64 protein-coding genes, 3 tRNA genes and 2 pseudogenes (2 of these 69 cut by a window edge) are annotated in these 54525 nt (G+C 63.9%); 38 read left to right on the top strand and 31 right to left on the bottom strand.

Features of this window, described 5'->3' with window-relative positions:
• From AXW83_RS02985 to AXW83_RS02975, 3 genes are all read right to left on the bottom strand, one after another.
• On the bottom strand, nt 1–820 hold the 5' portion of the coding sequence (locus AXW83_RS02985; RefSeq protein ID WP_066610487.1) for an ABC transporter permease. The gene continues 1304 nt to the left of window position 1, outside the view; only the first 820 of its 2124 coding nucleotides appear in the window; its start codon is at nt 818–820; its stop codon lies beyond the left edge, outside the window.
• On the bottom strand, nt 817–1872 hold the full coding sequence (locus AXW83_RS28190) for an ABC transporter ATP-binding protein (RefSeq protein WP_442855216.1): 1056 nt from the start codon (nt 1870–1872) through the stop codon (nt 817–819). Before AXW83_RS28190 ends, AXW83_RS02985 begins: the two co-directional genes overlap by 4 nt.
• Nucleotides 1873–1957: 85 nt before the next feature.
• Complete coding sequence (locus AXW83_RS02975; protein WP_066610485.1) at nt 1958–2926, bottom strand: extracellular solute-binding protein; 969 nt, start codon at nt 2924–2926, stop codon at nt 1958–1960.
• Between the two features lie 92 nt (nt 2927–3018).
• On the opposite strand from AXW83_RS02975, the gene AXW83_RS02970 reads away from it, so the two are divergent.
• Entirely contained in the window at nt 3019–3906 is an 888-nt protein-coding gene (locus tag AXW83_RS02970; protein WP_066610484.1) for a LysR substrate-binding domain-containing protein, read from the top strand.
• Nucleotides 3907–3962: 56 nt separating this feature from the next.
• Here the strand turns inward: AXW83_RS02970 and AXW83_RS02965 are convergent, their stop codons facing one another.
• Nucleotides 3963–4859, bottom strand: coding sequence for a LysR substrate-binding domain-containing protein (locus AXW83_RS02965; protein WP_066610482.1), 897 nt, complete (start codon nt 4857–4859; stop codon nt 3963–3965).
• A gap of 394 nt (nt 4860–5253) precedes the next feature.
• Between AXW83_RS02965 and AXW83_RS02960 the strand changes: the two genes are divergently transcribed.
• From AXW83_RS02960 to AXW83_RS02940, 5 genes are all read left to right on the top strand, one after another.
• A complete protein-coding gene (locus AXW83_RS02960) occupies nt 5254–6312 on the top strand; it encodes an efflux RND transporter periplasmic adaptor subunit (RefSeq protein ID WP_236841802.1) in 1059 nt (352 codons plus the stop codon).
• Between the two features lie 8 nt (nt 6313–6320).
• Entirely contained in the window at nt 6321–7388 is a 1068-nt protein-coding gene (locus tag AXW83_RS02955; RefSeq protein WP_236841801.1) for an efflux RND transporter periplasmic adaptor subunit, read from the top strand.
• Nucleotides 7385–10474 (top strand): efflux RND transporter permease subunit, encoded by a 3090-nt coding sequence (locus AXW83_RS02950; protein WP_066610477.1) that lies wholly within the window; start codon nt 7385–7387, stop codon nt 10472–10474. The genes AXW83_RS02955 and AXW83_RS02950 overlap by 4 nt, the downstream gene beginning before the upstream one ends.
• A 145-nt stretch (nt 10475–10619) precedes the next feature.
• Nucleotides 10620–11315, top strand: a complete 696-nt coding sequence (locus AXW83_RS02945) for a TetR/AcrR family transcriptional regulator (protein ID WP_066610475.1) — start codon at nt 10620–10622, stop codon at nt 11313–11315.
• Nucleotides 11316–11448: 133 nt separating this feature from the next.
• The gene (locus AXW83_RS02940) at nt 11449–11943 is read left to right on the top strand and encodes a hypothetical protein (RefSeq protein WP_066610473.1); all 495 of its coding nucleotides are present in this window, start codon (nt 11449–11451) and stop codon (nt 11941–11943) included.
• A 276-nt stretch (nt 11944–12219) separates the two neighbouring features.
• Here AXW83_RS02940 and AXW83_RS26375 read toward each other — a convergent pair.
• A pseudogene (locus tag AXW83_RS26375) lies at nt 12220–12820 on the bottom strand (alpha/beta hydrolase); the annotation flags it as partial.
• A 722-nt stretch (nt 12821–13542) separates the two neighbouring features.
• Here AXW83_RS26375 and AXW83_RS02925 point away from each other — a divergent pair.
• The 8 genes from AXW83_RS02925 to AXW83_RS02895 all read left to right on the top strand — a co-directional run bounded on the left by AXW83_RS02925 (nt 13543) and on the right by AXW83_RS02895 (nt 19918).
• Complete coding sequence (locus AXW83_RS02925; RefSeq protein WP_066619716.1) at nt 13543–14715, top strand: tyrosine-type recombinase/integrase; 1173 nt, start codon at nt 13543–13545, stop codon at nt 14713–14715.
• A gap of 99 nt (nt 14716–14814) precedes the next feature.
• Nucleotides 14815–15963, top strand: coding sequence for a hypothetical protein (locus AXW83_RS02920; protein WP_066610467.1), 1149 nt, complete (start codon nt 14815–14817; stop codon nt 15961–15963).
• Nucleotides 15964–16137: 174 nt separating this feature from the next.
• A complete protein-coding gene (locus AXW83_RS02915; protein ID WP_210179634.1) occupies nt 16138–16353 on the top strand; it encodes a helix-turn-helix domain-containing protein in 216 nt (71 codons plus the stop codon).
• A gap of 189 nt (nt 16354–16542) precedes the next feature.
• Nucleotides 16543–16782: a hypothetical protein gene (locus AXW83_RS27460; protein ID WP_066610461.1), complete on the top strand. Its 240-nt coding sequence runs from the start codon at nt 16543–16545 to the stop codon at nt 16780–16782.
• A 128-nt stretch (nt 16783–16910) separates the two neighbouring features.
• The gene (locus tag AXW83_RS02905; RefSeq protein ID WP_236841800.1) at nt 16911–18335 is read left to right on the top strand and encodes a YfjI family protein; all 1425 of its coding nucleotides are present in this window, start codon (nt 16911–16913) and stop codon (nt 18333–18335) included.
• 3 nt (nt 18336–18338) lie between these two features.
• A complete protein-coding gene (locus AXW83_RS26915) occupies nt 18339–18620 on the top strand; it encodes a hypothetical protein (RefSeq protein ID WP_156639740.1) in 282 nt (93 codons plus the stop codon).
• Nucleotides 18621–18749: 129 nt separating this feature from the next.
• Nucleotides 18750–19640: a winged helix-turn-helix domain-containing protein gene (locus AXW83_RS02900; protein ID WP_066610460.1), complete on the top strand. Its 891-nt coding sequence runs from the start codon at nt 18750–18752 to the stop codon at nt 19638–19640.
• Nucleotides 19637–19918, top strand: a complete 282-nt coding sequence (locus AXW83_RS02895) for a hypothetical protein (protein WP_156639735.1) — start codon at nt 19637–19639, stop codon at nt 19916–19918. Before AXW83_RS02900 ends, AXW83_RS02895 begins: the two co-directional genes overlap by 4 nt.
• 159 nt (nt 19919–20077) lie before the next feature.
• Here AXW83_RS02895 and AXW83_RS02890 read toward each other — a convergent pair whose 3' ends face one another.
• The 6 genes and pseudogenes from AXW83_RS02890 to AXW83_RS26370 all read right to left on the bottom strand — a co-directional run bounded on the left by AXW83_RS02890 (nt 20078) and on the right by AXW83_RS26370 (nt 24252).
• Nucleotides 20078–20302, bottom strand: a complete 225-nt coding sequence (locus AXW83_RS02890; protein ID WP_156639733.1) for a hypothetical protein — start codon at nt 20300–20302, stop codon at nt 20078–20080.
• Nucleotides 20303–20328: 26 nt separating this feature from the next.
• A complete protein-coding gene (locus tag AXW83_RS02885; protein ID WP_082767443.1) occupies nt 20329–20538 on the bottom strand; it encodes a hypothetical protein in 210 nt (69 codons plus the stop codon).
• A pseudogene (locus AXW83_RS02880) lies at nt 20519–21148 on the bottom strand (SOS response-associated peptidase family protein); the annotation flags it as partial. The pseudogene AXW83_RS02880 and the gene AXW83_RS02885, both read right to left, overlap by 20 nt.
• Before the next feature lie 34 nt (nt 21149–21182).
• Entirely contained in the window at nt 21183–22355 is a 1173-nt protein-coding gene (locus AXW83_RS02875) for a sensor histidine kinase (protein WP_066610453.1), read from the bottom strand.
• 343 nt (nt 22356–22698) lie between these two features.
• The gene (locus AXW83_RS02870; RefSeq protein WP_066610451.1) at nt 22699–23052 is read right to left on the bottom strand and encodes a response regulator; all 354 of its coding nucleotides are present in this window, start codon (nt 23050–23052) and stop codon (nt 22699–22701) included.
• A gap of 189 nt (nt 23053–23241) precedes the next feature.
• Nucleotides 23242–24252, bottom strand: a complete 1011-nt coding sequence (locus AXW83_RS26370) for a histidine kinase dimerization/phosphoacceptor domain -containing protein (protein ID WP_236841913.1) — start codon at nt 24250–24252, stop codon at nt 23242–23244.
• Here AXW83_RS26370 and AXW83_RS27695 point away from each other — a divergent pair.
• From AXW83_RS27695 to AXW83_RS02815, 10 genes are all read left to right on the top strand, one after another.
• Nucleotides 24227–24448 carry a hypothetical protein gene (locus AXW83_RS27695; protein WP_236842000.1) on the top strand — a complete coding sequence of 74 codons (222 nt, stop codon included), beginning with the start codon at nt 24227–24229 and terminating at the stop codon, nt 24446–24448. The two genes, AXW83_RS26370 and AXW83_RS27695, sit on opposite strands and share 26 nt — an antisense overlap.
• Nucleotides 24449–24622: 174 nt before the next feature.
• Nucleotides 24623–24919: a PepSY domain-containing protein gene (locus AXW83_RS02860; protein WP_066610449.1), complete on the top strand. Its 297-nt coding sequence runs from the start codon at nt 24623–24625 to the stop codon at nt 24917–24919.
• Between the two features lie 36 nt (nt 24920–24955).
• Nucleotides 24956–25522, top strand: a complete 567-nt coding sequence (locus tag AXW83_RS02855; protein WP_066610447.1) for a general stress protein — start codon at nt 24956–24958, stop codon at nt 25520–25522.
• Between the two features lie 345 nt (nt 25523–25867).
• Entirely contained in the window at nt 25868–26428 is a 561-nt protein-coding gene (locus AXW83_RS02850; protein ID WP_066610445.1) for a DUF4337 domain-containing protein, read from the top strand.
• Nucleotides 26429–26529: 101 nt separating this feature from the next.
• The gene (locus AXW83_RS02845; RefSeq protein ID WP_156639731.1) at nt 26530–26868 is read left to right on the top strand and encodes a PepSY domain-containing protein; all 339 of its coding nucleotides are present in this window, start codon (nt 26530–26532) and stop codon (nt 26866–26868) included.
• A 744-nt stretch (nt 26869–27612) separates the two neighbouring features.
• A complete protein-coding gene (locus AXW83_RS02835; RefSeq protein WP_066610440.1) occupies nt 27613–27984 on the top strand; it encodes a hypothetical protein in 372 nt (123 codons plus the stop codon).
• A gap of 6 nt (nt 27985–27990) precedes the next feature.
• Nucleotides 27991–28380 (top strand): hypothetical protein, encoded by a 390-nt coding sequence (locus tag AXW83_RS02830; RefSeq protein ID WP_066610439.1) that lies wholly within the window; start codon nt 27991–27993, stop codon nt 28378–28380.
• A gap of 35 nt (nt 28381–28415) precedes the next feature.
• Complete coding sequence (locus tag AXW83_RS02825; RefSeq protein WP_066610437.1) at nt 28416–28802, top strand: hypothetical protein; 387 nt, start codon at nt 28416–28418, stop codon at nt 28800–28802.
• A gap of 97 nt (nt 28803–28899) precedes the next feature.
• A complete protein-coding gene (locus AXW83_RS26365; RefSeq protein WP_082766908.1) occupies nt 28900–29109 on the top strand; it encodes a cold-shock protein in 210 nt (69 codons plus the stop codon).
• 778 nt (nt 29110–29887) lie between these two features.
• A tRNA-Gly gene (locus AXW83_RS02815) sits at nt 29888–29961 on the top strand.
• A 5-nt stretch (nt 29962–29966) separates the two neighbouring features.
• Here AXW83_RS02815 and AXW83_RS02810 read toward each other — a convergent pair.
• From AXW83_RS02810 to AXW83_RS02775, 7 genes are all read right to left on the bottom strand, one after another.
• Nucleotides 29967–30170 carry a hypothetical protein gene (locus AXW83_RS02810; protein ID WP_066610434.1) on the bottom strand — a complete coding sequence of 68 codons (204 nt, stop codon included), beginning with the start codon at nt 30168–30170 and terminating at the stop codon, nt 29967–29969.
• The gene (locus AXW83_RS02805; RefSeq protein WP_066610432.1) at nt 30167–30379 is read right to left on the bottom strand and encodes a hypothetical protein; all 213 of its coding nucleotides are present in this window, start codon (nt 30377–30379) and stop codon (nt 30167–30169) included. Before AXW83_RS02805 ends, AXW83_RS02810 begins: the two co-directional genes overlap by 4 nt.
• Complete coding sequence (locus AXW83_RS02800) at nt 30376–30744, bottom strand: hypothetical protein (protein ID WP_066610431.1); 369 nt, start codon at nt 30742–30744, stop codon at nt 30376–30378. Before AXW83_RS02800 ends, AXW83_RS02805 begins: the two co-directional genes overlap by 4 nt.
• 220 nt (nt 30745–30964) lie before the next feature.
• On the bottom strand, nt 30965–31507 hold the full coding sequence (locus AXW83_RS02790) for a DUF5681 domain-containing protein (protein ID WP_335339337.1): 543 nt from the start codon (nt 31505–31507) through the stop codon (nt 30965–30967).
• 78 nt (nt 31508–31585) lie between these two features.
• Nucleotides 31586–33682 carry a hypothetical protein gene (locus AXW83_RS02785; RefSeq protein ID WP_066610429.1) on the bottom strand — a complete coding sequence of 699 codons (2097 nt, stop codon included), beginning with the start codon at nt 33680–33682 and terminating at the stop codon, nt 31586–31588.
• A 65-nt stretch (nt 33683–33747) separates the two neighbouring features.
• The gene (locus tag AXW83_RS02780) at nt 33748–36180 is read right to left on the bottom strand and encodes a hypothetical protein (protein ID WP_066610424.1); all 2433 of its coding nucleotides are present in this window, start codon (nt 36178–36180) and stop codon (nt 33748–33750) included.
• Nucleotides 36180–36461 (bottom strand): hypothetical protein, encoded by a 282-nt coding sequence (locus AXW83_RS02775; protein ID WP_066610423.1) that lies wholly within the window; start codon nt 36459–36461, stop codon nt 36180–36182. Before AXW83_RS02775 ends, AXW83_RS02780 begins: the two co-directional genes overlap by 1 nt.
• Before the next feature lie 289 nt (nt 36462–36750).
• On the opposite strand from AXW83_RS02775, the gene AXW83_RS02770 reads away from it, so the two are divergent.
• From AXW83_RS02770 to AXW83_RS02760, 3 genes are read left to right on the top strand one after another with little or no spacing between them, the layout of a single operon-like run.
• Nucleotides 36751–37092 carry a hypothetical protein gene (locus tag AXW83_RS02770; RefSeq protein ID WP_156639728.1) on the top strand — a complete coding sequence of 114 codons (342 nt, stop codon included), beginning with the start codon at nt 36751–36753 and terminating at the stop codon, nt 37090–37092.
• Nucleotides 37089–37472, top strand: coding sequence for a hypothetical protein (locus tag AXW83_RS02765; RefSeq protein WP_066610421.1), 384 nt, complete (start codon nt 37089–37091; stop codon nt 37470–37472). Before AXW83_RS02770 ends, AXW83_RS02765 begins: the two co-directional genes overlap by 4 nt.
• Nucleotides 37473–37512: 40 nt before the next feature.
• Nucleotides 37513–37785 (top strand): hypothetical protein, encoded by a 273-nt coding sequence (locus tag AXW83_RS02760; protein ID WP_066610419.1) that lies wholly within the window; start codon nt 37513–37515, stop codon nt 37783–37785.
• Nucleotides 37786–37795: 10 nt separating this feature from the next.
• Here AXW83_RS02760 and AXW83_RS02755 read toward each other — a convergent pair whose 3' ends face one another.
• Nucleotides 37796–38200 carry a Ros/MucR family transcriptional regulator gene (locus AXW83_RS02755; RefSeq protein WP_066610418.1) on the bottom strand — a complete coding sequence of 135 codons (405 nt, stop codon included), beginning with the start codon at nt 38198–38200 and terminating at the stop codon, nt 37796–37798.
• A 419-nt stretch (nt 38201–38619) separates the two neighbouring features.
• On the opposite strand from AXW83_RS02755, the gene AXW83_RS26910 reads away from it, so the two are divergent.
• On the top strand, nt 38620–38868 hold the full coding sequence (locus tag AXW83_RS26910; protein WP_156639725.1) for a hypothetical protein: 249 nt from the start codon (nt 38620–38622) through the stop codon (nt 38866–38868).
• Between the two features lie 66 nt (nt 38869–38934).
• Here AXW83_RS26910 and AXW83_RS02750 read toward each other — a convergent pair whose 3' ends face one another.
• Together AXW83_RS02750 and AXW83_RS02745 are read right to left on the bottom strand one after the other, a co-directional pair.
• Nucleotides 38935–39861: a DUF3102 domain-containing protein gene (locus AXW83_RS02750; RefSeq protein WP_236841799.1), complete on the bottom strand. Its 927-nt coding sequence runs from the start codon at nt 39859–39861 to the stop codon at nt 38935–38937.
• On the bottom strand, nt 39824–39979 hold the full coding sequence (locus tag AXW83_RS02745; protein WP_236841912.1) for a helix-turn-helix domain-containing protein: 156 nt from the start codon (nt 39977–39979) through the stop codon (nt 39824–39826). Before AXW83_RS02745 ends, AXW83_RS02750 begins: the two co-directional genes overlap by 38 nt.
• Nucleotides 39980–40169: 190 nt before the next feature.
• Here AXW83_RS02745 and AXW83_RS02740 point away from each other — a divergent pair, with 190 nt between their 5' ends.
• The 7 genes from AXW83_RS02740 to AXW83_RS02715 all read left to right on the top strand — a co-directional run bounded on the left by AXW83_RS02740 (nt 40170) and on the right by AXW83_RS02715 (nt 43418).
• A complete protein-coding gene (locus tag AXW83_RS02740; protein WP_066610416.1) occupies nt 40170–40586 on the top strand; it encodes a hypothetical protein in 417 nt (138 codons plus the stop codon).
• A gap of 3 nt (nt 40587–40589) precedes the next feature.
• Entirely contained in the window at nt 40590–40838 is a 249-nt protein-coding gene (locus AXW83_RS02735) for a hypothetical protein (protein WP_066610415.1), read from the top strand.
• 183 nt (nt 40839–41021) lie between these two features.
• Nucleotides 41022–41369 (top strand): S24 family peptidase, encoded by a 348-nt coding sequence (locus AXW83_RS02730; RefSeq protein WP_066610414.1) that lies wholly within the window; start codon nt 41022–41024, stop codon nt 41367–41369.
• 33 nt (nt 41370–41402) lie between these two features.
• Nucleotides 41403–42152, top strand: a complete 750-nt coding sequence (locus AXW83_RS02725; protein ID WP_066610413.1) for a hypothetical protein — start codon at nt 41403–41405, stop codon at nt 42150–42152.
• A 38-nt stretch (nt 42153–42190) separates the two neighbouring features.
• Nucleotides 42191–42880 carry a hypothetical protein gene (locus tag AXW83_RS02720; RefSeq protein ID WP_066610412.1) on the top strand — a complete coding sequence of 230 codons (690 nt, stop codon included), beginning with the start codon at nt 42191–42193 and terminating at the stop codon, nt 42878–42880.
• Nucleotides 42877–43053 (top strand): hypothetical protein, encoded by a 177-nt coding sequence (locus AXW83_RS26905; RefSeq protein WP_156639723.1) that lies wholly within the window; start codon nt 42877–42879, stop codon nt 43051–43053. The genes AXW83_RS02720 and AXW83_RS26905 overlap by 4 nt, the downstream gene beginning before the upstream one ends.
• A complete protein-coding gene (locus AXW83_RS02715) occupies nt 43050–43418 on the top strand; it encodes a hypothetical protein (RefSeq protein ID WP_066610411.1) in 369 nt (122 codons plus the stop codon). The genes AXW83_RS26905 and AXW83_RS02715 overlap by 4 nt, the downstream gene beginning before the upstream one ends.
• 318 nt (nt 43419–43736) lie before the next feature.
• On the opposite strand, the gene AXW83_RS02710 is transcribed toward AXW83_RS02715, so the two are convergent.
• The 3 genes from AXW83_RS02710 to AXW83_RS02695 all read right to left on the bottom strand — a co-directional run bounded on the left by AXW83_RS02710 (nt 43737) and on the right by AXW83_RS02695 (nt 45201).
• Nucleotides 43737–43827: transfer RNA gene (locus AXW83_RS02710), tRNA-Ser, on the bottom strand.
• Nucleotides 43828–44403: 576 nt separating this feature from the next.
• Nucleotides 44404–44745 (bottom strand): hypothetical protein, encoded by a 342-nt coding sequence (locus tag AXW83_RS02700; protein WP_066610407.1) that lies wholly within the window; start codon nt 44743–44745, stop codon nt 44404–44406.
• A 156-nt stretch (nt 44746–44901) separates the two neighbouring features.
• A complete protein-coding gene (locus AXW83_RS02695; protein ID WP_156639719.1) occupies nt 44902–45201 on the bottom strand; it encodes a hypothetical protein in 300 nt (99 codons plus the stop codon).
• A 276-nt stretch (nt 45202–45477) separates the two neighbouring features.
• On the opposite strand from AXW83_RS02695, the gene AXW83_RS02690 reads away from it, so the two are divergent.
• Entirely contained in the window at nt 45478–45687 is a 210-nt protein-coding gene (locus AXW83_RS02690; protein WP_066610404.1) for a hypothetical protein, read from the top strand.
• A gap of 131 nt (nt 45688–45818) precedes the next feature.
• A complete protein-coding gene (locus AXW83_RS02685; protein WP_335339336.1) occupies nt 45819–46187 on the top strand; it encodes a hypothetical protein in 369 nt (122 codons plus the stop codon).
• Between the two features lie 1971 nt (nt 46188–48158).
• Here the strand turns inward: AXW83_RS02685 and AXW83_RS02680 are convergent.
• The 6 genes from AXW83_RS02680 to AXW83_RS02655 form a co-directional block, all read right to left on the bottom strand.
• Nucleotides 48159–48686: a hypothetical protein gene (locus AXW83_RS02680; RefSeq protein WP_156639715.1), complete on the bottom strand. Its 528-nt coding sequence runs from the start codon at nt 48684–48686 to the stop codon at nt 48159–48161.
• Between the two features lie 208 nt (nt 48687–48894).
• A tRNA-Phe gene (locus AXW83_RS02675) sits at nt 48895–48970 on the bottom strand.
• 114 nt (nt 48971–49084) lie between these two features.
• Nucleotides 49085–49294, bottom strand: a complete 210-nt coding sequence (gene yacG, locus AXW83_RS02670) for a DNA gyrase inhibitor YacG (protein ID WP_066610400.1) — start codon at nt 49292–49294, stop codon at nt 49085–49087.
• Nucleotides 49287–50108 (bottom strand): SDR family NAD(P)-dependent oxidoreductase, encoded by an 822-nt coding sequence (locus AXW83_RS02665; RefSeq protein WP_066610398.1) that lies wholly within the window; start codon nt 50106–50108, stop codon nt 49287–49289. Before AXW83_RS02665 ends, yacG begins: the two co-directional genes overlap by 8 nt.
• Before the next feature lie 107 nt (nt 50109–50215).
• Entirely contained in the window at nt 50216–52708 is a 2493-nt protein-coding gene (locus AXW83_RS02660) for a rhomboid family intramembrane serine protease (RefSeq protein ID WP_066610395.1), read from the bottom strand.
• A 120-nt stretch (nt 52709–52828) separates the two neighbouring features.
• On the bottom strand, nt 52829–53437 hold the full coding sequence (locus AXW83_RS02655) for a Maf-like protein (protein ID WP_066610393.1): 609 nt from the start codon (nt 53435–53437) through the stop codon (nt 52829–52831).
• A 326-nt stretch (nt 53438–53763) separates the two neighbouring features.
• On the opposite strand from AXW83_RS02655, the gene AXW83_RS02650 reads away from it, so the two are divergent.
• Nucleotides 53764–54144 carry a hypothetical protein gene (locus AXW83_RS02650; protein WP_066610391.1) on the top strand — a complete coding sequence of 127 codons (381 nt, stop codon included), beginning with the start codon at nt 53764–53766 and terminating at the stop codon, nt 54142–54144.
• A gap of 184 nt (nt 54145–54328) precedes the next feature.
• Here the strand turns inward: AXW83_RS02650 and AXW83_RS02645 are convergent, their stop codons facing one another.
• Nucleotides 54329–54525, bottom strand: the 3' end of a protein-coding gene (locus tag AXW83_RS02645) for a CDP-alcohol phosphatidyltransferase family protein (protein ID WP_066610389.1). The gene runs 649 nt beyond the window's last position; 197 of the gene's 846 nt are visible here — the last part of the coding sequence; its start codon lies off the right edge, out of view; its stop codon occupies nt 54329–54331.

Below are 54525 nucleotides of genomic sequence, written 5' to 3'. Positions count from 1 at the left end.
CGCCCAGAAGACCGTAGAGATTGGTCTCGTCGGCGTCGATCAGCCCCAGGCTCCGGTCGAGCAGCGAATGCGTCACCAATCCGCGTCGGCCGAACAGCATCACCGTCGCGGTCGCGATCAACACCGGGGGCGCGACCAGCGGCATCAGGAAGACGCCTCTCATCACGGAAGGCCATGGCACACCGCCGCAATTGATGCCGTAGGCCAGCGCGAAGGCGAGCGACACTGTGAAGAAGACCGACATGGCGGCGAGCGTCAGGCTGTTGAATGCGGCATTGCGGAGATAGGAATCCTGAAAGACCTTGAGGTAGTGGTCGAGCCCCCAGCGCTCCTCGGAGCCATTGCGCAGCGTGTCGAACGCCTGTTGGCCGATCAGACCTTTCACTCTAAAGGCGAGCGCAGTCCGCTTGTGCAGCATCACATGCGCGAGCGCCTGATTATCGACGACCTCGGCCTGATCCTGCAGCGTCAGCGCGGCCAGCGCGACCTGCCTTGCCAGGGCTTGATCGGAATAGGGCGCCTTGCGATCCCAAGGTGGAGTCAGCCCGGCGAGGCGGAACGCGGTCGCGGTCGCTTCGACGTTTTCCGGCTCGGTCGCCGTCTCGGTCCAGCGGCGCATCAGGGCCGTCCTGTCTTCCACCGACAGCCGGCCGAGCGCATCGGCAGTCACCGTCTTGAGACGTGCAGGCGGCATCGGACCTGAGATGACGAAGCTATTGACCAGTACGGCGCCGATGGGCACGCCGATGAAGACCACTAGCAGCAGCGCGACGACGCCGCTGATGATCGCACCCGGCAATTGCCGCAGCAGGCGCGTCACGGCTGACTCCGACGAGGAATCAACGCCGCGCGGGTCGCATCTGGCACGACAGCGACGGACGCGCCACGTGCCCCGACCCGCTCGACCTCGTGTGACGGGCAGTCGGCAATGACGGTACGCCCTGAGTCGAGCGTTACCGTGAGGCGCACAAATGCACCGAGGAAGGCCGAACTCGCGATCCGCCCGGTCAGTCCCGCCCCTCCGGCGTTGGCGACGGGCATGACCGCAAGATGCTCGGGCCGGTAGACCGCGGTGACGAGCTCTCCGGACCTGATCTCAGACGGGAACACTATCGGCCAGATTTCGCCATATGAGTCCAGGCCGTCGGCGCCCGCATGCCCTTCGACCAGGTTCGAGACCCCGATGAACTGGGCCAGGAAGATGGAGCCGGGCCGGTGGTAGATCTGTGCCGGCGTGCCGATCTGCTCGATGCAGCCGTTGCGCATCACTGCGACCCTGTCCGACAGGGCCAGGGCCTCTTCCTGGTCATGCGTCACGTAGAGCGTCGTGATGCCGAGCTTGTCGATGATCGATCGCAATTCGTTGCGCAGCTTGACGCGGATGCGCGCATCCAGTGCCGACATCGGCTCGTCTAGCAGCAGTACCTCCGGATCGGAAGCCAGCGCTCGCGCTAATGCGACGCGCTGCTGCTGGCCGCCGGACAGCTCGTGCGGATAGCGTTCGAGGAGCAGCTCCATCTCGACGAGTCGCGCCAGTTCGGTGACGCGCCGCTCCCGTTCGTCGCGGCCGCGCGAGGCGATCGTCAGTGCGAAGCCGATGTTCTCTGCGACGGTCTTCGTCGGGAACAGCGCGTAGGACTGGAACACGAAGCCCATGCGCCGGCGCGCCGGGGCCATCTCGGTGACATCCTGCTCTGCGCGCAGGACGCGCCCGCCATCAGGCCGCACGAAGCCTGCTATGATCCTGAGCAAACTTGTCTTGCCACACCCGGAGTCGCCCAGAAGCGTGACGAACTCTCCCTTGGCGAGTTCCAGCGACACGCCGTCGACCGCCCGGGTGGTACCACCATAGGATTTGACGATGTCGCGCACCGCCAGATGCGGCCGGCCCTCGCGAAGGGCCGGCCGCTCCGCGGCCAGAGGCGCGGCCGCTAGTTCGATCACCGTTCGCGACCCGTCACTGCTTGAGGATGCGGCTGGCGAATTCGCGCCGGAAGGCGGTCATGTCGACCGGGCGGCGCATCTGCCAGAGCGTAATCTGTTTCAGATCGACCAGGCCGTGTCCGGGCACGGCTGTGGCACCGACAACCTTGCCGAGCACAGCGGCGGCGTCGTCCCCCGCCATGAAATCGAGGAAGATCCTGGCTTCGGCCGGGTTGGGGCCGCCGGCGACCAAGCCACCGCCCTCGGTGACATTGGGCGTGATCCGGCCATAGACGATCTCGACCGGCCTGCCAGAGGCCTTGGTCTCGAAGCAGGTGGTGTCGAAGGTCAGGCCGATCGCGACCTCGCCCGAGCCCGCCAACTGCGCGCCGCCCGAGCCGCCATCGGAATACTGGTAGACGTTCTCGTTCAGGTTCTCGACGAACGGCCAGCCGAAAGCGTCGACGAATGTCGTCAGGATAGCGCCGCCGGTGCCCGATTTGAGCGGCGACGGCAGCGAAATCTCCTTGCGATACACCGGCCTGATCAAGTCTTCCCAGGTCGCAGGCATTGGCAGGCCCTTTTGCGCCAGCCGCTCCTTGTTGACGACCATGCACATCGTCGTGGCGAAGTACTTGCTGTAGAAGCCATCAGCATCGCGGAAGGCGGGCAGGATCTTCGATCCCTTCGGCTCGTAGGGCTCGAAAACGCCGGCCTGCTTGAGTTGCTCCAGGGCGACGTTGTTGACGAGATAGACGACGTCGGCCTGCGGCTTGGCCTTCTCGGCGATGGCGCGCTCGGCGATCGGGCCGGTCGAACCCGACACGAATTTCACTTCGATATCAGGGTGCTTCTTCTTGAAAGCGCTGACGAGCGCGTTATTGACGCTGTCGGAGGCGTTGTAGATCACAACCTCTCTAGCGAGCGCGGGGCTGCCCGCCAGTGTGAACGCGGCGGCGGCGATGGCGGCGATCCGCGCGATGCTGTTGGTGAGGTTTGGCATCAGTGTCTCCCACAGAGCTGCTGTGATATAAGTGTTGCTAAATCGTGTGACACTGTAATGAAGCTAAGCTTATCGGAACGGCGCCCCTTCCCATGAATCTGTCCCAACTCCGCGCCTTCCACGCCGTCGCGAGCCATCGCACTTTCTCCGCCGCAGCCCACGCACTGGGCGTCAGCCAGCCCGCGGTCACCCAGCACGTAAAATCCCTCGAGGATGCAGTTGGGACGCGCCTGTTCCAGCGCACTGCGGGCGGCGTAGAGCTGACGCCGGACGCTCTCGACCTGCTGCCCAAGGTCCGGCAGGCGATCCTCATGCTTGATGACATCTCCGCCCGAATGAGCGACAGCCGTAGCCTCGCCGCAGGGTACCTCGCCATCGGTCTGTGCGCGCCCTATGTGGCTATGCCGGTTCTGGAACGCTTCATTGCGGCGCATCCCGGAGTGCAGCTCGACGTGCGGCTCGCAAATTCGAGCAGTCTGCTGGAACTTGTCGCGCAGCACCGTGTCGACATCGCCATCGCCACACTGCGCCAGCCACATCCCGACTTTGCATGCGACTTTCTGCTGGACCAGCGCGTCGAGATCCTGGTGCATGCCGGTCATCCCTGGTGGGAGCGCAGGCAGATCGAAGCGTCCGAACTCTCAGGTCAGCGCCTCGTGACGCGGGAGGCCGGCTCGATGACGCGCCATCTCTTCGAGGCAGCGCTGGCGGAGCGAGGCATCGAGATCACGCCGCATCTCGTTTTAGGTAGTCGCGAGGCCGTCAAGGAGGCGGTGGCTGCCGGGATTGGCATCGGTATCGTACTTGACCGGGAGCGCGGCTTGGATCCTCGGCTGCGCACGCTGACAATGTCCGACTTCAATATCTTTGCTGGGGAATATCTGGTCACGCGCCGGGAGACCCGCAGCTTGGGAAGCGTCGGCGCTTTCGTCGCGACTGCGCTCGCTGCCTTCAAAGAAGAGGCGGTGGATCGCCCCTAGCGGTCTTGGTTCTGGGGTTGGGAGCGAAGTCCTTGGCGACGCCGAGGCACCGAAACTTATAGTTGATCGACGCGGAGCATCTGCAGGAAATTGACGATGGCGGGGTCGTCAGCGTCGCGGCGGAAGACAACCTCGGTGCCGATCTGGATCGTGTTGCCCGCGATGGGCCGGTAGACCACGTGCTCGCCGATGCTGATGGAGCTGACCGACGATGGCACGATGGCCACGCCCAGTCCGGCGCCGACAAGGCTGATGAGAGAAAATCCGCTGCGCGCCTCATATGCAACGCGCGGCGCAAACCCGAGCGTCAACTGGACCAACGAGCGGTCCTGCTCGACGTCCGACCCGACATAGAGAATGAAGGGTTCGTCGGCGAGCGCCTCACGCGGAATCCGGCTGCGCCGCGCGAGGGGATGATCGACCGGAAGCGCGATCCGCAGCGGCCATTCCATCAGGCGGATCGCATCAAGATCCTGCGGCAGCTTCCAGGCAGGGCTTCCGATAAAGCTGGCGAGGAAGCCGATCTGGATTCGGCCTTCCAGCAACTGCGCGATCTGAGTGCTCGGATGCAGTTCGTGCAGTCCGAGCTCGACGTCGGGCATTTGCCGGCGGTACTCTCGCAGGGTTTTTGACAGCACCCCAGAATAGGAAACATCGGCGGAGTAGCCGATCTCAATGCGGCCGATCTCGCCGCGCCCCGCCCGGCGGGCCACCGATGCGGCATGCTGCGCCTGTTCGAGGGTGCGGCGGGCCTCCCTAAGGAACAGCCGGCCAGCCTCCGTCAGTGTCACGACCCGGTTCGTCCGGTTAAGGAGCCGGACCCCCAGCGTCTCCTCCAGGGCCTTGATCTGGATGCTCAGGGCCGGCTGCGCGATGTGGAGCCGCTCCGCGGCTCGACCAAAATGAAGTTCTTCGGCCGTCGCGACGAAGTACCTGAGGTGACGAAGGTCCATCGGTATAATTCTCAAATCAGAACTGCAAAAACAATATCGTAGACATCAGACCTGCCGCAACCAACGCCTCTTCCTGCCGCCGCAAAGGATAGATGGACTTCGGCTTTGGTGTCCGGCCCATGTCTGCCCGTAAGGTGCCTCGAAGCGGAACAAACGCACGGTCTCCCATGGAGCCGCTTCGTCCTGAAGGCGTAGCCCGTCCTAAGCAGTTTCTCTGCGCAGCAGCAGCACTGACGTCGGCTATTGATATCTTTTATCAATCGCAAATCTAATAATAATATATTGGACCGTATTTATCGGCCTACGTATTCCATCGCTCCGAGCTTTGGCTTTCAGCCAGCGAAAGGGGCATGTGATGGAGTACAACCGTCGATGGCGGGTATCGGCCTGTTGCATGGCAATGCTTGCCGTGTCGGGCTTGGCCGCCTGTCAGGATGAGACCAGCGGCCCGGAGAACCCGCCGACCGCAGTGCAGGTCGAGGCGGCGACGCTGGCCGACTATGCGCCGACTATTCGACTGACCGGCGAGATTCGCCCACGGGTCGAGAGCGACCTGTCCTTTCGGGTCGGAGGTCGCATCACCGAGCGCCTGGTCAATGTCGGCGACCACGTGGCGGCCGACCAGGTGCTGGCCAGGCTCGATCCGCAGCAGCAGCGGGCGACAGTCACTGCCGCCGAGGCCGCGGTCCTTTCCGCGGAGGCTGTGCTGCGCCAGGCGACCTCCAGCTACGAGCGCCAGAAGGCGTTGCTCGCCCGAGGCTTCACGACCCAGCGCGAACACGATCAGGCCCAGGAAGCCTACCGCACGGCCGACGCCACCCTCGTTGACGCCAGAGCTCAGCTCGGCACAGCGCGCGATCGTCTGTCCGACACGGTGCTGCAGGCCGGCGTTGCCGGCGTCATCACGGCGCGCAATGCCGAAACCGGGCAGGTCATGCAAGCGGCGCAGACCGTATTCTCGATCGCCCAGGACGGGCCGCGCGATGCGGTGTTCAACGTCAACGAGTCGATCTTCACTCGCGAGCCCGCAGACCCCGCCATCGCGCTGTCTCTCGTGTCCGACCCCGCCATCACGGCAACAGGCGCCGTACGGGAGGTCTCGCCCACTGTGGACAGGCTCACGGGGACCGTCAGGGTCAAAGTCGGCCTCGCGCAGTCGCCGGCAGCGATGACGCTCGGCGCCTCGGTCATCGGCGAGGGCCGGATGCAGTCGCATAAGCTCGTCGTGGTGCCGTGGAGTGCGCTCTCGAGCGGAAGCGGCCAACCGGCCGTGTGGACCGTCGACCCCCTGACGAACGCAGTGTTGCTGAAGCCGATCACCGTCGAAGGCTACGAAACCGGGAAGGTTTTCATGCGCGAGGGGCTCCAACCCGGCGAGATGGTCGCGACCGGCGGGGCGCAGTTCCTTCGACCCGGCCAGGTTGTCGCGGTTGCCAAAGGAGCGGCCCGATGAAACCAGTCATGACATCCCTGACCGTCCTCGGCGCGATCGTGCTGCTCGCGGGCTGCAAGGAAAAGCCGCACGCGACGGCACCGTCCCCCCGGCCCGTTATCTCCGTCGTAGCGACTCCGCAGACGGCGCGGACGCTAGGCTTCGCCGGAACCGTCGAGCCTCGCTACAAGTCCGACATTGGCTTCCAGGTGCTTGGGCGCATCGTGAGCCGTGACGTGAATGTCGGCGACGTCGTCAAGCGGGGAGATCGCCTGGCCAGGCTCGATCCCGTCGCTTATGAGCTGGCCGTGCGGTCGGCCCAGGCCGACCTGGCCAGCGCCAGCGCCCGGCTTGAAAACGCCGCCGCGACAGAGGCACGGCAGCGCAAGCTGCTCTTGCAGGACATTTCCAACCAGTCCCAGTTCGACGCCGCCACGCAAGCCCTTGAGACCGCGCGTGCCGGCGTCACCCGTGCAAAGGCGGAGCTCGACAAGGCGCAGGAGCAGCTCAGCTACACCGAGTTGCGGGCCGACTTCGACGGTGTCGTCACCACGGTTGCGGCAGAGCTCGGGCAGGTAGTCCAGCCGGGCCAGACGGTCGTTTCGGTGGCACGCCCCGACATCCGCGAGGCGGTGGTCGATCTGCCCGAGACGATCGGGCGGGATATCAGGTTGGAATCCCGCTTCGACATCGCCCTGCAAGTCGATCCGTCGGTCCGGACTGCCGGATCGGTGCGGGAGATCGCACCGCAAGCAGATCCCGCCACCCGCACGCGGCGGGTCAGGATCGCGCTTGACGGCCCGGCGAGGAGCTTTCGCCTCGGAACGACGATTACCGCAACGGTCACGACGCAGGCCTTCCCGGGCATCGAACTGCCGCCCTCCGCCCTGCTGGAGCGGGACGGCAAGACCATGGTCTGGGTCGTCGATCCGGCGACCCGAACGGTGTCGACCCAGGACGTGACGATTGCCGCGCGAGAGCGATCTTTCGTTCGGATCCTCGACGGGCTCACCGCCGGCTCACGCGTTGTCGTTGCCGGCGTGAACAGCCTGGTCCCTGGCCAAGCAGTCACAATCCCAGATGGGGCATTCCAATGACAAACCGCTTCAACCTGTCCGACTGGGCGCTCGAGCATCGCTCGCTCGTCTGGTATTTCATGATCGTCTCGGCCATCGCCGGCATCCTCGCCTATGTCAGCCTGGGGCGCGAGGAGGATCCGTCGTTCACCATCAAGACGATGGTGATCGCCGCCCAGTGGCCCGGCGCCACGGTCGAGGACACCGCCCGCCAGGTCAGCGACCGCATCGAGAAGAAGCTCGAAGAGCTCGACTCGCTCGACTACACCCGCAGCCAGACCACGCCTGGTCAGAGCGTCATCTATGTCAACCTGAAGGACACGGTCAAAGGCGCCGACGTGCCCGGCGTCTGGGTCAAGGTCCGCAACATGATCAACGACATCAAGCGGGAGCTGCCGCAGGGTGTCGTCGGCCCCGTCTTCAACGAAGATTTCGGCGACGTCTTCGGCAATGTCTACGCCTTCACCGCGGACGGACTGACGCAGCGGCAGCTGCGCGACTATGTCGAGGACGTGCGGGCCAAGGTTCTTACGGTACCGAATGTCGGCAAGGTCAACCTGATCGGCGCCCAGGACGAGGTGATCTTCCTCGAATTCTCGACGCGCGAGATGGCCGCCCTCGGCGTCAGCCAGCAGGAGGTCGTCCAGACGCTCCAGGCGCAGAACGCGATCACGCCGTCGGGCGTCATCGAGGCCGGTCGCGAGCGCATCAGCGTCCGAGTCTCGGGGCAGTTCACGTCGGAGGAGGATCTGCGCGGCCTCAACCTGCGCGTCAACGACCGCTTCTTCCGCCTGAGCGACATCGCCACCATCAGCCGCGGCCATGTCGACCCGCCACAGGCGCTGTTCCGGTTCAAGGGTCAGCCGGCGATCGGCCTCGCCATCGGCATGAAGACCGGCGCCAACCTGCTCGAGTTCGGCGAGGCGCTGAAGGAGCAGATGCACAAGATCACCGGCGAACTGCCCATCGGCGTCGGCGTGCACCTTGTGGCCGACCAGCCCGTCGTGGTCGAGGAGGCTGTCGGCGGCTTCACCAAGGCGCTGTTCGAGGCCGTGGCGATCGTGCTGGTGGTCAGCTTCATCAGCCTCGGCATGCGGGCCGGGCTGGTGGTGGCCATCACCATCCCGCTCGTGCTCGCCATGACCTTCGTGGTCATGCAGTATACCGGCATCTCTCTTCAGCGGATCTCGCTCGGCGCCCTCATCATCGCGCTTGGCCTGCTGGTCGATGACGCGATGATCGCGGTCGAGATGATGGTGGCGCGGCTCGAGGCCGGCGACACGCTGCGCAAGGCGGCGACCGCCGTCTACTCCTCCACCGCCTTCCCGATGCTCACCGGCACGCTCGTCACCGTCGCGAGCTTCATCCCGGTGGGCCTCAACAGTAGCAATGCGGGCGAGTACACCTTCACGCTGTTCGTCGTCATCGCGGTCTCGCTGCTGCTGTCCTGGATCGTCGCGGTGCTGTTTGCGCCCCTGCTCGGCGTGGCGCTGCTTCCCAAGACGATGAAGAAGCATCACGACAAGCCGAGCCGGCTTTCGACGATGTTCTCGCACGTCCTGGTCGGCGCCATGCGCTGGCGCTGGCTCACCATCGGCGTGACGGTCGCGATGTTTTCCGTCTCGCTCTACGGGATGCGGTTTGTTGAGCAGCAGTTCTTCCCGTCCTCGGACCGCAACGAACTCCTTGTCGACTTCACCCTGCAGCAGAACGCCTCGATCACCGACACGAAGGCGCAGATGGACCGCTTCGAGGCCAAGCTCGCCGGTGATGCCGACATCCATCACTGGTCGTCCTATATCGGCCAGGGCGCGGTTCGTTTCATCCTCTCCTTCGACCCGCAGCCGGCAAATCCCAATTACGGCCAGATGGTCATCGTGACCAAGAACATCGCGGCCCGTGAGCGCCTCAGGTCCAGGATCAAGACCTGGACGCGGGAGGAGTTCGCCGGGCTGGATGTGTATGTCGACCTGCTGGCGGTGGGTCCGCCGGCCGGCCGACCGGTTCAATACCGGCTGAGCGGCCCCGACATCCATAAGGTGAGGGAGTTGGCGCAGAAGCTGGCCGCAATCGTCGGCGAGCATCCTCGGGTCAGCGATATCGGGTTCAACTGGAACGAGCCCGCACGGGTGGTGAAGATCGACGTGCTACAGGACAAGGCGCGCCAGCTCGGCGTGACCTCTCAGGACATCGCTGGCGTCCTCAACGGCGTGGTGGGCGGAACGAGCATCACCCAAGTGCGCGATGCGATCTATCTGGTCGACGTCGTGAGCCGGGCCAGTGCGGCCGAGCGGGGCGCCATCGAGACGCTGCAGAACCTGCAGTTGCCGGGCAAGAACGGCCAGTCCGTGCCGCTGGCGGCGGTCGCGACCTTCCGTTACGAACTCGAACAGCCGTTGATCTGGCGTCGCAGCCGACTGCCGACCGTCACGATCAGGGGCAGCATCGTCGATGCGACGCAGCCCGCGACGATCGTTCAGCAGCTCGAACCCAAGGTCCAGGCATTCATCCGGGCGCTGCCGGCTGGTTACGCGGCCGCAGTGGCGGGCCCGGTGGAGGAAAGCGCCAAGTCCCAGGGACCGATCGCGGCCGTGGTCCCGCTCATGCTGTTCCTCATGGCGACGATCCTGATGGTTCAGATGCAGAGCTTCTCGCGGCTGTTCCTGGTGGTTGCGGCGGCTCCGCTCGGGCTGATCGGCGTGGTGGCGGCGATGCTGCCCAGCGGCGCTCCCATGGGCTTCGTGGCCATCCTGGGTGTGCTGGCGCTGATCGGCATCCTGATCCGCAATTCGGTGATCCTCGTCGTGCAGATCGAGGATCTGCGGCGGGAGGGCCGGGCTCCGTGGGAGGCGGTGGTCGAGGCCACCATGCACCGGACGCGGCCGATCCTGCTGACGGCGGCCGCGGCGAGCCTGGCGCTGATCCCGATTTCGCACGAAGTGTTCTGGGGCCCCATGGCCTACGCCATGATGGGCGGCATCATCGTCGGCACGCTGCTGACCCTCCTGTTCCTGCCGGCGCTCTACGTGGCCTGGTTCGGCATCAAGGCGCCCTCGGAACCTGATGCGGAACCGCTGCCCGCGCAGCCGGCGCATGAGCCGGCCTAGACCGCGCCGCACCGATTGCTCGGCGTTCCGGACCGGAGCTTCGCCCCGCATCCGATCCTCGCGAACGCCGAGCATCGCCCCAGCCGCAGCGCCCCTCTCCCGCGACCGAAGCCCGGCTCCCACCTCGAAATAGGATCAACTGCCCATGCCTAACGATAACTTTCGCGGGAGTGACCGGCCCAGCCGTGATCTCAGGACGACGCTCACGAGACAGCGGATCCTGGAGGGCGCGCGCCAGGTGTTCCTGCTCAATGGCTTCAGGGGCGCCAGCATCGACCAGATCGCGGCGGAAGCCGCCGTCTCGAAGGGTTCGCTCCACTACCATTTCGGTAGAAAGGAAGACCTGTTCAGATCGCTGGTCGCCGAGGAGGCAGCGAGGATCGCGCAGGCCTTGCCATCGATCGATCCCGACGAGCCAGACCCCTGTTCCGCCTTGCGCCAGATGGGGGGCGCCGTGCTCGAAACCTTAAACCATCCGACGACTGCCGCCACCTTGCGTCTGATCATCGGAGCGCTCGGCAGCTTTCCGCGACTGGGCGAAGAGTTCCTGCAGGCCAGTCTCGGTCCAATCATGGAGCAGATCGCGAGCTATCTCGATGTCCAAGCGGCTTTCGGCGAAATCAGGATCGACAATAGCCGTGCCGCGGCGGAGGAGTTCGCGCGGCAGTGCCTTACGCATGTGATCGAGCGCCTTCTGGTGCCCGGACAAGCGTTGCTGACGGAGCCGGAGTGCACGGCCGTGGTCGGGGATATTCTCCGCAACTGCGGCGTCCGCTGGCGGCACGACCTCACCGGACAGGACAGTGCCGGCCGGACTCCCCGAGATGAGCGGCAAGCGTGATGACGACGTCCCTGCTGCTCTTCCTCGCCCTCTTGATCGCAGCTTGCACGACCTGCCTGGCTTTCTCCCACCACCCGGACGCCTCCCATCGGAAGGACGGCCGGCGCACACGCTCTCATGACGGACCGCAATCATGGACATCAACCCGCAATGGATCACCCTGGTCGTGGCCTGCACGGCGATGATCGCTTCGGTCGCCGGCCCGTTCGTCAACACGCGGATCGCCAACATCCAGTTCAAGGCAAACGTGCTGTCGGTCAACCGCCAGAGATGGATCGAGACGATGCGCGACCTGGTGGCCAACCTCAACTCGCAGTTCCTGGCCGTGGGGATCATCCGCCAGACCATGGAGGAGCCGACCGCCATCGTCATCGCGCGGGACCCCGAGCTGTTCAAGCGTGTCGAGAATCTGCTGCTGACCGTCTCCAAGATCGAGCTGATGCTGAACCCGCTGGAGCAGGACCATCAGCAGCTCAATGCCTTGATGAAGAGCGGCATCGACGAGCTCCGCTCACCGCCGCCGGGACATGGCATCGAGGGCCGCATAGAGGTCATCAACTATGGCATCACCCAAATCTCGCAGGCGATCCTCAAGCAGGAATGGGTGCGGGTCAAACGGGGCGAATAGCGAATGCGCCCCGGTCGGTGCTCTTCGGCTTCCGCGCAAATTGCGGGAGCGCAGATGCTCGTTCTGAAATCGTCCGTATTGCCTTCCCTTGGAAGCGACGTGGAAACCAACCGGTGCGAAGGTTTGGCGCATGACCTCAATGGTGCGGTCATGGCAGGATGGGCACGCTGGCGAAGGCGAAAAGGCGGGGTTGGAGCCGCCAGCCTGAGAGCGGCGCTTCTGAGCATGGCTACTGGCGCAGCCCCGAAGGAGAGAAAGCCGTCATCGGAACCCGACCAGGCTCGCAGCACCACCCACCGTTTGTGCCGTTCCTGCTGCAACGATTCCCAACCGGTCGCCAATGCCGATCTTGCTCTCCGCAGTCACCTGCCCGGCCACGAGGCGCTCGCCGAGCAACCGGACGACCTCGGGGCTCTCCGCGAATTTGCCGTGATTGAGCGGATCGCCGCCCTTGAGCGCCGTCAGGTCCAGGACCGTCACACCTTCCTTCTCCAGTTCGGACCTGTACGGCTCGGCAGCCCTGGCCGAGCCGGTCGACAGCACCGCCGACGAGGCGCGACATATGGAGAGCCTTATCGTCCTGCGACACGAACAGCGTGAGATGCGGACGGTGCTGCCCCTGTTCCAGCCACTGCTTGTGGAAGACCTGAACATCGATATCCGGCGACGCCAGAATGACGTTCCTGATTGTCGGAGCCACACGGCCGTCGCGGATCGCCATTTGCCGCAGGGCCTCGACAACCAGCCAGCTTCCCATCGAGTGCGCCATGATCGTAATTTCGCCGACCATGGGATCCCGCGCGGCTTGCCGCAGGACCTCCTCAAGCTGCGTCCGGGAGTAGTTCGTGCTTTCCCGATCATAGGCGCAGTCGAGGATATGCGTGCCACTACCGCACCTGCATCGGCCCCTGCGCTGGCGTAGATGCCCCGCCAGTGACGCCAATGCCAAAGGCCGATGCGGGGTCCTGCAGCAGCTTTACAAGCCAGCCGGCTCGGACGCTCGAGCACCGTCTTGAGCTCACCGGTGAGGCAAAAGCGGTTTGTGAGTTCGTAGCATGCGAATTCGCAGTCGAGTTATGCGAAGTCCAGCTGTTGGTTCTGTCGCCAGCCAGCCTACGACCAGTGAGGTACTACCAGCCAAGGGGCACAGGTCACCGATCGGATTTTGAAGCCAAACTTGCCTTGCCGCTTGAAGAATGGGGTGACCGCACTGCTCGCTTACCCAATGGATCAGGGGCGATTCGAAACGCTCGGATACCTATTTGCCAAATATGGTGGCCAGACTAGCGTAGAAGCCATGATGTCGGCGGAGGCCAGTCGTTGGGACGGCTGTTTGGGCACGGCACAGCGAGACTAAGAAAAATACCATTAATTACAACTACTTAACTAGTATGAAGTGGCGGAGACGGAGTCCGCGTAACTGAACTGCCCTGACGTGCCGCACCGTGAACGTGCGGGGGATAAGTCAGGAACAAACCCCGAAGAGATTGCCGCAGAAGGTCAGAGCGTGACATAAAATGACAGCGCTCCGGTGGGGTAGTTGGTGGGGTAACGGTGGGACGCGAGGTTAACAAGCTCTCGGCGCGCGGCGTCGCTACGATGACGGAACCGGGCCGGCACAGCGACGGCGGTGGCCTGTACCTTGTCGTAGACCCGAGCGGAGCCAAGCGCTGGCTCTTCATGTTCCGCATGGGGTCAACGCGTAAGGAGATGGGGCTCGGCAGCCTCAGCGCCGTCTCGCTCGCCGAGGCGCGGGAAAAAGCAGCCGCGAGCCGGAAGATGGTGGACGCCGGCACGAATCCTATCGTGGCTCGAAAATCGGCAGAGGCGATGAAGGATGCGGCATCAACCTTCGGAGAATTCACTGACGCCCTCCTCCCGACCATCACCAAAGGCTTCCGCAATCCAAAGCATCGCGATCAGTGGCCGAGCACTCTGAAAATGTACGCCGCGTCCCTTCGACCGATGAAGCTGGACGCTATCGGCACGGCCGAGGTCTTGGAGATTCTGAAGCCGATCTGGCTTTCGAAGGCAGAAACGGCCTCCCGACTCAGAGGCCGGATCGAGCACATTCTCGCGGCAGCGTCGGCGCAGGGCTTGCGAACGGGTGAGAACCCGGCCCGCTGGCGCCACCACCTCGACAAGCTGCTTCCCAAGCGCGCCAAGCTGACGCGCGGCCACCACGCGGCGATGCCTTACGGCGACGTTCCGGCTTTTGTTCAGGATCTACGTCGGCGCGACGCGCTAGCTGCCCGCGCGCTTGAATTTTTGATCCTGACCGCCTGCCGATCTGGCGAAGTGAGGGAAGCGACCTGGGCCGAGATCGACCTCGGCACCGGGATATGGACGATTCCGGCGCCCCGGATGAAAGCCGGCCGGCCGCATCGTGTCCCGCTGACCGATCGCGCTTTGGATATCGTGCGCGCCCTGCACGAGGTGCGCCAGAACGATTTGGTTTTCCCCGGCGGCCGCAAAGACCGCCCTCTGTCGTCGAATGCTATCGTGAGCCTGATGCGGCGCATGGAAGCCTCCCAGTTCACGCCGCACGGCTTTAGATCGAGCTTCAGAGATTGGGCGGGCGAAAGCACGACGTTTCCGCGCGAGGTCGCGGAAGCGGCGCTGGCGCATGTCGTCGGCGATCAAACCGAGCGCGCCTATCGCCGGGGCGATGCGCTCGCGAAACGCCGCGAACTCATGGATGCCTGGTCGCGCTTTGCCAGCGCCCCGAAGGCCGACAACATCACGCCTATCCGAGCCAAGGGGTCCAGATAGGCAACGAGCTGCATGGGGATAGGCCGGCCAGCCGACAAGTCGAGCGCTCCACTCGATTTCCCCGTGCTTCCTTCGGAGCGTCGCAAGGAGAGCGGCGATATGGTCGAAACACGAGCCGAATATTTGTGGGCAGGCGAGCGCTATTGGCCCGAACAGCCCCGCGGTCTCACGTTTCTCGTACCCGCTTATGAGCGCGTCGCTGAACTTAAATTTGGCGGCGAATGGAAAGCCGGCGAGATACTGGTCGAGCGGGTGCATATGCCCAATGCGTCACTCGCGGAAGCATCTCCAATCGACAGAGCGGTGGCAGATTGGGCGCTTTCTCGGTTCGAAGACTATTCGCCGGAGTTGGGGCCTGACCCCCTCGGCAGTCAGATCAGCGTCCGGCCGCAGAGCCAGTTCGCTGCTCTAGGGGCTTCAAAACAGATAACTGAGCCTCAACAGGTCTACCTTTTCAGCGACGAGCAATGGGAGCTCGCTCGGGCTGTCATCCATCGCGAAAACGTTCTGCGCGATCAAAAAATAGCCCGTGCCAACGAGGTCTCTCGCTGGTTTGCAAACCACATCATTGATGGAACGATAGTCGCGCTGTCGGTTCGGTTCGACAGCGGCGAGGTCGTGGAGCACCGGCCTGAGGCATGGATCTCGATTGATATCAGTCGCATCTCCAAGCGCGTTCGAAGCTGTCGAATGAGTCCCGTATCGCCCTACCTATCGGGCAATGTTGGGTACTTCATTTATTTACGGACTGCGGGTTTCGAGCGTGCGCTGGAGATCGAGGCGACGGCAAAGCGCCGCCTCGCGGACGAATACGACGCAGCGCAGGAGCGCGGCGAAATTGCTACCAAAGCGGACCAGAACCTTCTTCCCGAGCAGAAGAAGGTTTCGGTCGCGGAGATCGGCCTGACCCACAAAGACATTCACGAGGCCCGCACGATCCGCGACGCCAAAGTGAACGTCCCTGGCATACTCAAAAAGACGCGCCTCCCAACAAGCAAGCAGCAACAAAACCGCGACAGCGACGATCAACGTAAGGCGTTGGCCATACGAGCCATCGGCGTCGAGTATCGAAAGCTGAGACAGCAGCGTCTATCAATATCATTCGAGAATATGGCTGATAAAATAGTCGCCGCCTTGGAGGGGGCAAACCCCGCCTACAGCTCGGAAACAGTGCGGCAAATTCTAGGCGGCCGGCACGCGGTCGCGAACCGACTTGCCGAAGCAGGTTTGGTCGATCGATTCTGGTAAGCTCGGTATGCCCTACCACGGTAGGGGGTTTTTAATCGCACCAAGGCATCTTACCAATTGAAATCATTGTATTTTTTCGAATGATTTCTCGGTTTTGGTAAGCGGCCACATGCTCGAATCTCTAGTCCATCGCCACAACGCGCTGCTGGCAGGCAGCGGCGCCGGGTGGCTGGATTGGAGACCCGCAAGGTGGAAAAAGCCGCTCTCACCATCAATGACGTAGCGCTTCAGGGCTGCATGAGCCCGCGCAAGGTCTACCGGCTGCTGAAGGATGGCAGCCTGAAAGCCCGAAAGAACGGCCGACAGACGTTGATCTTGGCCGAAGACTTCAAGGCTTGGCTCGCCTCCCTCCCCTCCGCCGATCTGGAGGCCGCGTCCAATGCATCCTGAAAGCGAAAACCCCGGAGCGCCTGGCAGGGCGCTCGCGGGGCCGGAAGTCATCAGCTGGGCAGCTAACGGAACGGACGATACCACAGCCGCTCTTGCGATCAACAGGCTTCGCCAGATTGGCTACCCGGCGCACATCGCAATGCTTCTTGCCGAACTCGCCGGTATCGGACCGCAGGCTGCGAGGTCGTGATGGCGAGCGCTCAGCATCATCAGCCGGCGCCGGTGTCGCCGACATTCAACGCCGAAGCTTACATCGACGAATTGCTCGGCTTCATCCGGCTGTACGCCGGCATGGCCCAGGACTGCTTAGACGCAAACGATCCCGCCTGTTTCAACTACGCCATCGCCAGCATGACGGCCCGTGTCCGCCAGATCGTCATGCTCATGAACCCCGCCTCAGACGATGCCGATCAGGAGTCGGGCCATTGACGAACGCACCGAATCCCATCCGCCTCGAAGGCCTCACGCTTACCTCGAAAGCGTTCAACCACGGCAACGGGGCGCTTCGGCGCCCCGAGCCCACCTCCTGGCCGAAGCCGAGCCCGATCGTCAGCACCTTGCCGCAGGTCGAGCCCTTCGCGCCGGACCTCCTCCCCGAAGCGCTGCGGGCCTATGTGCTCGATGTCGCGGATCGGCAGCAGTCGCCGCCCGACTTCGCCGCCGTCGCCGCTCTTTGCGGATTGGCGGCCGTCGTCGGCAATAAGGCGAGGATCAGGCCGAAACAACATGATGACTGGATGGTGGTCCCCAATCTCTGGGGCGCGATCGTAGGCCGACCATCGGCTATGAAGAGCCCAGCGATGCAATCCGCGCTTGGCCCCGTCTATGGCCTTCAGGATGAGATGCGGGAGCTTTGGCAGCAGCGTTGCGCCAGCTTGGCGGTTGACGAAGCTCTTGCTGGGCTCGACGCCGCTGATGCGAAGTCGAAGGCGAAGAAGGCGCTCAAGGTCGGCGATCGTGACGCTGCCAAGGAGATCATGGCCGGCGCTATGGGATCGTCCGATGAAGGGGAGCCTTGCCCTCGCCTGATCATCGGCGACGCTACCTTCGAGAAGGTCGGCGAACTGCTGAGCGAAAACAGCAACGGGCTGCTTTTGGTCCGAGACGAACTGCCCGGCTTCCTGGCCAGGCTGGAGAGTGCCGAATTCCAAAACGAGCGCGCGTTCTATCTGGAGAGTTTCAACGGCGACGGAAGTTTTGTGTTCGACCGGATCGCTCGCGGCACGATCAGCATTCCTATCTGCACGATCAGCCTCGTCGGAGGCGTCCAGCCCAGCCGCATCGCGCCCTTGGTGCGTGGTGCGATTTCGGGCACTTCTAACGATGGTCTGCTTCAGCGATTGCAACTGTCGGTTTGGCCCGACGACATCCCGTCGTGGCGGTGGGTCGATCGCGCGCCCGATCCGCTGGCTCGCGTCGCTTATGAGCGAGCATTCCGAGACTTGCGGGATCTGCCGGCCCAGGCGGATGGCGAACCTCTCGTCCTTCGCTTTTCCCCGCCGGCGCAAACGGCTTTCCGCGAGTGGATGGAAGAGACGCAGTCCGAGGCTCGAAGCGGCGCGCTGCCATCGACGATGGAAAGCCATATCCTCAAAATGCCAAAGACGGTGGCCAGCCTGGCGCTGCTGTTCCAACTCATCGATGGACACAGCGAGACGGTTGGCGAGGAAGCGACCCTCCGGGCCTTGGACTGGGCCGACTACCTTCGGAGCCACGCCAACCGCCTCTATGCCGCCGGGCAGACGATGGCGGAGGAAGGGGCCAAGCTCATCATCGAGCGCCGGTCGCAGATCCCTGCGCAATTCACCCCGCGCGATATCCAGCGGAAGGCGTGGGGCGGACTGGCCGATCGCGATGCGGTTGCGTCAGCTTTGGAAATGCTGGTGGCCTCTCACCACTGCCGGGAGATTCCGGCATCCGGCGGCAACGGGCGGCCCTCGACCAGTTACGTCTGGAACCCGGCTCTGACGGTGGAGGGCTGATCTATGGGGCGCTGGCTCAACCGACTTCGTATCTCAGAAAAAAATACTGAAACGGCCCTTTGGGGAACTGACAAAACTGACAAAACCCCTTCAGAGCCGCTTTTGTCAGTTTTGTCAGGTCTGTCAGAGGGCATATCCGCGAAAATTTCGCCGCCCGAGATCGACCTGGCCGAACTGGAATACCTCTTCGAGGAACGGGCCGGCATCCTCGAATTCGACTGCGGGGTTCCGCGTCACGAGGCTGAGACGCTGGCTCGTCAGCAAATCAAGGAGACACGCCATTGACCGCAACCGCGTCCATTTTGGACACCGAGAAGTTCCGCAAGGTTCGCTCGCTGATCGATGGCGGGGCCACGGTTGGCGAGCGCGATTCCGCTGCGCTCTCGGGCTGAGGCGATGGCCCGACGAGCCGGCATGACGTTGAAACAGGCGATGTCCAAGTTGGACGCCGCGCCGGTGCCAAAGCCATCTGGGTTTTTCGACCGCTTCGATGATTGGTGCGAAGCGCGCGAGCCGGGATACAAGGCCAAAGAGGCTCAGAAGGCCGCCGCGCGGGACAAGCGCAGGCAGGAACGCAGAGCGGCCGTCCTGAAGCGCTTCGGATCGCTCGACCTCGTCTTTGCGCTAAACCCCATCGAGGCGGCTTTGTGGAAGGCGGCCACGCCTTTCGCGACCCGCAAGGTGTACCGTGGCTGGATCGGCGGGGCGAAAACCCTCACCCCCTTCACAGTGGAACTCGGCGGCTCGGATGAGTTTAGGTTCCTGAAGACGGCCTCGCCCGGCTGCGTTGATGCCATCAGGTCGGCATGGCCTATGCCGGCGCCCCTTGCAAAGGCCCTCGCGGAAAGCCGCATGTGGCGGGACCTTTCCGACGATCGGCAAGCTTTCGTCGATGGCGAGTACAGGCATCATCGCGAGGTCGATGCACGTATCGAACTGGTCGAGCACGAGCTGAACACACGCCCCGGCACGTCATGGGACGACATGCAGGCTCGCTTCGATTGGAAGCGCTTCGAATGGGAGCGCCAATGGATCGACCCGACCGAAGAGAGCGAGGACAGCATCGTTTCGACGCTGCGGCGCGACTTTGAAATGCTGCGCAGGATCTATGATCGGCCCGCTCAAAATGGACAGGCCGAAGGTGTCACGACGAACGTAATACCTTCGGAGCGTCGCACCAACGCCGACAAGCGCCGCGACGTGCTGTCCATGTTGGACGCCGAGCCCCACCTCCCCGATCGCGAGATTGCCCGCCGTCTCGGTGTAAGCCCTCAGACCGTCAGCAACTGGCGAAGGCGGATATGACGACCGCTCCCACCTATCCCGGCTTTGGCTTACCCTGCAACAGGTGTGGCCAGTGCTGCATGAAGCATCCCTGCCGATTGGCGCGGGACTATGCCGGCGTTCGCGAAGGTCCGTGCCCCGTTCTGATCCGGGAGGGCGACGCCTGGCGCTGCGGGCTGACCATAGCGCCGCATCGATATGTCGTCGGCCTCCAGAGCAAGCCGTTCGCCGATGCTGCACTGGCGCCAATGTTCGCGGAGATGCTGGGGATCGGTCGCGGCTGCGATGCTGAGATCTGATGGGCAGGCCACCGCCACTGAAATCTCACTGTGTTTTCAGAGAAGTGTATAAAACTCGCCTGCGCCGTTTTCCGCCGTTTGTTTAAGTGGCCCGAGGCCTGCGGGTGGCTTCGTTGCGGCGCTACGTGGCAGGGTCGTTGCGTGCGGTGCTGTCACAGTTTAACCGCCGAGCTCCTCCCGCTGCGCGATGAGCTTGCGGACGACCTCACGGGTAACTCGGAGCCAGTGGTACATGGCGACGTCGTCGCCCGCCAACTTCGCCTCCCGCATGCCGTCAGCGCAATAGTCGATCGCCGCTTCCTGATACTCGTCCAGCAGCTCGGTAGCCCCATCCTCTGGCGAGACGTCAGGAGGGGGCGCACTGGAATCATCTTGATCGGACATGGTCGCTCCGGTGCCTTCGCTCTGCATCAGGCAGCGCCGTCGCGCTCCTGGTCCTCTTGCTGCTTCAGAAGCGCATTCAACCGGTCCTGCTGCTCGTTGAGTCTGGCAGCGATGCTCTCTTCCGCGGCGGCACCTGATATGCCCGTTGCCTGCGCGGTCAGATCCTCGATGTTGCGGCGTGCCATCGCGATCCGGTCTTCGAGGTTGTCGATTGCATCAGCCATTTTCAGTTCCATCCTGTTTCACACCGCGCGCGACCTCGACGAGGGCGCCGTCGGGCAAAGGACGCTGAAGGGCTGACGCTTGTTCCCAGGGCGCCGTCATCCATGTCTCGATCTCTTCGGGCTGCGTTAGGATCACGGGCATTGCCTTCGGATGGATGGCGCCGACCTCGGCATTCGGCGTCGTCGTCAAAAAGGCGAAGAGATCAGTTGTCTCGACCCCGTTCTTGATCTTGCGGACGCCGGTCCATTGAGGCGTCCAGATCCCAGCGAAGAACGCGAGCGGCCGGTCCTGGTCGAGCGCGAACCACACGTCTTGCTTTGCGCCGTGATCGAACTCGCTGAAGCTCGTCAGCGGTACGACGCAGCGGTTTGCGGGGCCAAGCCATGGCTTCCAATGCGACGACGTGGTGTTGCGGACGTTCGTGGTGCCGCCGTCGGGCTCCATGCGCAGGAGCTCGTCGAAGTCGGCTGGCTTGCTCTTGGCGCGGAGCTTGTCCGCCCGCTTCGTCGCTGCCTCGTAGATCGCTCGCTTCGACGACGGCATTCCCCGCCGCACCAGGGCGAGCTCGGGCATGCCCCCGTCGCCTGATCGTCGAGCAGCCCCCCGCATCGCGGCTGGCGCATCGGATCAAAACTGTCGAACTGCTGCCGATGGCCTACCGATTCGGGCGGTTATCAGCCGATTGAACGATATCTCCCCCAACCGCCGCCGCATCAATGGACCGGGGGAAGAGAGCGGTGAACGTGGTGCCGTCTTTTTCAGACGAGCTAACCTTGATTGATCCGCCATGGGCCGCGACAATTTCTTTTGTAATGTACAGCCCCAAACCAAGATTTGTCGTGCCGCTGCCTTCGGCTCCGCCACGGACCATGGCCTCAAAGATTCCAACTATCTTATCATTCGGAATCGGGACGCCTTGATTATGGATGGCGAGTGAAACGGCATCGGTCTCGCCGCTGACTGTGATGTCGATGGGCAACTCAGTGAAACCATACTGGACAGCGTTACCAAGCAGATTTGAAAACACCTGCCCGATGCGAGGTCTGTCCCATGAGCCTATGGTGTCGCCCGAGCTCTTGATCACGAACGTTCGGCTTGGGTGAAGGCTCCGCATCTCCTGAACCAGTTGGCGACACACGAAGGCCATGTCCATCTGCTCACGGATAACCTTCATGCCTGAGCCAAGCCGAGCCCGCGTAACATCGACTAGCTGATCAATTATTCCAATCGCCCGCGCGCCACTTAGGCTAACCTGCGCGATGAACATCTTTTGGCGCTCAGTCAGCGACTCTATTTTTGCGATCAACTCGGCTGACATCATCATCGCGCCAATAGGATTGCGAAGATCGTGCCCCAAGACCGCCAAAAACAGATCGCGGGAGTGTTCTACCTTTTTTGAGTAGTAGCTGATCGATTCCGTCGTTGCTTGATCGATGGCCTCGTTGAACCGAACCAGATCTACTATACTCTGACGCGTCGGTTCAAAATCCTGAGCGCCCCATAACTTGGTTACGCTGGCGCGAAGGGCGCGATATTCAGACACCATTTGATCGAGATTGAAACCGCCTGCTTGGCGTAGGGCTGCGTGAATCTCGGCAACGCTGTCCATCCCAGTTTTAGGCTTCTTACCGCGCGATTTATCCGTCTGCTCGGTGTCAGTCTGGGCGGTGTCAATATCGTTCGCGATGAAGTCGAGGATGTAGCTAATATGGTTGCGCAATGAAAGTGGGGTCATGCCATCGGCAGCCGGAACCAATGAGCGAGCGAAATTCTCCCATTCAGCGATGATTGCTTGGGAGTTTTCACGGATAAAGGGCGACAGTCGCATGGTATTCTTACCTCGGTCGCCGCCTATTGTTAATTGAAGCTAAACGTCGTTAGGAATGATCCGCACTGGGAAGCCTGGAGACGATTTGAGGCGGGATATACGAAGCGTGCCGAACCACGCGCAAGCGCGACGTGATGCCTCGCCCACTTCAAAGAACACGTGCATGTATTGGGTGAACCACAACGGCGCATAAATCAACATTTGCGCGCCGCATTTTCGGCCCTGTCTTTCAATGGCTTGCACGGTGCGAAAGTCGGGTGCAGCAATCTGGCGTGATTGCAATGCCGCGTCAGCACCTCTGGCCAGACATAGCTTATGTCAGGGATCGGGGGTCCAGGCGGCGCTAATGGACGGCATGAAGCGCGTCGAGTAGCGAGGTCTCTGAGTAGGGTTTGCGTAGGAACGTCGTATCGTTTGGCATCTCGCAGGCCGGCGGCGTGATGCGACCCGACGCCAGGATCAGGACAACCGGAGGCCACCCGATCCGGACCTCATGCATCAGCGCCAGGCCGTCCATGGATCCGGGCATCTCGATGTCGGAGAAGACGGCCGCGATGTCCGGGCGGGATTCCATGAGCGCCATGGCGTCGTCGGCATTGCAGGCTTCCAAGACGTCGTAGCCCGCGTCCTCTATCATCGCGACCGTGTTCATGCGGATGATCGGCTCGTCTTCGACGACCAGAACGAGGATTGCCATAGCGAACTTCCGGTTGTGACAGTTAGCCAACTACCGCCGGAGATAGTTGTTTCCTCCCGATAGAAAGAATTGTCCGGGATATCCTTTGCGGACCGTTAATTGTCGCTCCGGTCCCAGATCATAGAGGACACTTCGCTGTGATATTCGCGCAGGCCAGAATCCAGGTTCGATGCGACGTACCGGTATCGGTTACGAGGCCCGAGGGAATTCAACTGCAAAGACCGAGCGCGCACCATCGTCGGATGGTCGCACGATGAACTTGCCGCCAAGCTGGTTCGTCAGGCTACCGACGACCTTCATACCCAAGCCGGATCGCGCGAAAGGGTCGAACGATTCCGGCAGCGCCCGGCCCTCATCACTGACACGCATCACGTAACCGGTCTCGCCCTGGTGCTCCAAGGCGACCGTTATCTTGCCCTGGCCATGCTTGGCGGCGTTCGTGACAAGCTCATTTAGAATGAGGCCGAGCGGCGCGATCTGCTCGGTGGGCAGCTCGGTCGTGGTCGCCTCAACGATGATCGGCCCGCGCCCCTCGGGGAGCATGTCGGATAGGTCCTCGCATAGACGCCGCAGGTAGCTGGCGCATTCCGTCGTCTCGACCGTATCGCTCATATAGATGTGCTGGTGGACCCGGGCGACGGCCGCCACGCGGCTCGCGGCCAACGCCAACTCTGCAGATGCCGGCTCGTCGGCGACGCTTCGGCCGTGCAGCTTCAGCAAGGACGCGACCATCTGGAGACTATTCATGACGCGATGGTCGATCTCCTTGGCCATCATCGCGGAGCGTCTCAGCGCATCGTCCTTCTCGTCAATGACCTCCTTCAGTTCGGAGACAGCGCGCCGCGCGGCAAGCCTAAGCTCCATCTGGTCCATCACGCTGGCGGCGAGATCCTTGAGGTTCTCGATCTGGTCCTGACTGACGGTCCGCGGCTCCCTGTCGATGACGCAGAGGGTTCCGAGGTTGAAGCCGTCGCTCGTCTGTAACGGCACGCCGACATAGAAGCGCAGGCCGAATTCGCTCGCCACCAGCGGATTCGCGAGGGAGCGCGGGTCCGTCTTCGCGTCGAGCAGTACCCACGGGTCGGACTGGAGGATCGCCGACGCACAAAGCCCCGGCTCGCGGTCGATCTGAGCCACATCGAGCCCGTGATGCGACTTGAACCAGATCCGGTCGTTGTCGACGATGCTGATGATGGCGATCGGGACATTGAAAAGCCGCGCGGCGATCGCCGTCGTCCGGTCGAATGCGCCGTCGGGCGGGGTGTCCAGGATGTCGTATCGGCGAACCGCCATCATCCGGGCGGCTTCGTTCTCGGGGAGGATCGAACGCGAAGGCGTATCGACAAGACTCATGTACCGGATCCTAAAAAAGGCGAACCTCTATCTCCCAACATGAACTTGAACGTAGGCGCCACCTTTTTTGACACATTCTAGAACGATCGCACGCCGATCGAACGAAGGTGGTGCGGGCCAGTCCGCTCACGCCTCCGTGATCAGGAATGGAACTAAAACGGGCAAGCCGCCGTTTTCGGGGCATCGCGGCACCGTCCGCAATTCCCAGGAGACCACCATGAAAAAGCTGATCATCGCTTCGTTGATCGCCACGGCAACCTCCTTCGGCGCCATGGCCCAGACGTCCACCACCTCGCCGGCGCCGACGCCCGCGCCGGCCGACGCCAACGCCCCGCTGCCGGGCGCCAATAGCTTCACCGAGGGCCAGGCCAAGAGCCGCCTGGAGGCCAACGGCTACACCGACGTGACCGACCTGAAGAAGGACGACAACGGCGTCTGGAAGGGCATGGCCATGAACGCCGGCGCCAAGGTCAGCGTCTCCGTCGACTATCGCGGCAACATCGTCAAGAACTGACGGATGCCACTCTCACCCAGACCTTTGGAGACGCACATGAACCGCACGATCACCCGCTCCTACGACAACTATGAAACCGCAGCCGAAGTCGTCGATGATCTCGAAGACGCCGGCATCTCTTCGTCCGACATCAGCGTCGTCGGTCATGACGAACGCGCCAAGGACAGCAACGCCGCAGAAGGCGCGGGCATCGGTGCCGGCGTTGGTGGCGCGGCCGGCCTGCTCGCCGGTCTCGGCCTGCTGGCCATCCCCGGCGTCGGTCCAGTCGTCGCTGCCGGTTGGCTTGCCGCCACAGCTGCTGGAGCGGTTGCAGGCGCCGCCACCGGAGGCCTCATCGGCTCGTTCACCAGCGCCGGCGTCGACGAGGACGAGGCCCACTACTACGCGGAGACCGTCCGTCGCGGCGGCACCGTCGTGTCGGTTAAGGCTTCCGACGAGCACGCCGGCACGGTCGAGAAGATCATGGACGAGGCCACCCCGATCGATCGGGAGGCCCGCACGGCCCAGTATCGCCAGGAAGGCTGGACCCGCTTCGACGAGAACGCCGATCCCTACGATCGCGAGGCAACCGCGTCGGGCCGCATGAAGCCGCCGGTCATCTGATCTGACTGCCTAGACTGCCCATCAGGCCCCGGGGGAAACCTCGGGGCTTTTTTGGTTTACCGGCCTCCAGCACCAGCGGAGAATGGATCTAATCAGTTCGTGGCGGGCTGATCCTTCCCGCACTGCGCTCTGTTCAGGTAGCAGCAGAGGTACGCTTACGCCACGGAGTAACGTGCGGCGGCTTGCTTATGGGAAAGAGATTGCGAGCAGGGCTCGACCTTTTGGGGTCGGAATCTTTCGGAGGTGATGTCGTCTGATGTCGGTTCGAAGCCGTAGACAAACCGATTGCTTTCACCGGGCAACAAAGCCATGCCCTGCAGCAGGCATTAGGAACGAAATCAAATCATGGCGCATATTCCTGAAGCCACGGACGGCAAAAACAAGCGCATCGGCCTGCTGATCGCCGTCTTGGCGCTGGCGCTCGCTTTCTCCGAGATCGGCGGCAAGAATGCCGAGCAGGACGCGCTTGCCAAGAATGTCGAGGCCTCGAACCTGTGGGCGTTCTTCCAGGCCAAGACGATCCGCGGCACTACGCTTCGTACGGCGGCGGAGGCGATGGAGGTCGATCTGGCAGGTGTGACCGACGCTGCGAGCCGTGATCGCATGCAGAAGCGCATTGCCTCCTGGCAATCGACCGTGGCGCGCTACGAGAGCGAGCCTGAGACGAACGAGGGGCGCAAGGAGCTGATGGTCCGTGCCAAGGCGGCCGAGGCCCAACGCGACATCTCCTCAGCGCGCGATGACAAATACGATGTCGTCTCCGGCCTGTTTCAAATCGCGATTGTGGTCTCGTCGGCTGCAATCATCACCGGCGTGACCATGCTCGCCTTCACCGGCGCAGGGCTTGGCGTGCTTGGGCTCGCACTGATGGCGGTTGCGCATTTCGCCCCTACGGCGCTGTTCTGAGCCAGGTGCCGCACCGAGTGTCAGCCGTCGAGCCCGTTTAGACAGCGAGAATTCCGCCACAATCGGCGCCATTTCTCCCGCAACAACCTGGGAGAACGGCTATGATTCGAAGAACTATGATTGCAGCGGTGATGGCGATTGCGCTCTCGCCGATGACCATGGTCAGTGCGCAGACCATCGAGCTCGGCCCCAATGGGCTACGTGTCAATCCTCCTGAGCCGATCATTGAGTTTCCCGACCGTCCTCCGCCTCGTTTTGAAGATGAAGGTATCTCTGAGTTCGACGCTGTCCGCATTGCTAGGCGCGAAGGATTGGAACGTGTTGAACGCGTGCGTCAGGGCCGGCGAGGCTGGGTAGTCGTTGGCATCGACGTGAATGGCGACGACATCCGCGTGATCATCAGGCGCGACGGGGAGATTATAGACGTCCAGCGGGAATAAGTTGCTCGCCTGATGGGGCCGCTAAACCAGATGATCGAAGTCCAGAGCGGGATCGGCGCGTCATGGCGGCTGCAAGCAGGATAAGCAGCCGCTCCAGGACCGGCAGCATATTCTTGATAAGGCTATCGGCAGCAAGGTGCCGAAAACGCCAACGGCCACCGCTCGCGCCAGTACATCCGTGGTCACGAGCTGGGTTCGGTGAACATCGTCGTCTATTTACGACGACGCCAATAATGAGGCCCAGCGAGGCTAGGAGCAGTGCCAGGCCAACGGACGGATCAACGGAATAGGCGGCTTTGCATAGCGACCCAGACGCCGAGCTGAGCGGAGCGTTAGAAGCGACATTCCCTGCCAGTGACCCCGTTGCCGTGCAAGCCCCGGTGACCGCCGGTGCCAATAACCTAGAATGGGTGGTTGATGAAGCGGAGGAGTTAGCTGACGAAGCCCCCGAGCGGGTCACTCAGCGCCAAACGATGGTGGTCGATGAGATCCGTGCCCGCCCGCTGAGAGCTATCGCTTGGGCGGCGGCGGCCGGTGCTGTTCGCGGCTTCTTGGCGACGCGCTAGGTCAGCCTAAGCATATTGGCAGTTCGTCGGACATCGCGTCCGCCATTGATAAGATGAAGCCTCTTGGTTTCAATAAACATTTTGGCTGGGCTGCGGTGGCTACCCCATCAAATACCCCACCGCGTCGCGATGTGTCGCTCACTTTGAGCAGCGCGACGGGTCGCGTTGGTGACGTTCAATGAGCCTAACACTTCGCCGCCAAGATAGCCGCTTCATTCCGGAGTGGGACCGCGACAAATTCTGGGCAGTGATCAGCGAAGGCACCGTCGTCGGGTCGATCGTCATGCACACCCACTCGCATGGCGACGCGACCCCGTGGGGCTGGTCCATCACCATGTCGAGCCCGGCGTCGCGGCTAACCGACAAGCACGGCCACGAGGCCACGCGAGACGAGGCCATGGCCGCCTTCCGTCGTGCATGGGACATCTACCGACCCGAGATCGGTGATGACTGGTGGCGCCGCCATCTCGCGCACTGCGCCTGGCTCGACGAGCGGGACCGGATCGATGAGGCGCGCAAGGCCGGAACAGAGCCGGGCGGCTACGGTTGATCGGCCATGGAGGATGCCATGCGGGTTTCGCCGATCGAGAACGAACTGGATGCCCAGCGGGTTCAGGAGCGGATCCACGACCTCGCTGGATGCCACGAGGATAGTATCGAGGAGGCCGAGCTGCTTGCACTCGTCGAGTCCCTGGAGACGTGGGAAACGAAACGCTGGCCGCATTTGGAGAACTCGTTCGCTCCGAAAGGCGACATTGCAGAGGCATCCGTTCAGCCGCACGAGATCAAGCCGATCACCACCCTCGAAGATTACGAGGATGCCACCAGACGGATCGCCGAGCTTGCGAGCATAGGCGCGGGGGGAGAGGTCGAGCTAGCGGCACTCGTCGCAGCAGTTCAGAAGTGGGACTTCGACCACGACGACGCGTCTGGCTGGAAGGACTAACGCGCGACCTCGCTCGCCTAACAGTGGAGGCTGCCATGCTGGCCTTGCCGATCGAAGACGAGCTCGACGCGCTGCGGGTTCAAGAGCGCATCCACGATCTGGCCGGCTGCCATGAAGACAGCCCGGAAGAAGTTGAGCTGTTCGCGTTAGTCGAGTCGTTAGAAGCCTGGGAAGCGAAGTGCCGGCAGCAGCCTTCGGAGGACACGTTCACGCCCATATCTGGAACGGTTCATCCAGAGGAAATGCCGAAAGCCAACGAGATCAAACCAATCACCACGCTGGATGAGTATGCAGACGCGACAAGGCGCATCGCCGAACTCGCCAGCAGTTCGGGTGGCGCCAAGGCGGAGGAAGAGCTGAAAAGCCTCGTCGCTGCAGTCGAAAAATGGGACAACATCGACCAAGAAGAACCGCCTCGTTGAGGATTAACGCGAGCGACCAACGTTCGACGTGTCGGCCGAAGCGCTTGCCTCTTGATACCCACGTCGCCATGCTGCCGGCTTCTTAACGGAGATCGACATGGCTAGCGGTACAGTAAAATGGTTCAACTCGACCAAAGGATTTGGCTTCATTCAGCCCGATGATGGCGGACAAGATGTTTTTGTCCACATCAGCGCGGTAGAGCGAGCCGGTCTTCGCGATCTGAGCGACGGGCAGAAAATATCATACGAGATTGTCGCAGATAAGCGTTCGGGAAAATCGTCGGCTGAAAATTTGAAGGCTGATTGAGACCGCTAGGGCGTTAGTACGCCGGCATGACCAAACAGATACCCCGTCGTGCCGAGGGGCAGCACGACGGGGAAGTGTTCTCGCCAGAAGTCTCACGATGATGGTGATGGGCGGTAAATAATTGATGAAGCGTATCGCGGGAGCTTCCGTGCCCGACAAAAACTTGCCGAAGCATCTCAACCTGTGGTGGAGGCAATCACTGGACTGGCAAACATTCCATACTGATCCGCCCTTCAAGCGTCGGCACGGTCTTGCAGACCACGTTCGATTCTACAGGCAACCCGCCACTAGGTTTAGTCAAAGCGGCGGGCAAGGTTATCGGCGATAGAAGTGGAAGGGTTCGGCGTGTTTGGACACTCGGGCTCGGACGAACTGACATGGAAACCGCAGACTGCACCTGCGGCGGAGGTAGCGGACGGGGTTCAGGCGGAGCGTTCTCAACTATAGCAACGCCGGGATCAGGAACCGTAACTGGCGCTTGCTGCCATGGCCCCCATGACGACAGGCGGGTGAATGCGTCGGAGGAAGACGGGATAAGCGAAGCCGTGTTGGGGAGTGACGAGCAGCCCGAAACCACGAGCGCGCTCAGACCTATGGCCGCTATAAACCCAAATTTGATCATCGCCGCCCTCAAGCTTGACTGCCAGATTGGCTTCGTTCTGATCACCCTGGCACAATCCACCAGCCGCATCCAGTTGACTTGCCATTAACTGCGATAGGTCGTCTCTAGAGGCATCGCGTTGACACTACTCTCGCCATTGTCAAGCTCTGGGCTCTCGCGGGTGTAGCTCAATGGCAGAGCAGCAGCTTTCCAAGCTGAATGCGAAGGTTCGATCCCTTCCTCCCGCTCCAAATCTTCATACGCAGAACCGCTCGACCCATTCCGCCTCGGTCAAGATCGGCGCAAGCCCATCGAGCTCATCGAAATCGTACCGGTCGTCATCCTTGCTGGCGTGCCATTCCGCCTCGGTCAGGGGCCGGTCGCTGACGATATAGCGAACGCGGGTGCTGCCCTGATCGGCTTCTAGCCGGGAGAGGCGTCGGCTCAGCTCGCGGTTCATTGCACTGTCGCTCCCGCTTCGCCCGGCTTCACGATGACGCGGAAGACGTGCAGGACGTTGCTGCTGCTGGCCTCCAGAATGGCTTTGATGCGGGCTTTGCGGTCGGCGTCCGTGCCTTCGGCGATGATGTGCCGCTCCACCCCACGCGGCGGCCTGAGAGCGGCCGTGACAGCCTCCAGCTTCGCCAGGCGATCCGATATCGTTCTCATGCTGCGGCCCTCGGAAGTCGTTCAACGATAGCTGCGTGTAAATCTGCGTCCGACATCGAGCGGGCTGCCTGATAGTCGCCCTGCCGGCCGCCGTCATGGACTTCGGCCAGGTGCTCCAGCTCGACGAGAGACAGGTCGGCGATGTCGGTCCAGCGGATGGCCGGAAGCGGACACGGTTTGGGAATGACGCCCATGACGATCGGGTCGCCGACCTTGACCACGCCCTCGGCCATGGCGCGCTTGAGCGTGGCGTCAGCCTCCTCCCGTGTGTGTTCCCAGATCACGAACGCAGTGGTCGGCCGGTTTCCGCGACTGCTGCGGATCTCCAGCGCCTTCAGCCTACGGTCGATGGCTGCCCGGTTCATGTGTCCGCCCTTAGTGCGGCCTCTATCGCGGCAAAGCCGGAGCGATATCCGTTGTCGTCCCCGCGAAGGCGAGCGCGGATTGCTGCCACGGCCCCGGGCGGGGCGCGCAGACGGGCGACCCCAGCGGCGACCGCCGCGTCGCGGTCAGCTTTCGGCGTCACCTGGACGCGTGGCCGGCGACGAGCCTCCAGCAAAGCCAGGCGATGACTCATCGTGTGCTTCATGTCCGCAATCCCTCCAGAGCATCGAGGCGACGGGAAAGATCGGTGACCTCAATCGCTTTCACATGGGCATCAACGAGCTTTCCGAGTTCGGCTGCCTCGGAAGGCGTGAGGTCTCCGCAGGCAACAGCAGACATGAGGGCCTGCGTCGCCTTCGGAAGGTCGTCGACACTTTCGATCGGCGGCAGCTCGAACGACACCGGACGGTCCTTCCGGGCAGGTGCCAGACGGTCCATACAAAGCCGCAGCGCCTGCATGTCGCCTGCCTTCGCCAACTCGATCGCCTTGCGCGTCAGGGCCTCCGCCTCGCCGTCGAGAAGCGCCTCGATCGCAAGCGTCACCTTGTTGCGTGAGCCTTTCGGGCGTCCTGACGGGTTCGGAGACGCGCCGGGGGCAAACGGAGTGCCCCGCTGTTCTTTCGCTGTTTTATCAGCGTGGCGAGCCATCAGACGAGCCCTCGCATCATCGCCCATGCGACCATGGCAAAGCTTGCGCTCATCAACGCGCCAGCGGTCCTTGCCGGCGCCGAACGCAACGCGCATGCTGACATCATGAGACGGTTCGCCTTCATTGCTGCCATGGCTTTCGTTTGGCTGGTCATCGATTATCCGTGGGGCTTTCTACTGTTCGTCGTCGGCTGCGGCTGGCATGCCGCCCTGAACAATCCGAGGCCTGACCGTTACCTCAAGTGGAGCCGCTGAGGTGATGCCGGCGAGCTTGCCGGCTTCGTCTGCAATGCCGCCGAGCAGCTTCATGATGCCGGGGCTTTTCACCGCCATCTTGGTGACCTTCTGGAGCTGCTTCACGTCACCGCTTGCCAGCATCTCCGCTATTTTTTTCGCGAGGCCAGCGTCGAGCTTCATGCGCCCATTTCGGAGGGCGGCACCTGCGACGGCGCCAGCGACTGCCCCGGGACTTCCACCCTGATAATAGCCCGCAGCTCCCCCTACCGCGCCCGCCATGCCCTGCTGGGCCAACTGATAGGCCGTGCTGGAATTGCCCCCTACGGCCGCCTGCAACCGCAGCATCGCCGTCTCGGTAGCGAGCGCACCTTCAAGGGCAACTGCCTGCTGCGGTCCAAGGGCGATGCTGACGCGCTCACGGGCAGCCGGCGTGCCAAAGATGGCTTTGACGATGTCGCGGCCGTCGCCGGTCTCCCGAATCTTGGCGATCAAGTCGGTTCGGAAGCCCTCGGCGAATAGGTCGCGCTCGGCCGCATTCATCCGCGCGAGCGCCTTGCGAGCCGAGATGTTGTCCATGCGGGACATGACGAACTTCTGGCCGGCCTCCAGCGCGTCCTCCGCCTGGAACGCCTGCGCAGCGCCTGAGCGCGCCTCCCGGAAGGCGGGGACGGCTTCGTCGAGATGGCCGAGGATCTGACGGCGCAGGTTGGTGTAGTCGCCCGCCAGATCCTTATTGCCGCCACGAGCTGCTTCCCCCGCCTTCCCGCGAAGCTCGCGGGAGACGTAATCCCAAAACTGCAAGTTCGGTCGTGCGATCGAGCCATCGGCCTGGCGAGCGAGCGTGAGATTGCCTGCGGCATCGGTCGTGAAGGGATTGCGGATTGGTGGCATGCCGTCGGCGACGGTCTTATTGGCGCCGGTCTTGATCACACTGCGGATGGCGTCCTGCACCGCCGGGGCCTGGGCAAGGCCCTCCAGCTCGGGCGTCCAGAGGCCGCCTCCGCCTTGCGCGTACGCACGACCGTAGGCGGGGCGGTTGGCGGCACGGGCGGCGGCCTGCAATTCGTCCAGCGTCTTGCCAGCGGCGGACGGGCCAAACCCCCTAAGCAGATCCGTGATCCGATCGCCCTGGCCGGCGAAGCGATCTGAGGTCGCCTCGGTCAGCGCCCCCCGGCCTTCAGTCGAAAGGTTCGCAGCCGATCGAGCCAGCGCCCGCGTGGTCTCTCCACCGACATCGCCTATGACAGCCGGAGCCCCCTGCGCCTGCATCTCCGCGAGACGGGCTGCCGGGTCCTCGACGCCGTCTCGGGCCATCGCGGCATTGATCCGGCGTGCTGCCTCGGTCTCGGGGGTGAGCGCCGATCGGAACGGCCGAGCAACGCTGCTGGCAAGCCTCCCGGTCGCGCGGGCGAAGGCTTCAGCGCCGCGAACGAAGGTTGGGGCAACGGCACCTGCCGCCAAACCCATGGCGCCCTGCTGGGCTGCGCCAACGGCCTTGCCCTGCATGCCGCCATCCGTCTCGACGGCGCCGGTCAATGCACCATAGAGGCCGCCGGTCGTGGCTGCGTTGATCGTGGCGCCACCCCGCACACCTTCCTTGACGATGTTGGCCGCCGGGAGCACCGCAGCGGTCGCGACAAGGCCCGCGCCCTGGCCGGTCATTCTCGAGCCGGGGTTCAGCGCTTCGTCTGCCGTATCCATGGCGCGCTGGCGCATCAGGTTGTCGCTGTAGCGCTCGCCGAAGCCTTCGCCCTGACCAGCACCGAATGCAGCATCGCCAGCAGCGGCGAGCTTGTTCATGCCGGGCATCCATCCGGCGACACCACGGGCATAGGCGTCGAGCCGGCCCATGGGGCTCGTCTGATCCTGCTGAACGCGCGTGCGAACCGCGTCAGCCAGATATTCCGCCTCCTGCATGTTGCCGCCCTCGCGTTGCCCTCGCGTAGCAAAGCCGGAAGGTGATCCACTCGGCGCGGCTGGCGCGTCGAACTGGTCGAAGACATTGCCGGACGCGCGGGCGGGGGGCTGCGCCATCGAGGGCACTCCCCTGGCAGGGGAAGGGGCAGGCGCATCGAACTGGTCGAAGATATTAGCCATCGCTATCGCCCCAGCACAGACGCCGAAGCGCCCTGTCCATACTTCGCATCGAACTCCTGACGGGCGCCGGGATTGGCGCGCAGGAACTCGATCGCCTGCGCAGGAGCCGCGACGGTCTGGCGCTGCTGCGGCTGCTGGGCCTGGGGCTGGGCCTGCTGGGGAGCGGGCTGGGTCATTCCGCCCTGCTGCCGGCCCTGGCCGCTGCCGGGCTTGTAGAACCCGCCGCCGCGAAGCTCGTCTGCGCGCTGCTGGCTGAAGCCAAGACGCTTCTCAGCCATGGCGATGCCCCTGTCGTAGATCTTCTGACGGACGTTGTCGGGCTGGCCGATCGAGCCTTGGATATCGAGCAGGATCTTGCGCTCGCCCTCGGTCGGGGCAGATCCAAAGATGGACTTGAGCTGCGCAAGCGCCTGGCTCGTCACCACGTTCTCAAGTTCAGCCGTGGACTCGCCCTGCTGAGGGCTGCCGATAAGCCGATCAGGCACCATCCAATCCGGCAGGTTGTTCGCAACCGATGCTTTGCCGCTGGCGCCCCAACCGCCGAGAGCCTGAGGCGAGAGCTTCTTCGCGGTCTTAAGCGCGTCGATTGCCGTGTTGGCCGCGAGCACGCCCTCGTCGGCATCGAGGATGGCTTTCTTGTCCGTCGCGGTCAGCGGCCCCATGTCCTCGCGCGGCATCTTGCCGGTCAGGACATAGCCCTGATAGCCGGTGTCACCTGGCTTGAGGCCTGCCGCCGCAGCAGAGGCCTTTCGGCCCTCGATCTCCTCGGCCGGGGAGGTTTTGGTCTTTTCCTTGGCGTACTCGTTCGGGCTCTTCGCCGTCGTCCAGCCCATGCCTTTGGCGTAGGTGTATTCCTTGACGGAATCCGGGGCCTTCGACGCCTCCAGCGCTTCCTTCAGATAGATCTCGCCGATGCCGCGAGCATTGGCCGGCAGGTTCGGATTGGCGAGTGCGGTCGCGATCTGCATCGCCCGGCCCTTTGCCGCCTCCATCTGCCGGGTCGCGTAGTAATCTTTGGCTTCCTCGCGGTTGGTCGGGCGCGGCATCTCGGTGCTGGGAACCGGCGTGACGGGCTGGCCCTGCGCCGGAGCGGGAGACTGGGCGATTTGCAGCGGAGCACCTTGCGCAGCGCGTGGGCCGGGCTGCTGCGGGGAGCCACCAGGCAGGCCGGCATAGGCCGCCGGGGACAACGGCGCAGGCTGTGCGATCTGGCTATCAGGACGAACCAGCCCGCGACGCTGTTCTTCGCTTGCGACCTGAAGCTGCCGAGCCCCCGCGTCGTTGGCGTTCGAATAGTCGGGCATGCTTGGCGCGGGGCCATACTGCCCCATGCCGAGCGATGCGAGACCCTGAGGCTGCGGGGCCTGAGGCTGGGGCTGGGGTGATGCCGGATCGTTGCTGGCGATCCGGGGCACGGGTGGCCTGGCAAGCGCCGTGTTCATCCACGGCTGGGATGGCCCCTCGCTCTGGAAGACCGGCTGAACCGCGCCGCCACCCTGTACGGCGTTGAAGGTCCGGCCTGACATCGGCAGAGGTTCGGGAGCTGCGCCCTGCGGAATCACGAAGCCGGGCTGGCTGCCGTCCGCCATGGCAGTTGCAGCGCCGGGAGCAGCACGGTCCGGGTTGCCCTCCGCGATCCGGGTGCGACCACCGCCGCCATGCTGGCGCAGGTAGTCTGACAGGCGCGTTCCGTTTTCGTCGGCCGGGTTGTACTGCCCGCCAGTCTGGAGGAAGCGCTGAAGGCCGTTCTTCCCGCCAAGATGTGCGACGGCGCGCATGCCCTCGATCGTCACAGGGATACCGGCGACCTGCTGCCCAACGGCGCGGTCGAGCCCGTTCTTGGCGATGAAGCTGTCAAGGTCGCCGAAGTGCCAGCGCTCGGCACTCTGCTGCAACTCGGGCGACTGCATGAAGGCCTGCGGGGTCGTGCCGGGCGGGATTGCGCCAGCCGCCGCCGCTTCCTGCAAGCGGGCCTGCCCGAACTGGGCGCGACCGAAGTGGCCCACCGCGCCACCTGCGCCGGTCGCACTATTTTGAGCCCGCCAGTTGTTGCCGCTTTCAGATTGGATGAGCGATGCCGGTGCTGTGTCGCCCTGCACCGGAGCGAGACTGCCTAGCGCCCCAAGGCCGCCGCTAGGAACAGCCTGAGGAGAGCCAGCACCGCCGAGGACGCCGAACAGGCCCTGCGCCGCTTCCTGGCCGAGCTTCCGGGTCGTTGCTGCTTCGCCCATCTTCAACAGTTCAGTCGCACTATCGAGTTTGCCGAGAGAGGTCAGCCGGCCTGCCGCCTTGCGATAGTCGATCGTCCCGTCGGCGATGCCCTTGCCGATGGCGTCGTATTCCTCGCGCTCCCGGCCATCACGCATCTGCTTGCCGAGGCCTTGGATGGCCGAATTGAGATTGGCGAAGCCGGAGCTGAAATCGTAGACGGTCATCAGGCCTGCCCTTCGCATTCGATGACGGCGCGATAGGCGCCATGGTGGTCGTAGATGTCGGACCAGGCCGAGAGGATGTCGTCTTGCAGGCGATCGACCATGGCAGCGTCGCGGGGCGCGTGCTGGAGCACCAACAGCATCTGAGCCGCGAGGGCACGGATACGCTCTGCGGCAAGCGCGGCCGAGACGATGTGCTTTTCGATCGGGAGCGGCGGGCTTTCCGACTTCGCCGAGAGCCGCGCCTGCTGCCCGGCGGCGAACTCGTGGACGGTCCCGCTCATGCCGACACCGAACGGTCGTTGCTCGCTGCCAAGGCGGTCCGGATCAGCGCGCGGATCGTGCTCGACATCGACGTGTCACGCCGGTCGGCCTCAGCCTCGACGGCAGCCCGCAGCTCTGGCTCGACGCCGCAGATCAAGGTCGCGGTGCGCTTGCCTCGTTTAGATCGACAGGGATGCATTGCATGCCTCCATTTCTGGCAGGCAGTATGCGATGACAGCGAATATAAATCAACGAAAACAGATGGTTAGTTGTATCAGGCCAGATCGATCCGTAACGGCATGCACTGACGTGCAGGGGCATGCGCTGACATTCGGCGTTGACTCTGGCCGGCCAGTTCGTTCCTTATTCGTTCTTATTCAAAAGGGCGCGAACATGTCGGCATTGCCAGCAGATCAACCGGAGGCCGACAGCTCGCTCGACGCGGAAATCACCGCGCTGATCGAGGATCTGATCGAAGAGCACGAGGGCTTCGAGCGAGCCGCGCTTCGTGCCCTGGCACGCAGCTATCTGATCCTGCTGTCTGAGAGCGAGAGGCTGGCTAGCGACGCGGACAGATCGTGCTCTCGCGGCTTCCTGCGCGGGCTCTTCTCCGAGGGCGCTCGGCCTATGGCGGTCGATGGCGAGCCGTGAGCGAGCCAGCCGATCTCGGGACGCCGCTGGTCCGCTATCCATGGATCATCGTGAGGTTGCGGTGTCATGTCTGCCCCCGGAATGCGGAGGTGCGGCTGGCGGCCCTGGCGGCGCGCTATGGACATCGCGTGCCGATCAGGATGGTGCTGCATGCCTTCATGTCGGGCTGCCCATGGAACCCGCATACTGAGCTGCGGAAGCCTCAGAAGTACGGACATCGCTGCGGCGCTTATGTGCCCGACTTGAACTCGACCCGGCCACCGGACCTCCCGCCATCGATGACGGGCTTGAGCTTGATTGAGGGCGGCAAGGCGGACATGCTCCCGGCCGAGCCGATGCCAGCAGAGCGACGGCGCGTAGGCGAGGCGGACGATGTGTAACCTCTACTCGATCGTCTCAAACCGATAGGGCGGTGGACTGATGCCCCACACAGAGGTCATCGTCACCGCCATGCGCGACCCCGCAGGGAAAACGTTGGACAAGTTTCCGACCCTGCAGGTGCTAGCCGTCTTCGACTGCACCGTGGGCGGGGCAGAGATCCTGAATGTACCGTTCGTGCGGGACCTCGATCGAGGCACCACCCGCGCCTTCCTGACCCGGCGGCATTCGGTCGTCGATCCCGGCGTTCGCATCGGCATCGAGAAAGCGGCGCGGCGCGCCTACCGCGAGTTTCAACAGGGGGCGCCCTCATAAGCGAGCGATATTACGCTCGCCCCTTTTGCCCGAGACGCATGTGCTTCGCCAATTCCGAACGCTGCTTGGCATAGTTCGGCGCCACCATCGGATAGGCGGCGGACAGGCCCCATCGCACGCGATACTGATCGGGGGTCATATTGTAGCTCGTCATCAGGTGGCGCTTGAGCGATTTGAACTGCTTGCCGTCTTCAAGGCAGACGATGAAGTCCGGGGTCACCGACTTCCTGATCGATATAGCGGGAATGGGAGCCTCGGTAGTAGGCGCTTTTTCCGGCTCCCTGAGCTTGGCGAGCGCTGCATGCGTGCTTTGGATCAGCTCTGGCAAGTCGGCTGCGGTGACGCTGTTGTGCTCGACATACGAGGCAACGATGCCAGCTGCTAACTCGATCAAAGACGATTTATCTTCGGTCATATGTGGTCCTCCTGTCTTTGGTGAAGCTCCGGCAAAGGCGTGCTGCGACATCTCTCAGTCGAACAATTCTAGGACGATAAAGCAGAACCAGAACGCGACACCTGCCAGTCCGGCCAGCGTCGAAAAGGCTACGGCCTTGAGGGCAGCAAGCGCCCGGTAATGGAGAGGACTGAGGTCTCGGGTCGGAGCCTTTCGCAGCATTGTTAGAGGCCCCTGCACACAGGCGGCATCAACACCGCTGACGTCTGATCGCAGAGATGAGCAGCGGTTGCATTAAACAAAAAGAAGCAGGTGCAAAATTCGGCTGCCTGCCGTAGCGACCGAATGCCAGCGCCGGTTTCTTTGCATTGCGCAGCGTTGAAATGGATGGGGCCAGATCTAGATTGTCGGAGATCCGGCCACGAAGCAGGAGGGGGCGCGTGCAGAAGCCGATCGTCACCGTATCCACTCAAGTCGGCCTAGAGGGCCCGTATCGAGTCGACCTGCCGCTCGATCCAAGCACACTCAACGACCGACTGTTCGATATCGGTCTATGGCTGGTAGAGCGCGATATTCCCCATCAAGCCCGGGTTTCCATGGAACCGGAGCACGAACGGGTGCGGGTCAGTTTTCCGGATGCTCATCATGCCAAAGCCTTTCGCGAGCATTTCCGGGCTCGGCTGAACTGAGACGGGGTTGTCGCGTATTGCCAGCAGCAGATGCGGCTTGTTGCCGAGACATCCAGGATGGCCTTGTTACTTCGCCAGCCGCATTTTTTCTCGCTCTAGCTGACGATTGGCGGCTGATCGCGCTTCGGTGGCGTCCCGTTCCTCGCGCTCGCCAGGAAGCAACTCTTCGCGCAGCGCCTGCGCCAGCATTTCGACTTTGGCGCGGGGTGAGCGGGATAGATCAGACCTGATCGCTTCAAGTTCGGAGGCCGGCATGCGGGCAATGACCTTGGCGACGATCTGTCGTGAATCTTCCAACATATGCGCTCTTGCCCTAGCTGCCTCGTCTTGCTCGTCGAGATAGGTGAGGCGGTTACGCCGCTCCGTAGCCTCGGAACGCTTTTGATATGCGGCGATGTTTTCCGCAGTGGCGGGTTTGCCTCCCCGCGACCTTGCTTTGAATATCGCGGCATCCGTCTTGGCCTTGGCGATCTGGACCTCAAGCTCTCGCCGCTCAATGGGAGTGCCGGCGGCAATCTTGGCCCTGACCTCGCTCTTGATCGTTTCGGGGGTTGATGACGCCGCCACCTCATAGACCAGCGTCTGGGGCAAATTCGTCACGTGACGAATTTGGTCTAAGTCAAATGTTTGCGCGAGGTCCATGGCTCGGTTTGCGGTCTTCTGGCTGAGTCCGCACTCGGTTTTCACCCACTCCATGAATCCGCCGTGGCCGACCGCATCCTTGGCCTCTTTGAGCCGCAAGCCGACCACGGTCATGGTTTCGATCGTATGGGCCTCCAGCTTACCGAGTGTGTCACGGACCCACGCTGCGCACTCGCGCGCGCCCTCCACGTGCTCGGCTGGAAATGCCGCGTAGTCGAAGCCCTTTGGGACTGAGGCGGGCGTCGTGATGGCTGGGGCGCTCATATCGAACAAGTCTCCGATCGCTGCGGGCGTACCTTGATCGTCTCGCCGGTCAGTCGGCGGCACCTTGGTCTTGGCTGAAGCAAACACACCCGTCCTCCGTAAAGCGCACGCCCGCTTCCTCTAGGGCGAGGCGGATCGCTTTGAGATTTGGCCCGTGCGGCACGCGCTCGCCCCTCTCCAGGCTCGCAACCGTGCTCAGGCCCACCCCCGCCCGCCTGGCCAGTTCATCCCGCTTCCAATCGAGGCCCGCGCGGGCTGCGCGACATTGCGTTGCCGTGATCAATCGCTTCGTCCTCAAAAAATGTCAACTCTGATAATTTAGATCAGCTTCCAGGGTTGACATAACTCAATCATTAGAGTTGAGTGTAACTGTCGCAAACGAGAAAGCCAAGCCGATGACCGCCACGATGCACAGCAATCAGCCTCTCGCAGTCGCAACCGTCGCCGGCATCACCTTCGACTTCGCCGCCATCATGCGCCGCGCTCATCACGAGGCCCGGTTCGCTCTCCAGCTCAGCCGCGCCCGCCGCGAGCCTGCCAGCGCCCGCCACGCCACTATGTCCCGCTTCCTGAAAAAGGCATGGCTCGCAGCCAAGGCCGAAGCCTTCTGCCTGCGCCGCGCCGCCGAACAGGAAGTGTCCACCCGCGCGTATCTCGCTGCCCGAGCCGCCGAGGCCGTCTCGCTCGCCGCGTCGTTCGGGGACGACCCCGACGCCATCCGCTGGGAGATCGAGCGTGAGAACTACCGTCAGCATTTCAATCCGGCCCGCGCTGATGCCCTGCGCGCCGCCCTGTCCAGCATGGGAGCCTGACCGATGGATCTCCGCCTGCTCATCTTCAACTATTGGATCGAAGCCGCCCGCGACCAGCTCACTCGCGCCGCCCTCTACAGCGCACCCGTCGTCCGGGCCGATTTCCTCAAGATGACGCAGTCCTTCGTTCGGCTCGCGCTTCGTGCCGCCAACGCCATGGGCTGCGCGGATCGCAAGGCGCTCTGCCTGCGCATCATGAACTGGCTTCGCGCCGACCTGATCCGATGCAACCCCATCGCCCTCGCCGCCTGACCCGCTGAACCCGTCACATCGCTGGAGACTGTCATGCTGAACGTTCCCGTTCCGGCAAGCGCCACCGCCTTGCCTATCGCCCGCGCCTTTCCGCCGTCGCCGACCCGCCCGGAGCATCTTCGGACCACGTTGATGCCGTGGGACGGACCCCAGCGATATTCCATGGTCTGCTCTGGCTTGTGCATGGAGCCCGAGATCCACGACGGCGCACCCATGCTGTTCGACCGGGCGGCCGCCATCCGCGTCGGCGATATCGTCGCCGTCTGGTTTCGCCCTGAATGCACGCCGCCCGGATCGCATCAGATCATCGTCAAGCGACTGGTTCGCGGACTGCCTGAGGGAATGACCCTTCCCGGCAATCGCAGCAGCAGCGCCAGCATCCGCGTCGCGATGCGCAATCCCCGCGCGGAATGGGACATCCCCGTTCGGCGGCTGCTTGGGCTGGTCCGATGCCTTGGCCCCGTGCCCGCCGACATCGCGCGCATTTCCATGAGCGACGACCAAGTCCGGGCCGCGTTTCCACGCTCCTGAACCCGACCTCTCCCTTTGGAATGGAGTGCCCCAATGTCCAATCTGTTCGACCGCCGCCGCATGCTGCTGGGCCTCGCCGCCGCATCGACGGCTGCCGCGACCGTCACTGCTGCCGGCGGCGCTAAGGCATCCGAGAATCCGGAACTGTTCCGCCTCGCCAGCGAGCTTCCAGCCCTCTCCGACCACTATCACGCCGCACGGAAGCATCAGGACGTGACAGAGGCTCACTGGTCACCGCTGTGGCCCTTGGCCCCCGATGACATCACAGAGCCAGGTCACCCCGGCTGGCACGGCAGTCCGATCGAGCGCGGGCTCCGGGGCGGAGCGCTCATGCGACCGGGCGAGGCCGAACCACGACGGCTCATCTCCGCCTTCCACTTCGGCTTTCAGGTCAATCGCGCCCGCCGTGTCCTGAACGGGAAGAAGCTGACGGCGGGGCTGGTGGACGGGCGCACCCGCGCCGAGTGGGAAACCGAACTCGCCGAGGATGAGCGGTGCCATGCGCTTGCCGTCACCTACGAGGCTGAGACGAAGCGCATCAGCGAAGCATCGAACTACACCGCCTCATGGCAAGCGCACTCAGCCGCAGCCGCCGCCTTGGAAGTTCATGTCGGCCTGATCATGGGCCAACCGGACCTGACCATGGAAGGCCTGATCATCAAGGCGCAGGCCTTGGAGGTCTGGGGCCGCGTTGACGAACTCTACCGGCTCTCTCGCCGAGGCGCGGACTGGCACGGCCAGATCGCCGCATCGATCCTGCGGCACGCCAGCGCCGCTGCCTGACCCTCAGACGAATCCTTTCATAGAGGAGTGCTCTTTCAATGCCGCTGACACGCCGCCTGTTTTTGAACCGCATCGGCGCGACGACTGCCGCCGCTGCTGCGGTGGCAATGCCGCCCGCCGCATGCACCGTGATTCCCGATGACGCCGAACTGGTTGCGCTCGGCAAGAAGATGGAGCGTGCCGAGGCTCGTTTCGTCGAGGCAGACGACGACTACCGATCGGCGCTTGCACGTGCCCAGGCGCTAGCGCCGCCGGTTCCCGAAGGCCTGATCGTCGATAGCCGCTACCAGTATCAGGGGCACACCGAACGCGAGCGCGGCATTGACCATGAGGCCGTTCAGGACGGCCGCTGGCTTCTCACCGAACGCCATCTGACGCACGAGGCCGAGATCTATGCGGGCTTGGTTGGCAAAGTCGCTCGCCGAAACGAAGAGGCGACGCGCAAGCTGCTGGCTGACCGCGCAGCATACGTCGCCGGGATGGATACCGCGAGGAAGGCCAGCGGCTACACCGACGCTTGCACGGCCCGCCACTGGATCATGCGCGAGGTCGAGGATGCCGCGAAAGCCATCTTTGCGATCGAGGCTTCGTCGCCGGCCGGGCTGTTGATTCAGGCTCGTGCGTTCACGACCGCAGCCACGATGGAGAACGGCCGCAATTGGGTTCCGCACGTCTTCGGCCCCAAGCTCGCCGCCTCGGCCGAGCGCGTTCTCGGTGCCACGTCATGAGCCCGGTTCGCATCTCCGCTCGCCAGGGCAAGGGCCGGCCAGCGCGTACCACTTACCGCGTCAAGCCCGTCACGCTCCCGACCTTCGGCTTCTACGGCCACCTGCCGGTCGTCTATGTCGATGGCGAGTTGCTGATCGGCCGGCGCGTCATCCCTCTGGAGCGCCGGTCATGAGCATAGCTGGTTTCGAACGAGCCGCCGCCGGCCGGTATCTCGGCCCGCTGGTCCATGGCGAACTGGACGGCCTGCTTGAGCCATTGAGCCAAGCCGAGCGCCGCGATGTGCGCGACATGCTGGAGCTGATCGCCCGGCGCCTCGCTGTCCGATCCGAAGGCATCAGGCACTTTCGGACCCGGCTCGACATGGTCATCGCGTCGCTGATCGGCGTCGTCGATGCGCTCGACGGTGACTGCGATTTGGAGCCTTCATCCGAAGACGAAGGCGCGCAGTGCGATGACGAAGGCGAGCCTGACGACAACGGCCTTGCCGACCAATCTGGCTATGACGAGCAGATGTCGCTGGGGCGCGACCCGCTATGAGCGCCGGGCGGTGGAACCAGAGACGCCAGACCTTCCCCGACGCTCTCGGGCTGTGGTTTCCCACGGGCGAGTTGCGAATCATGGAAGGGCGCCTGGAGCAGCGCTTCAAGGTTCGGATCTATCGGCGGCACGGCTCGGGCTGGGGCGAGTATTTCGACTGGCGATCCGTTCCAGTCATCAACGGACGAATCGGGAAGGCGTCTACAGCAGCAGTGCCGTCGAACAAGCAGCCGGCGCGACATGGTGGGGTAAATGGTGGGGTAGACCGCCCTGCCCCGTCAGAAACTTTAGCTATTTCAGGCGGTTAATTGGGGCAAGTGGCGGAGACGGAGGGATTCGAACCCTCGATACCCTTGTGGGGTATGCTCATTTAGCAAACGAGTGCCTTCAGCCTCTCGGCCACGTCTCCGTTGGATGCTCTATGCCCGATCAGCATGCGTGTTGACAACCCATCGTGCGATGGTTTTGCCGTTCTCTGCGACGGCAGGCATGACGACGGAAGTCGAGCGCGTGGCAGCGCGGTCCCCTGCGAGGCCGCATCAGATTGCGCGACAAGCGACCATGACAAATATAGCCGTGACAGATCGCGCCTCGGATCGAGCGAGGCGGCCGTTCAGTACCGAACCGATGTTCAGCGCAGAACCGGCCTGCGGCCCATGGTCTCGAGGCGACGGCGGCTCATTTCGCGGCGCGCCTCCTCGAAACGGCGGCGGTGCGTCGATGCGAATTTATTGACGCTCTGCCAGGGGCCTACGATTCGTCCGTCATCGTCCATTTCGGGGGCCCAACGGGCCAAACCGAAAACGATGAACAGACAGGCGATGTGAAATCCCAAAATCCAGCTCATGCCTAAGAAGGCTAAACACATGTGTCAATTTCGTGGCGAGCGCGCTTTTTTTGCAACGTTCTTCGAAAAAAGAAGCGGCGCACAATTGAATGGGATGCAGTGGCGCAACTGCAACATCTTACCGCGATGATCGCGCCGTCACTCGGTCAGGCGGATGATCTTGTCCTTGCAGAGATCCATCGGCACCGGTTCGCTGCGAGTCGTGTCGTCGAAATGTGCCTGAACCTTGTAGCTGCAGCCCGCCGGCCGGTTCAGCCGCAGCCCCACGGTGCCCCCCGGCGCCAACGGACGGGCGAGGCTCGCCACCACGCGGCGCGGCTCATCGGGCGTTGCGATCTCGAGCGAGGTCAGCGGGACGGTTCGGGCATTCGAGACGGTCACCACCGCCGGCGGCATGAGTTGCTGAGCCAGGCCCGAGCCGCACGACAGCGCCACGGCCGCGAGAACGGCTAACGTCGCAATCTCGAATCTCTTGGCCATGTTCCGCCCCCGCCGACATCGTCGCCTCGACCCATCGCATTTGATCGCCGCGCCAGCGCGTTGACAAGGGCGGAGCGGCCGGAAACGCGCGGAATCAGCACGAGCAACATCAAACCTGCCCCGCCGCGGTCCTCCAAGGACCGCAGCGGGGTGGGGTCATTGGATGGCGCCGCGCTTGGGACCGAAGCCCTCGATGTGGCAGCGGCAGCCGGTGCCGTATGGCTGCGGAGCCGTCTCGCAGGTTCCGCGCGAGGTCACGCACATGCTGCTGAAGCGCCGCGCAGGACGGTAGGAGCGGCGCTCGTAGCGGTCGTCGTCATAACCGCGCGGGGGCCCGCGCCGGTAATCCTCGCGGTATTCGCCACGGCCGCGATAGGGCTCGTAATACTGGGCACTGGCCGTGCCGGCGAGCATCAAGGCTCCGGCGATGGTGGCAAAGCTGATGAGTCGAGACATGATCAATCCTTCCGATATGTCGTTCCACTGATGGATCGCATGGTGCAGATGAACGGGCGATGACGCCAAAAGTTGCCTGCCGTCCGGCTTTTGCAAGACGGCAACGGACGCCAGCAGCGATCCGAAAGCGAAGTTCACCTCAGGTTGTCAGAACCTTAGGATACGGAACGACGCGTTCCCGGCCTTTGGTCCAATGACGCCGGTCTGTTGCAGTTCCGCATTGGCGCCAAAGATGTCTGCTTCATGATCGTGACAACGGCTACAGGAGAAGCGAAGATGTCCGAGAAAGCCACCGTCGTTGCCGCAGTGCTCAAGGTGAAGCACGTCACGGTCAGCGCCGACAATTCGATCTCGGCGGCGATCGGGTTCGAACTGGAGGGCGGGCACGACCTCGAACTGCATCTGGCGCCGGAGATCATGGCGGTGCTGGAGGCGATGATCATGGCCGCCAGCACCGAACAGGCGAAACACCAGCCGATCCAGTGAGGCGGCACGCCGGAATCTCATTCCCGCCGCGACATCGTCACGGAATGACCCGGCGATCTTCAGGCTGAGACCGCATTACCCCTGTGAACTGCGCGAGCATCCGCAAACCGATGGAAGGATACTCCATGCGCATGATCACGATCCTCGCGGCCGGCTCCGCTCTCGCCTTCGCGATGGCCGCCAACGCCCAGACCCCGTCTGCGGCGCCGGGCCAGCCCCGCGCCCCTGCCGCGGCGCCCCAGGTCCCTTCGGCTCCGCCGGCAATCCAGTCCGTCGATGTCGTCGACATCACCGAGTTGCCGGAGGAGACGCAGACGCAGATTACCCAGGTCGTCGCCCAGCGCGGCGATGAACAGCTGCAAAGGCTCAGGACCGCCGTGGATGCCAACCTGATGCTGAAGTCGGCGCTGCAGTCCAAGGGCCTGTCGGCGACGCATGTGCTGATGGCGCAGATGAACGAGAATGGCGCACTGACTCTCGTGACCAAGCGCACGGGCTGAACCGGCCAAGGCGACCCGGCACGGATGGTGCCGGGTCGCTTTGTGTCCTGCCGGATGCTCCGTTCGAATTGTGGTGCCCGAACTCAGGGTGCAACGCGACCGCGCACGCGGCCGCCGCCCGGCAACCGGCACGAACAGCCGCTTCCGACGAAAGCCGGCGTTGCAAGAACGCAGACCCTGCGCGGTGCCCGGCAATGACGGCCGGCTCTTCTGGCCGCAGGAATAGTCTCGGCCTCATACCCGGCCCCGAATTCGGCGTTGCCAGGCGTCCGTGACCTGCCATACCCGCCACTGCGATAAATTGGCACCTGCCCGCCACCGCCATAGATCGGCACCTGAAGTCCCGATCTGCCGCTGTCGGGGCGCAGCCGAAGGTCGGGCACATTATCGCTCAGCGAGGGCGGCCCGATTCCGCGCCTGGGGCCGCCGGGCGTGAGCGGCCCGTCGCCGGGCACGCCAGACAACTGCGCGACTGCCGGCAAAGCAAAAAGAAGGGTCATCAGGAAAGACGATATCGGCAGGATTCGGCGCGTCGCCATCGGGACCCCCATGAGCCAGCCATTGCGGCTTCAGTCCGAGCGTCCATTCAACGCCGCGAGCCGAGGAATGTTCAAGCGCGCATGGTGATGGACTGTTGCGAGACCATTGCAGCCACAGCCCCGTATGACTGACAGCACGATATCCGACGATTCAGGACCTATTCATCCCGCCGCACGTTATCATTCCTGCGCATGAGCGGAGGAGAGTACCCGATGAGATTCAACAACGCGATATTGTCGGCGGCTCTGTTCGTTGGCGCATTGAGCTCCACGGCCATTGCGATGCCGATGCAGCACGCCCTGACTGGTGTGCCGCTCGATGCGCCTATCGGCACTGTGCAGTACGGACCGTATGGCGGAGGCAGCAGCGGGCCTGGTTACGACGCCCGCAATTCCGGTCCGGCATATGGCCCCGGCCCGGCGCCACGAGGAGGTGGACGCGGCTGGGACGACGGCAGGCGTGGTGGTGGTGGAGGCTATGGCGGTGGCGGTGGTGGCTTTGAATGCAACCGGAGCCGCTGCATCGACACCAGGACCGGGGCGGTATGGGAAAGCAGTTGCAACAGGAGCGGCTGCCGGCCGCTGCGCCCTGCCGGTCGCGGTCGCCGCTACTGACCGGTTGCGCTTCGGTTCATAACAGCACGAGATGTTAGGCGGCTCGGCAGATAAACATGGCGTAGGTTTACCACCCATACCTTCATCGCAAATATCAGTAGGATCGCAGCCAACTAGACTGGCTCCAGTCGCGCGATGTTTCTACTGTGCCGCACGGGCTGGGTTCCGCGCGTTCATTCAAGTAGGTAAGGTACAATCTATGGGATATCTCTGTCGATTGTCGCCGTCTGCACTGCTGTTCGGCTTGTGCGCGATGTTATCCGCGTGCGCAGCAGACAATGTCCCTGTGACCGCAGACGCTGTGTCCGTGGAGGCCGGTCTGCCAGGTTCAGCAACGATCGTCGAGCCCACAAACGCGGTGTCCGCTGAGGAAGGTCTGGCAAGTTCAGAAACGATCGTCGAGGCCGCAGAAGAAAGACCGACAACTTGCACGACAAGGGGTCAAACCGTCACATGCTTCCCACAATCGGGCAGCGTAGCCGACAAGATTCAAAGGCGAATTCCTCTGGGTCCTCGTAAGGCACCGGCCGAATACATCTGGTGAGCCCGCCCAAGGCCAACTTCAAGAGCGCCTGTGAGGGAGACGAAACCACCCGCTTCCGCCTATCCCCGCTACGGCTCGCCGAGGATGCTTTCTTGCCGCCGCCAGCTGAGCCCCAGACAGTACGCCCCGGCGGGGGATGCCAGGGCGCTAAGGTGTGAACTGTAGGCTGATCTTGGCCGAGCCCATCAGCGGAATCGGGAGGGGCGACTCGAGGTCGGTAAGCTTGGCCTGCGCTAACATGACCAGTTCCGCAACGTCACGCGGACAGAAGCCTTATTGGTCGGATTCACTGTCTCGGGATGGCGCTTCGAATTTCTGGCACTCGACGAGCGGGATTTTTATCCACGGCCCGCTGGCCTCGAGGTCGTGGGCCTCAGCATCCTTGATCAGGGCCGTGATCAGAGAGTCGGCCTCCTCGGCGACCATGGCGATGTGCGTGTTGACCGCCTCGGCGTCCGTCTCGTCGGGCGCACCGGTGGTCCGGATAGCTGTCACCTCGGCGAGTTGCTTCGCGAACCATGCCGCCTGCTCGGCGATGACGTCGACCTTATCCAACCAGCCATGGACGGGGTTGTAGGAGCGGTATGTGGTGCTCTCAATCTTGGGCACCTGCCCTTCGACTAGCGGCACCTGCATCTTGAGCTTGGTGTTCTCTGCAGAGAGGCGCTCGATCTTATCTGACGCTGTCGACGCTGGCGGAGCGAGATCGAGGGCGCCCTGGCGCTCATCGTTGCGCCGCGGAAGAGGGCTCTTCGCAACGTCGGACGATGGGCCCGACCGCAACATCCGATGCTCGCGCATGACCAACTCCACAACTCACGCGAGTCTCAACGATGACCTTGGGGAATCGTTCCACGCGTAAAGGAGGGCTGGGACAATTTGTCAAACCCATCCACGGCGATGTGCGGGCGGTCGCTGGCAACCGCTTTCCGGACTAGGGCGCTGGCTAGGTCAGCGCTTCTCGACGTCCTAAATTCATCAATCAAATCAAGATGTTGGATGAGGGAAATGGTGCCCAGAGCTGGAATCGAACCAGCGACACTGCGATTTTCAGTCGCATGCTCTACCAACTGAGCTATCTGGGCGCCGGGTGCGCGGGCTCAAGGCCTGCGTTCCTGTTGGTCGGCGCGGTATAATGGCTAGGGGCGGGGCTGTCCAGTCGCTTCGCGGCGGTTTGCGGGAGACCGCGCTGCTCAACCTCACTCGCCATCGTCGCTGCGGCCGCCGGGCTTTCCGGCTTCGGCCTCATCGACGGGCTCGCCGGGAATCACATAGCTGCCCTTCAGCCAGCGGCCGAGGTCGAGATCGGCGCAGCGGGTGCTGCAGAAGGGCTTGTAGCGGGCCACGGCCGGCTTGCCGCAGATCGCGCAGGGTTTCAGGGTCGGGGCCGGCTTGATCGGTTCAGCCATATTTGAGCGTGATGCCTCCATCGACGACGAGTTCGAGCCCGGTGACATAGCGCGCTTCGTCGCTGGCAAGGAAGAGCGCCGCGTAAGCGACGTCCCAGGCCTCGCCCATATGGCCCATCGGCACCTGCGCGTCACGGGCGGCCCACATCGCCTCGACATCGCCCTCGCCATAGATCCGGGCGAGCCCGCTCGACAACGCGACGCGCGGCGTCTTGATCAGGCCGGGCAGGATGGTGTTGACGCGGATCTTCTGGGCGGCAAATTCGACGGCGGTGTTGCGGCTGAGCTGGTTCAGCGCCGATTTTGTCGCCGCCAGGCTGGCATAGGGCACGCCGGTGTGGCGCAGCGAGGCGGTCGAGGAGATGTTGATGATCGAGCCGCCCTCCCCGCTTTCGGCGAACTGGCGCTGCATCACCGGGATGACGTGCTTCATCGCCAGCACGGCGCCTGTGAGATTGACCCGGAAGGCGCGCTCCCACGCCTCCTCCGTCAGGTCGAGCACGCTGCCGATCTCGGCGATGCCGACATTGTTGTCGAGGATGTCGATGCGGCCATAGCGGCCGAGCGTGCGGCCGACGAGATCGGCGACCTGCTCGTCGCTGGTGACGTCCGCCTCGACCGCGAAGGCCTGGCCGCCCTCGTTCTGGATGATGGCGGCAGTCTCCTCGGCGGCCACACGGTCGATGTCGGCGCAGATCACCCTGGCGCCTTCGCGGGCGAAGATCGTCGCGGTCGCCTTGCCGTTGCCCCAGCCGGGCCCGACCGAGCCCGCACCGGCCACGATCGCAACCTTGCCCCTGAGTCGTCCCGCCATGTGTGTTCCTCCTGTGCGCGCCTTGTGAGGCTGGCTGCGTTGGCGGGGAGGATCAGACTTTTGCCGGAGCGGGGCAAGTCGTCAGAGGGCGCAGGCGCGCGCCGCCGTCACTGGCCGAGGCGCCGCAGCTCGGCCCGGGCACCGGCCCATTCGTAGAAGGTCTTGGGGCAGTTCATCCGGGCGACGAAGAGATAGCTGTCGGCGCGTGCCGGATCCCGATTAGCGAGATGGCGCTCGCCGATGTAGAAATGCGCCTCGCAGACCTGCTCGCGGGCCTTGACCGGATCCCGGTCGGCGGCCGTGGCGATCAGCGCCTTCTCGTCGATTTCGCTGCGGAAATAATGCAGCACCGGAGCGGGCCAGGCATCGGCCGCGATCGACGCCGAAGCTTCCGCGATCCGCCCGCCCTGCCCGGCCCTGAGCGATGCGAGGTGAAGCCACAGCGCCGAATAGGCGTCGCTCGGCGCCAGGCGCGCCGCGATCTCGAGCACTGGGACCGCTTCGGCATAGCGTCCGTCCAGCAACAGGAACCAGCCGCGCTGGCGCTGCGCCGAGACACTGTCCGGCTGGCGCAGCAGCACCTCGTCCGCCTTCTCGAGCGCCGCCCGCTGATCGCCCATGGCCGAGAGCAGGGCGGCGAGTGCGTTGAGCGCCGCGAGGTTGTCTGGCTGCAGCCGCAACTGGGCTTCGAGATCGGCTTTCGCGGCGTCGAACTGGCCGAGTGCCTGCGCGGCATCAGCGCGGAGCCCGAGCAGGCTTGCATCCGGTGTGAAGCCGGCGAGGATCGCACGGCCGAAAAGCTCCTTAGCGGCGTCGAAGTCATAGGCCTTGCGGCGCGTCTTGCCGACGATCACGAGTGCGTTCCGGCGCCAGCGGGCCGCCTCCCCGGCCGGAGCGCCGGCATAGGCATGGTCGAGCGCCGCGAGTGCGGCGTCCCGCGCCGCATTGTCGCTGCCGGCGGCGATGGCGGCTGCAAGATGGCTGCGCGGATCGCGCGGAAAGCGACGGACAAGTTCGCCGGCGCGCGCCGCCCACTCGTCATCGGTCTTCGGCAGTTGATCTTGCGGTATCTGGAGCCTGACCAGCGGCACGTCGCCGAAGCCGGCCTGCGAAACCGAGACGAAGGTGAGAGCCGCCAGCGCGGCCGCGCAGGCGCCGGCCGGCCAGCCGAGGCGCAAGCCGTCCTGCCCGCTGCGCCAGAGCGCGCGCAGGCCGAAGCCCAGCGCCACGCCCGCCAGCGCGCCGCCGAGATGCGCGGCCTGATCGACCATGTGCGGCCCGATCTGCCCTTTCAGAAGAACGGCCTGCAACAGCACTGCGATGCACAACGCCTGCAGCCCGAGCCGGCGGGCTCCGTCCGGCAGCACCGAGCTCATGACGAGGCCGGCGCCGGTCAGCGCCATCAGCGCACCGGACGCACCCGCCGCCAGCAGGCCGGTCGTGCCGAAGGCGACCGACGCGGCGGAGGCGGCCATTCCGCCGAGCAGGAACACCGCCAGCAGCCAGCCGGCGCCGAGCAGCGGCTCGATCAGCAGCCCGGCCGCCAGCAGCAGCGCGAGATTGGCGAAAAGGTGGAAGGCGCCCCAGTGGAGGAACGGCGCCAGCGCGAGCCGATACCATTGGCCGGCCTGCACGACGAGTTCATAGGAGGTCCCGCCCCACAGGATGATCGTTTGCGGCGTGATCGCGAACTGCCCGCTCGTCGCGTAGGAGAATGCAGCCTCGCCGATGAAGACGCCGGTCAGCAGGAGGCCGAGCGTGAGCGCCATCGCGCTGCCACGCAGCGTGACAGCAGGGACGGACCTGCCGCCGGCAGGTGCCGCCCGTTCCTCCGGATCGACCTGACGGGCTCCCTCGACCAGCTGCACGACGGTCGTGCCGGCCGCGGCGTCGTAGAAGGCGTCCCGGCGCCGGGCCACCGCGAGCATGGCGGCGACGACGGCGACGCTCGACGGCAATTGGGCGAGCCCGACGAGCGCGGACAGCGCCTCGTCAGGTGCCTGCAGGCCGACCTGCGCGGCGGCGAAGATCAGCGCGGCCAGGATGGCGGGGATCGCCAGCGGGAACGCGAACACGAGATAGCGGCGGGACAGCGCCCGGCGCCGTTCGGCGTCGGTCGTGTCCGGGACGAGCGGGATGAGCCGCAGCCCCATGAGCAAGCGCCCCGGCGACGAGCCGCCCTGGCGCTCGACCAGCCATCGCATCAGGACAAGCAGCAGCCCGTGCAGGCTCGCGACGTCGAAGGTCACGGCCGCCGCGCGATCAGCGTCGAGGATGCGCGTGAGCGAGATCTTGAGGGCCGGCCCGCTGCTCCGGCCGGTCACGACATGCGCCCGCATCACCGGCAGGCCGAACCAGCTGCGCGTGCAGTCGTCGTCCGCCATGGCGTCAAAGCCGGGCGGCAGCACGACGTCCGCCGGGCGCGGCGCCGGCCGGCAATCGACCAGAAATCCCGTGCTGTCGATGACCCGGCCGCCCGCAGCTGGATAGAGCAGCGCCGTCAGCCCCTGCGCAACGATCATCACGATCAGCAGGTCGATCAGGAGCGCGACGGCGCGCCGCGTCGCCCCGCCCTTCACCCAGACGGGTGTCAGATCCATGTCGCGAGCCCTCCCCCCGTACCTTAGCGCTTGCTCACGCTGCGGCAACCGGAGGTTGACCGCCGCGTCACGGCTGATCGAATGTCAGCACTGGGCCGGACAAGCCGGCGGGGCTCGATCTCACCCCACATTCATCCAGCCGAACCGCACCGGAAAGCCCTCCCCACCGAGCAGGTTGACCGTCTCGTAGAGCGGCAGGCCGACGACGGCGGTGTAGGAGCCGACGAGCTTGACCACGAAGGAGCCGGCGATGCCCTGGATGGCGTAGCCGCCCGCCTTGCCGCGCCATTCGCCGGAGGCGAGATACATCTCCAGATCCTCGTTCGAGAGCCGCTTGAAGCGAAGCCTCGTCTCGACGATGCGGTCGCGGATCGTGCCGCCGGGCGTGACCACGGCGACGGAGGTGTAGACCCGGTGGGCGCGGCCAGACAGCAGGCGCAGGCAGGCGGCGGCCTCGTCGACGATCTCGGCCTTGGGCAGGATGCGGCGGCCGACCGCGACGACGGTGTCGGCGGCGACGATGTAGCAGCCTTCGAGATCGGGCCGGCTCTTGGCGCCATCGGCGGCGGCTTGCGCCTTTTCGCGGGCGAGGCGGCGCGAGAGGTCGCGGGGGCGCTCGCCCTTGAGCGGGGTCTCGTCGAGATCGGCGGGCAGCATGGCGTCCGGCTTCAGGCCGGCCTGCTCCAGAAGTGCGAGCCGGCGCGGCGAAGCCGAGGCGAGCACCAGCATGGGGCGCCAGCCGGGATGTCTGGGAGTGGCGAAGAAACTCAAGGGCGGCTCGACAGGTCTGCTACGCGCCGGTGGCGTGCTCCAGAAAAGGCTCTAGAGCATTTCGGGCCGCGGATAAATGTATCGCGAGGCCATGCGCGTGACGCAAGAGCGGAGATGAATTACAGCCCCGACATTCATCATATGCATAAAATCATGCGGATAACCGTGATACCGCATTGCACAATGGGCGGCCGGACGCCACATTCCAGATCGCAGGCGTCGCAGCCGCCTGCAAGCCGGTGCGTCGACTACGGGCTTTCCTTCGTTGCGGAGTGACCAAACGCATGGCGACATCGACCAAAAGCCTTCGCTCTGTAACCGGCGCAGGCGTGGAAGCGCAGGCGCTCGCGACCAAAGTGCTGACGATGCAGGCCGATGCCGGGCTCACGATTGCCATGCGAATGCCGATCCTGCTCAAGGGCGACAGCCGGGGCCAACGCGAGGCGGCCAAGGCCGTCAGCGAGAAGATGTCGGCCGTGATGGAGAGCGGCTTTGCCGCGAGCCAGGCGGCGGCGATGTTCTGGTGGGGCATGGCGCTCAACCCGCTCGCCCAGGTCGATTTCGCCGAGGCCGCCGCCAAGGCTGCCAACACCGCGCTGGAGCCGTTCTCCAAGCGCACCCGCGCCAATGCGGCGCGGCTGACCGGGCGCAGCCGCAAGGGCTGAGCGCGCCGACCGCCACCGCGAATTTTCCCAACACACTCCCCGCGCTGTCATTCCGGACCAGCGGCGAAGCCGCGCTGATCCGGAATCCATGCGTGACCAGAACCTCGTGGTGGCCCGGCATGGATTCCGGGTCGGCGCTTCGCTTGCCCGGAATGACGGTGGTGGTCGCCCTGCTCGCGTCGCTTCAAACCACGTCGGCGGGCGTCTCCGGCCCGGCGACAGGGCCTTCCGGCAATGCGGCGTGCTCGCGTTCGAGCTTGCGGTAGCGTGCCGCGCTGACGGGAATCAGTGCCAGATAGGCGACCACGACCAGCGCCAGCATCTCGAACGGATAGGCGAAGAGCAGCCCCGCCACGACCACGACCGCCACGAAGATCGGCA

The sequence above is a fragment of the Bosea sp. PAMC 26642 genome (genome assembly GCF_001562255.1).
In the GTDB taxonomy this organism is placed as follows: Bacteria; Pseudomonadota; Alphaproteobacteria; order Rhizobiales; family Beijerinckiaceae; genus Allobosea.
Note: the sequence above shows the minus strand (reverse complement) of the source record. Positions and strands in the feature narration are given on the sequence as shown.

Coding starts and splice junctions, on each gene's coding strand:
- AXW83_RS02735 (WP_066610415.1), top strand. CDS start 40,590: ATGGATCTCCGCCTGCTCATCTTCAACTATTGGATCGAAGCCGCCCGC.
- AXW83_RS02785 (WP_066610429.1), bottom strand. CDS start 33,682: ATGGCGCAGCCCCCCGCCCGCGCGTCCGGCAATGTCTTCGACCAGTTC.
- AXW83_RS02690 (WP_066610404.1), top strand. CDS start 45,478: ATGTCCGAGAAAGCCACCGTCGTTGCCGCAGTGCTCAAGGTGAAGCAC.
- AXW83_RS02875 (WP_066610453.1), bottom strand. CDS start 22,355: ATGCGACTGTCGCCCTTTATCCGTGAAAACTCCCAAGCAATCATCGCT.
- AXW83_RS02970 (WP_066610484.1), top strand. CDS start 3,019: ATGAATCTGTCCCAACTCCGCGCCTTCCACGCCGTCGCGAGCCATCGC.
- AXW83_RS02790 (WP_335339337.1), bottom strand. CDS start 31,507: ATGCGCGTTGCGTTCGGCGCCGGCAAGGACCGCTGGCGCGTTGATGAG.
- AXW83_RS02830 (WP_066610439.1), top strand. CDS start 27,991: ATGGAGGATGCCATGCGGGTTTCGCCGATCGAGAACGAACTGGATGCC.
- AXW83_RS27460 (WP_066610461.1), top strand. CDS start 16,543: ATGGCGAGCGCTCAGCATCATCAGCCGGCGCCGGTGTCGCCGACATTC.
- AXW83_RS02965 (WP_066610482.1), bottom strand. CDS start 4,859: ATGGACCTTCGTCACCTCAGGTACTTCGTCGCGACGGCCGAAGAACTT.
- AXW83_RS02755 (WP_066610418.1), bottom strand. CDS start 38,200: ATGACCGAAGATAAATCGTCTTTGATCGAGTTAGCAGCTGGCATCGTT.
- AXW83_RS02685 (WP_335339336.1), top strand. CDS start 45,819: ATGATCACGATCCTCGCGGCCGGCTCCGCTCTCGCCTTCGCGATGGCC.
- AXW83_RS02870 (WP_066610451.1), bottom strand. CDS start 23,052: ATGGCAATCCTCGTTCTGGTCGTCGAAGACGAGCCGATCATCCGCATG.
- AXW83_RS02730 (WP_066610414.1), top strand. CDS start 41,022: ATGGAGCCCGAGATCCACGACGGCGCACCCATGCTGTTCGACCGGGCG.
- AXW83_RS02920 (WP_066610467.1), top strand. CDS start 14,815: ATGGTCGAAACACGAGCCGAATATTTGTGGGCAGGCGAGCGCTATTGG.
- AXW83_RS02740 (WP_066610416.1), top strand. CDS start 40,170: ATGACCGCCACGATGCACAGCAATCAGCCTCTCGCAGTCGCAACCGTC.
- AXW83_RS02725 (WP_066610413.1), top strand. CDS start 41,403: ATGTCCAATCTGTTCGACCGCCGCCGCATGCTGCTGGGCCTCGCCGCC.
- AXW83_RS02780 (WP_066610424.1), bottom strand. CDS start 36,180: ATGACCGTCTACGATTTCAGCTCCGGCTTCGCCAATCTCAATTCGGCC.
- AXW83_RS02855 (WP_066610447.1), top strand. CDS start 24,956: ATGAACCGCACGATCACCCGCTCCTACGACAACTATGAAACCGCAGCC.
- AXW83_RS02650 (WP_066610391.1), top strand. CDS start 53,764: ATGGCGACATCGACCAAAAGCCTTCGCTCTGTAACCGGCGCAGGCGTG.
- AXW83_RS02955 (WP_236841801.1), top strand. CDS start 6,321: ATGACATCCCTGACCGTCCTCGGCGCGATCGTGCTGCTCGCGGGCTGC.
- AXW83_RS02760 (WP_066610419.1), top strand. CDS start 37,513: ATGCCCCACACAGAGGTCATCGTCACCGCCATGCGCGACCCCGCAGGG.
- AXW83_RS02890 (WP_156639733.1), bottom strand. CDS start 20,302: ATGTCCGATCAAGATGATTCCAGTGCGCCCCCTCCTGACGTCTCGCCA.
- AXW83_RS02665 (WP_066610398.1), bottom strand. CDS start 50,108: ATGGCGGGACGACTCAGGGGCAAGGTTGCGATCGTGGCCGGTGCGGGC.
- AXW83_RS02700 (WP_066610407.1), bottom strand. CDS start 44,745: ATGGCCAAGAGATTCGAGATTGCGACGTTAGCCGTTCTCGCGGCCGTG.
- AXW83_RS02900 (WP_066610460.1), top strand. CDS start 18,750: ATGACGTTGAAACAGGCGATGTCCAAGTTGGACGCCGCGCCGGTGCCA.
- AXW83_RS02845 (WP_156639731.1), top strand. CDS start 26,530: ATGATTCGAAGAACTATGATTGCAGCGGTGATGGCGATTGCGCTCTCG.
- AXW83_RS02860 (WP_066610449.1), top strand. CDS start 24,623: ATGAAAAAGCTGATCATCGCTTCGTTGATCGCCACGGCAACCTCCTTC.
- AXW83_RS02655 (WP_066610393.1), bottom strand. CDS start 53,437: ATGCTGGTGCTCGCCTCGGCTTCGCCGCGCCGGCTCGCACTTCTGGAG.
- AXW83_RS02960 (WP_236841802.1), top strand. CDS start 5,254: ATGGCAATGCTTGCCGTGTCGGGCTTGGCCGCCTGTCAGGATGAGACC.
- AXW83_RS02885 (WP_082767443.1), bottom strand. CDS start 20,538: ATGGAACTGAAAATGGCTGATGCAATCGACAACCTCGAAGACCGGATC.
- AXW83_RS02945 (WP_066610475.1), top strand. CDS start 10,620: ATGCCTAACGATAACTTTCGCGGGAGTGACCGGCCCAGCCGTGATCTC.
- AXW83_RS02895 (WP_156639735.1), top strand. CDS start 19,637: ATGACGACCGCTCCCACCTATCCCGGCTTTGGCTTACCCTGCAACAGG.
- AXW83_RS02940 (WP_066610473.1), top strand. CDS start 11,449: ATGGACATCAACCCGCAATGGATCACCCTGGTCGTGGCCTGCACGGCG.
- AXW83_RS02850 (WP_066610445.1), top strand. CDS start 25,868: ATGGCGCATATTCCTGAAGCCACGGACGGCAAAAACAAGCGCATCGGC.
- AXW83_RS02805 (WP_066610432.1), bottom strand. CDS start 30,379: ATGAGAACGATATCGGATCGCCTGGCGAAGCTGGAGGCTGTCACGGCC.
- AXW83_RS02775 (WP_066610423.1), bottom strand. CDS start 36,461: ATGAGCGGGACCGTCCACGAGTTCGCCGCCGGGCAGCAGGCGCGGCTC.
- AXW83_RS02975 (WP_066610485.1), bottom strand. CDS start 2,926: ATGCCAAACCTCACCAACAGCATCGCGCGGATCGCCGCCATCGCCGCC.
- AXW83_RS02720 (WP_066610412.1), top strand. CDS start 42,191: ATGCCGCTGACACGCCGCCTGTTTTTGAACCGCATCGGCGCGACGACT.
- AXW83_RS02660 (WP_066610395.1), bottom strand. CDS start 52,708: ATGGATCTGACACCCGTCTGGGTGAAGGGCGGGGCGACGCGGCGCGCC.
- AXW83_RS26915 (WP_156639740.1), top strand. CDS start 18,339: ATGGGGCGCTGGCTCAACCGACTTCGTATCTCAGAAAAAAATACTGAA.
- yacG (WP_066610400.1), bottom strand. CDS start 49,294: ATGGCTGAACCGATCAAGCCGGCCCCGACCCTGAAACCCTGCGCGATC.
- AXW83_RS02680 (WP_156639715.1), bottom strand. CDS start 48,686: ATGCGCGAGCATCGGATGTTGCGGTCGGGCCCATCGTCCGACGTTGCG.
- AXW83_RS02825 (WP_066610437.1), top strand. CDS start 28,416: ATGCTGGCCTTGCCGATCGAAGACGAGCTCGACGCGCTGCGGGTTCAA.
- AXW83_RS26365 (WP_082766908.1), top strand. CDS start 28,900: ATGGCTAGCGGTACAGTAAAATGGTTCAACTCGACCAAAGGATTTGGC.
- AXW83_RS02695 (WP_156639719.1), bottom strand. CDS start 45,201: ATGTCTCGACTCATCAGCTTTGCCACCATCGCCGGAGCCTTGATGCTC.
- AXW83_RS02835 (WP_066610440.1), top strand. CDS start 27,613: ATGAGCCTAACACTTCGCCGCCAAGATAGCCGCTTCATTCCGGAGTGG.
- AXW83_RS02950 (WP_066610477.1), top strand. CDS start 7,385: ATGACAAACCGCTTCAACCTGTCCGACTGGGCGCTCGAGCATCGCTCG.
- AXW83_RS26905 (WP_156639723.1), top strand. CDS start 42,877: ATGAGCCCGGTTCGCATCTCCGCTCGCCAGGGCAAGGGCCGGCCAGCG.
- AXW83_RS02715 (WP_066610411.1), top strand. CDS start 43,050: ATGAGCATAGCTGGTTTCGAACGAGCCGCCGCCGGCCGGTATCTCGGC.
- AXW83_RS02925 (WP_066619716.1), top strand. CDS start 13,543: ATGACGGAACCGGGCCGGCACAGCGACGGCGGTGGCCTGTACCTTGTC.
- AXW83_RS02800 (WP_066610431.1), bottom strand. CDS start 30,744: ATGAACCGGGCAGCCATCGACCGTAGGCTGAAGGCGCTGGAGATCCGC.
- AXW83_RS02810 (WP_066610434.1), bottom strand. CDS start 30,170: ATGAACCGCGAGCTGAGCCGACGCCTCTCCCGGCTAGAAGCCGATCAG.